The sequence below is a fragment of the Nostoc sp. DedQUE05 genome, from assembly GCF_034530955.1.
Lineage (GTDB): Bacteria > Cyanobacteriota > Cyanobacteriia > Cyanobacteriales > Nostocaceae > Nostoc.
Map to the genome: position 1 here is coordinate 1 of NZ_JAVRCB010000037.1, position 57,671 is coordinate 57,671.

At 42.3% G+C, this 57,671-nt stretch carries 52 protein-coding genes and 2 pseudogenes (1 of these 54 running past the window's edge); 30 read left to right on the forward strand and 24 right to left on the reverse strand.

The genetic code is table 11. From position 1 onward, the window contains the following. The first annotated feature begins 223 nt into the window (after positions 1–223). The 6 genes from RMZ42_RS24360 to RMZ42_RS24385 all read left to right on the forward strand — a co-directional run bounded on the left by RMZ42_RS24360 (position 224) and on the right by RMZ42_RS24385 (position 4,937). Positions 224–3,154, forward strand: coding sequence for an NACHT domain-containing protein (locus RMZ42_RS24360; RefSeq protein WP_322673833.1), 2,931 nt, complete (start codon positions 224–226; stop codon positions 3,152–3,154). A gap of 15 nt (positions 3,155–3,169) precedes the next feature. Next, a complete protein-coding gene (locus RMZ42_RS24365; protein ID WP_322673834.1) occupies positions 3,170–3,409 on the forward strand; it encodes a hypothetical protein in 240 nt (79 codons plus the stop codon). Further along, entirely contained in the window at positions 3,406–3,633 is a 228-nt protein-coding gene (locus RMZ42_RS24370; RefSeq protein ID WP_322673835.1) for a type II toxin-antitoxin system HicB family antitoxin, read from the forward strand. The genes RMZ42_RS24365 and RMZ42_RS24370 overlap by 4 nt, the downstream gene beginning before the upstream one ends. A 32-nt stretch (positions 3,634–3,665) precedes the next feature. Next, a complete protein-coding gene (locus tag RMZ42_RS24375; protein WP_322673836.1) occupies positions 3,666–3,920 on the forward strand; it encodes a hypothetical protein in 255 nt (84 codons plus the stop codon). Positions 3,921–3,929: 9 nt separating this feature from the next. Then, the gene (locus RMZ42_RS24380; protein WP_322673837.1) at positions 3,930–4,370 is read left to right on the forward strand and encodes an HNH endonuclease signature motif containing protein; all 441 of its coding nucleotides are present in this window, start codon (positions 3,930–3,932) and stop codon (positions 4,368–4,370) included. Between the two features lie 90 nt (positions 4,371–4,460). After that, positions 4,461–4,937, forward strand: coding sequence for a hypothetical protein (locus tag RMZ42_RS24385; protein ID WP_322673838.1), 477 nt, complete (start codon positions 4,461–4,463; stop codon positions 4,935–4,937). Between the two features lie 148 nt (positions 4,938–5,085). Here the strand turns inward: RMZ42_RS24385 and RMZ42_RS24390 are convergent. The 5 genes and pseudogenes from RMZ42_RS24390 to RMZ42_RS24410 form a co-directional block, all read right to left on the reverse strand. Next, positions 5,086–5,607: pseudogene (locus RMZ42_RS24390) on the reverse strand (Rpn family recombination-promoting nuclease/putative transposase); the annotation flags it as partial. 28 nt (positions 5,608–5,635) lie between these two features. Further along, positions 5,636–6,022, reverse strand: a complete 387-nt coding sequence (locus tag RMZ42_RS24395) for a type II toxin-antitoxin system VapC family toxin (RefSeq protein ID WP_322673839.1) — start codon at positions 6,020–6,022, stop codon at positions 5,636–5,638. Next, positions 6,022–6,249, reverse strand: coding sequence for a type II toxin-antitoxin system prevent-host-death family antitoxin (locus RMZ42_RS24400; RefSeq protein ID WP_322673840.1), 228 nt, complete (start codon positions 6,247–6,249; stop codon positions 6,022–6,024). Before RMZ42_RS24400 ends, RMZ42_RS24395 begins: the two co-directional genes overlap by 1 nt. Before the next feature lie 208 nt (positions 6,250–6,457). Beyond that, positions 6,458–6,853, reverse strand: a pseudogene (locus RMZ42_RS24405) (WD40 repeat domain-containing protein); the annotation flags it as partial. Continuing rightward, positions 6,801–7,127 carry a 4-Cys prefix domain-containing protein gene (locus RMZ42_RS24410; protein ID WP_322673842.1) on the reverse strand — a complete coding sequence of 109 codons (327 nt, stop codon included), beginning with the start codon at positions 7,125–7,127 and terminating at the stop codon, positions 6,801–6,803. The gene RMZ42_RS24410 and the pseudogene RMZ42_RS24405, both read right to left, overlap by 53 nt. 1,133 nt (positions 7,128–8,260) lie before the next feature. Between RMZ42_RS24410 and cysE the strand changes: the two genes are divergently transcribed. The 9 genes from cysE to RMZ42_RS24455 all read left to right on the forward strand — a co-directional run bounded on the left by cysE (position 8,261) and on the right by RMZ42_RS24455 (position 14,609). Further along, positions 8,261–9,001: a serine O-acetyltransferase gene (gene cysE / locus RMZ42_RS24415; protein WP_322673843.1), complete on the forward strand. Its 741-nt coding sequence runs from the start codon at positions 8,261–8,263 to the stop codon at positions 8,999–9,001. Between the two features lie 143 nt (positions 9,002–9,144). After that, a complete protein-coding gene (locus RMZ42_RS24420; protein WP_322673844.1) occupies positions 9,145–9,375 on the forward strand; it encodes an Asr1405/Asl0597 family protein in 231 nt (76 codons plus the stop codon). Positions 9,376–9,677: 302 nt separating this feature from the next. Next, positions 9,678–9,875, forward strand: a complete 198-nt coding sequence (locus tag RMZ42_RS24425; protein ID WP_094349915.1) for a DUF2949 domain-containing protein — start codon at positions 9,678–9,680, stop codon at positions 9,873–9,875. Between the two features lie 371 nt (positions 9,876–10,246). After that, entirely contained in the window at positions 10,247–11,377 is a 1,131-nt protein-coding gene (nifV, locus tag RMZ42_RS24430) for a homocitrate synthase (protein WP_322673845.1), read from the forward strand. Beyond that, the gene (locus tag RMZ42_RS24435) at positions 11,367–11,654 is read left to right on the forward strand and encodes a nitrogen fixation protein NifZ (protein WP_069070441.1); all 288 of its coding nucleotides are present in this window, start codon (positions 11,367–11,369) and stop codon (positions 11,652–11,654) included. Before nifV ends, RMZ42_RS24435 begins: the two co-directional genes overlap by 11 nt. Continuing rightward, positions 11,629–11,832, forward strand: coding sequence for a putative nitrogen fixation protein NifT (nifT, locus tag RMZ42_RS24440; protein WP_069070440.1), 204 nt, complete (start codon positions 11,629–11,631; stop codon positions 11,830–11,832). The genes RMZ42_RS24435 and nifT overlap by 26 nt, the downstream gene beginning before the upstream one ends. A 158-nt stretch (positions 11,833–11,990) precedes the next feature. Next, positions 11,991–12,536, forward strand: coding sequence for a (2Fe-2S) ferredoxin domain-containing protein (locus RMZ42_RS24445; RefSeq protein ID WP_322673846.1), 546 nt, complete (start codon positions 11,991–11,993; stop codon positions 12,534–12,536). A 249-nt stretch (positions 12,537–12,785) separates the two neighbouring features. Beyond that, positions 12,786–13,976, forward strand: coding sequence for a PD-(D/E)XK nuclease family protein (locus RMZ42_RS24450; protein WP_322673847.1), 1,191 nt, complete (start codon positions 12,786–12,788; stop codon positions 13,974–13,976). Positions 13,977–14,033: 57 nt separating this feature from the next. Beyond that, entirely contained in the window at positions 14,034–14,609 is a 576-nt protein-coding gene (locus RMZ42_RS24455) for a Uma2 family endonuclease (protein WP_322673848.1), read from the forward strand. A gap of 338 nt (positions 14,610–14,947) precedes the next feature. Here RMZ42_RS24455 and RMZ42_RS24460 read toward each other — a convergent pair whose 3' ends face one another. The 3 genes from RMZ42_RS24460 to RMZ42_RS24470 form a co-directional block, all read right to left on the reverse strand. Further along, positions 14,948–15,874, reverse strand: a complete 927-nt coding sequence (locus RMZ42_RS24460; RefSeq protein ID WP_322673849.1) for an XDD3 family exosortase-dependent surface protein — start codon at positions 15,872–15,874, stop codon at positions 14,948–14,950. Positions 15,875–16,372: 498 nt separating this feature from the next. Then, complete coding sequence (locus RMZ42_RS24465; protein WP_322673850.1) at positions 16,373–17,755, reverse strand: 1-acyl-sn-glycerol-3-phosphate acyltransferase; 1,383 nt, start codon at positions 17,753–17,755, stop codon at positions 16,373–16,375. Between the two features lie 274 nt (positions 17,756–18,029). Beyond that, positions 18,030–18,599, reverse strand: coding sequence for a Uma2 family endonuclease (locus RMZ42_RS24470; RefSeq protein WP_322673851.1), 570 nt, complete (start codon positions 18,597–18,599; stop codon positions 18,030–18,032). Positions 18,600–18,794: 195 nt separating this feature from the next. Here RMZ42_RS24470 and RMZ42_RS24475 point away from each other — a divergent pair, with 195 nt between their 5' ends. Then, positions 18,795–20,597, forward strand: coding sequence for a proline--tRNA ligase (locus tag RMZ42_RS24475; protein WP_322673852.1), 1,803 nt, complete (start codon positions 18,795–18,797; stop codon positions 20,595–20,597). Between the two features lie 391 nt (positions 20,598–20,988). Continuing rightward, positions 20,989–21,600, forward strand: a complete 612-nt coding sequence (locus RMZ42_RS24480; RefSeq protein WP_322673853.1) for a GerMN domain-containing protein — start codon at positions 20,989–20,991, stop codon at positions 21,598–21,600. A 106-nt stretch (positions 21,601–21,706) separates the two neighbouring features. Here RMZ42_RS24480 and RMZ42_RS24485 read toward each other — a convergent pair whose 3' ends face one another. From RMZ42_RS24485 to efp, 3 genes are all read right to left on the reverse strand, one after another. Beyond that, positions 21,707–22,054, reverse strand: coding sequence for an ArsR/SmtB family transcription factor (locus RMZ42_RS24485; protein ID WP_094349905.1), 348 nt, complete (start codon positions 22,052–22,054; stop codon positions 21,707–21,709). A gap of 62 nt (positions 22,055–22,116) precedes the next feature. Beyond that, positions 22,117–22,674, reverse strand: coding sequence for an acetyl-CoA carboxylase biotin carboxyl carrier protein (gene accB, locus RMZ42_RS24490; protein ID WP_322673854.1), 558 nt, complete (start codon positions 22,672–22,674; stop codon positions 22,117–22,119). Between the two features lie 109 nt (positions 22,675–22,783). Continuing rightward, entirely contained in the window at positions 22,784–23,341 is a 558-nt protein-coding gene (gene efp / locus RMZ42_RS24495) for an elongation factor P (RefSeq protein ID WP_109012189.1), read from the reverse strand. 351 nt (positions 23,342–23,692) lie between these two features. Between efp and RMZ42_RS24500 the strand changes: the two genes are divergently transcribed. Continuing rightward, the gene (locus tag RMZ42_RS24500; protein ID WP_322673855.1) at positions 23,693–24,799 is read left to right on the forward strand and encodes a peptidylprolyl isomerase; all 1,107 of its coding nucleotides are present in this window, start codon (positions 23,693–23,695) and stop codon (positions 24,797–24,799) included. A 45-nt stretch (positions 24,800–24,844) separates the two neighbouring features. Here RMZ42_RS24500 and RMZ42_RS24505 read toward each other — a convergent pair whose 3' ends face one another. Beyond that, on the reverse strand, positions 24,845–25,432 hold the full coding sequence (locus RMZ42_RS24505) for a Uma2 family endonuclease (protein ID WP_322673856.1): 588 nt from the start codon (positions 25,430–25,432) through the stop codon (positions 24,845–24,847). 89 nt (positions 25,433–25,521) lie between these two features. Here RMZ42_RS24505 and thiL point away from each other — a divergent pair, with 89 nt between their 5' ends. After that, the gene (gene thiL, locus RMZ42_RS24510) at positions 25,522–26,544 is read left to right on the forward strand and encodes a thiamine-phosphate kinase (protein ID WP_322673857.1); all 1,023 of its coding nucleotides are present in this window, start codon (positions 25,522–25,524) and stop codon (positions 26,542–26,544) included. 79 nt (positions 26,545–26,623) lie between these two features. On the opposite strand, the gene RMZ42_RS24515 is transcribed toward thiL, so the two are convergent. Together RMZ42_RS24515 and nadD are read right to left on the reverse strand one after the other, a co-directional pair. After that, positions 26,624–27,637: a type I glyceraldehyde-3-phosphate dehydrogenase gene (locus tag RMZ42_RS24515; RefSeq protein WP_322673858.1), complete on the reverse strand. Its 1,014-nt coding sequence runs from the start codon at positions 27,635–27,637 to the stop codon at positions 26,624–26,626. 117 nt (positions 27,638–27,754) lie between these two features. After that, positions 27,755–28,381, reverse strand: a complete 627-nt coding sequence (nadD, locus tag RMZ42_RS24520; RefSeq protein WP_322673859.1) for a nicotinate (nicotinamide) nucleotide adenylyltransferase — start codon at positions 28,379–28,381, stop codon at positions 27,755–27,757. Positions 28,382–28,784: 403 nt separating this feature from the next. On the opposite strand from nadD, the gene murC reads away from it, so the two are divergent. The 4 genes from murC to RMZ42_RS24540 all read left to right on the forward strand — a co-directional run bounded on the left by murC (position 28,785) and on the right by RMZ42_RS24540 (position 32,469). Further along, positions 28,785–30,248 carry a UDP-N-acetylmuramate--L-alanine ligase gene (gene murC / locus RMZ42_RS24525; RefSeq protein ID WP_322673860.1) on the forward strand — a complete coding sequence of 488 codons (1,464 nt, stop codon included), beginning with the start codon at positions 28,785–28,787 and terminating at the stop codon, positions 30,246–30,248. Positions 30,249–30,371: 123 nt separating this feature from the next. Further along, positions 30,372–31,373 carry a UDP-N-acetylmuramate dehydrogenase gene (gene murB / locus RMZ42_RS24530; RefSeq protein ID WP_322673861.1) on the forward strand — a complete coding sequence of 334 codons (1,002 nt, stop codon included), beginning with the start codon at positions 30,372–30,374 and terminating at the stop codon, positions 31,371–31,373. A 185-nt stretch (positions 31,374–31,558) separates the two neighbouring features. Beyond that, the gene (locus RMZ42_RS24535; RefSeq protein WP_322673862.1) at positions 31,559–31,906 is read left to right on the forward strand and encodes a YbaB/EbfC family nucleoid-associated protein; all 348 of its coding nucleotides are present in this window, start codon (positions 31,559–31,561) and stop codon (positions 31,904–31,906) included. 83 nt (positions 31,907–31,989) lie between these two features. Further along, positions 31,990–32,469: a low molecular weight protein-tyrosine-phosphatase gene (locus RMZ42_RS24540; protein ID WP_322673903.1), complete on the forward strand. Its 480-nt coding sequence runs from the start codon at positions 31,990–31,992 to the stop codon at positions 32,467–32,469. Between the two features lie 61 nt (positions 32,470–32,530). Here RMZ42_RS24540 and RMZ42_RS24545 read toward each other — a convergent pair whose 3' ends face one another. Then, positions 32,531–33,214, reverse strand: a complete 684-nt coding sequence (locus tag RMZ42_RS24545; protein WP_322673863.1) for a response regulator transcription factor — start codon at positions 33,212–33,214, stop codon at positions 32,531–32,533. Between the two features lie 652 nt (positions 33,215–33,866). Here RMZ42_RS24545 and smpB point away from each other — a divergent pair. Both smpB and RMZ42_RS24555 read left to right on the forward strand, forming a co-directional pair. After that, positions 33,867–34,334 carry an SsrA-binding protein SmpB gene (gene smpB, locus RMZ42_RS24550; protein WP_094349892.1) on the forward strand — a complete coding sequence of 156 codons (468 nt, stop codon included), beginning with the start codon at positions 33,867–33,869 and terminating at the stop codon, positions 34,332–34,334. Positions 34,335–34,516: 182 nt separating this feature from the next. After that, complete coding sequence (locus RMZ42_RS24555) at positions 34,517–34,807, forward strand: WGxxGxxG family protein (protein WP_322673864.1); 291 nt, start codon at positions 34,517–34,519, stop codon at positions 34,805–34,807. Between the two features lie 55 nt (positions 34,808–34,862). Here the strand turns inward: RMZ42_RS24555 and RMZ42_RS24560 are convergent, their stop codons facing one another. Both RMZ42_RS24560 and RMZ42_RS24565 read right to left on the reverse strand, forming a co-directional pair. After that, positions 34,863–36,284, reverse strand: a complete 1,422-nt coding sequence (locus RMZ42_RS24560) for an IctB family putative bicarbonate transporter (protein WP_322673865.1) — start codon at positions 36,282–36,284, stop codon at positions 34,863–34,865. Positions 36,285–36,613: 329 nt separating this feature from the next. Beyond that, entirely contained in the window at positions 36,614–38,167 is a 1,554-nt protein-coding gene (locus RMZ42_RS24565) for a GAF domain-containing sensor histidine kinase (RefSeq protein ID WP_322673866.1), read from the reverse strand. 717 nt (positions 38,168–38,884) lie between these two features. Here RMZ42_RS24565 and RMZ42_RS24570 point away from each other — a divergent pair. The 5 genes from RMZ42_RS24570 to RMZ42_RS24590 all read left to right on the forward strand — a co-directional run bounded on the left by RMZ42_RS24570 (position 38,885) and on the right by RMZ42_RS24590 (position 45,996). Next, on the forward strand, positions 38,885–40,078 hold the full coding sequence (locus RMZ42_RS24570) for a DegT/DnrJ/EryC1/StrS aminotransferase family protein (protein WP_322673867.1): 1,194 nt from the start codon (positions 38,885–38,887) through the stop codon (positions 40,076–40,078). A gap of 120 nt (positions 40,079–40,198) precedes the next feature. After that, entirely contained in the window at positions 40,199–41,092 is an 894-nt protein-coding gene (gene crtB, locus RMZ42_RS24575) for a cyanoexosortase B (protein WP_322673868.1), read from the forward strand. 196 nt (positions 41,093–41,288) lie between these two features. Continuing rightward, complete coding sequence (locus tag RMZ42_RS24580) at positions 41,289–42,011, forward strand: cyanoexosortase B system-associated protein (protein ID WP_322673869.1); 723 nt, start codon at positions 41,289–41,291, stop codon at positions 42,009–42,011. Positions 42,012–42,243: 232 nt separating this feature from the next. Further along, on the forward strand, positions 42,244–43,602 hold the full coding sequence (locus RMZ42_RS24585) for a polysaccharide biosynthesis/export family protein (protein ID WP_322673870.1): 1,359 nt from the start codon (positions 42,244–42,246) through the stop codon (positions 43,600–43,602). 219 nt (positions 43,603–43,821) lie between these two features. Beyond that, positions 43,822–45,996 carry a polysaccharide biosynthesis tyrosine autokinase gene (locus RMZ42_RS24590; protein ID WP_322673871.1) on the forward strand — a complete coding sequence of 725 codons (2,175 nt, stop codon included), beginning with the start codon at positions 43,822–43,824 and terminating at the stop codon, positions 45,994–45,996. Positions 45,997–46,133: 137 nt separating this feature from the next. On the opposite strand, the gene RMZ42_RS24595 is transcribed toward RMZ42_RS24590, so the two are convergent. The 7 genes from RMZ42_RS24595 to RMZ42_RS24625 all read right to left on the reverse strand — a co-directional run. After that, entirely contained in the window at positions 46,134–46,805 is a 672-nt protein-coding gene (locus RMZ42_RS24595; RefSeq protein WP_322673904.1) for a rhomboid family intramembrane serine protease, read from the reverse strand. A gap of 126 nt (positions 46,806–46,931) precedes the next feature. Beyond that, positions 46,932–47,651: a rhomboid family intramembrane serine protease gene (locus RMZ42_RS24600; RefSeq protein WP_322673872.1), complete on the reverse strand. Its 720-nt coding sequence runs from the start codon at positions 47,649–47,651 to the stop codon at positions 46,932–46,934. A 196-nt stretch (positions 47,652–47,847) separates the two neighbouring features. Then, the gene (locus tag RMZ42_RS24605; protein WP_322673873.1) at positions 47,848–50,076 is read right to left on the reverse strand and encodes a chemotaxis protein CheW; all 2,229 of its coding nucleotides are present in this window, start codon (positions 50,074–50,076) and stop codon (positions 47,848–47,850) included. Between the two features lie 38 nt (positions 50,077–50,114). Beyond that, complete coding sequence (locus RMZ42_RS24610; protein WP_322673874.1) at positions 50,115–51,344, reverse strand: GAF domain-containing protein; 1,230 nt, start codon at positions 51,342–51,344, stop codon at positions 50,115–50,117. A 29-nt stretch (positions 51,345–51,373) separates the two neighbouring features. After that, entirely contained in the window at positions 51,374–52,399 is a 1,026-nt protein-coding gene (locus RMZ42_RS24615) for a chemotaxis protein CheW (RefSeq protein ID WP_322673875.1), read from the reverse strand. Between the two features lie 336 nt (positions 52,400–52,735). Continuing rightward, positions 52,736–55,897, reverse strand: a complete 3,162-nt coding sequence (locus RMZ42_RS24620; protein ID WP_322673876.1) for a hybrid sensor histidine kinase/response regulator — start codon at positions 55,895–55,897, stop codon at positions 52,736–52,738. 16 nt (positions 55,898–55,913) lie between these two features. Beyond that, on the reverse strand, positions 55,914–57,671 hold the 3' end of the coding sequence (locus tag RMZ42_RS24625) for a GAF domain-containing protein (protein WP_322673877.1). Its footprint extends 3,480 nt past the window's final position; only the last 1,758 of its 5,238 coding nucleotides appear in the window; its start codon lies beyond the right edge, outside the window — the gene reads right to left on this strand; the stop codon is at positions 55,914–55,916.

The following is a 57,671-nucleotide window of genomic DNA, read 5'->3' on the forward strand; positions in this document are numbered from 1 at the left end:
CTCTCTAATGATATTGACAAACTTCTTGCCCTTGTGGGATGAAACAGCCCTGCTTTGCAAGGGGGGATTAAGGGGGGTAATTTGACTTGTGTGTACACCGTAGCCTAAAAGGAGAGAGGTTCTTTAGATATCTGTGATATTTCTGCAATAACCCTAAAATCTGGAAACATTACACCAGCTAGTGGATATACTCGTAATCAAACTCTCAACAGAAGCGAGTATTATGCTGGACTGGTTAGCTATTTGGGGTGTAACTCAGGCCGCCGGGTTGATTTTTAAACCCATTCTGGAAGACTTAGCCAAGGATGCTGCTAAAGATTGGGCTAAAGATTTATTAAAAGGCATCCCTGGCAAGATTTTCCAGAAACTTAAGAAGGAAGACATAGAAATTGCTGCTGGGAAAGCGTTAAAGGAATTTTTGCAACTGATGCAGCAGCAGCTAAAAGTTCGTTGCAAACTTGCTGAAAATGAGATTAAAGAGTACACCAAAGACATCCAGAGATTTATCAGCGATAAGTCAGTTACAGAAATTCTTGGTCAGGCTTTTGATATTAATTGTGAATTTCTAGACGCTAAAACCCTAGAAGATAGTTGGAACAGGCTGCAATTAAAACCTCTGCCATCTAAGTTTAACTGGCAATCAATTACAGAACAGTATTTAACACAAGTCCAAGAACTTCTTTTAGATTCAAAAGATTTACACCATATCCTAGAATTACAAAAGTTATCTGATATTGAAATCAATACCAAAGAGATTGCTGGTATTATTGTAGATTTTAATTTAGTGAAATATCAAGAAGGAATCCTTGAGTGCTATGGCAATCTCAAGTTAGATAGCTTAGATACTAGCGGCTATGCCTATAACGAACTTAAATTATGGCGGATTTTTACTGCTCAAAATGTCCGAGAAACTCATCAAGTTTTACCACAAGTTCACGAACTGCCTAAAGAACATCTGAGACGGCTGCGAGAAAGTGACCAAGTAGAAGCAGTTGAATTAGAAGAATTAGAACGCCACAAACGGGTTTATTTTGAACAGCCGATCCGTTCAGTTTTGGATGTTGTCAATAAAAAGCAAGATTATAAATATATTGTGATTTTGGGCGATCCTGGTTCAGGTAAGTCTACATTGTTGCAATTTCTGGCTTTGACTTGGGCTGAGTCACCACTGGATAATGTTATATCTTTACCAATTCCCTTGCTCATTGAATTACGCACTTATATGCGGCGACGGGAAGATAAAGAGTGCAATAATTTTCTAGAATTTTTTCATCAATGTAGTGGTGCTGTTCATCATCTCAATCAGCTTGAACTAGATAAACAATTAAAAGCTGGTAATGCCTTAGTGATGTTTGATGGTTTGGATGAGGTATTTGACCCTGGTAAGCGAGAGGATGTAATTACTGATATTCATCGCTTTACTAATGAGTATCCTGATGTGCAGGTAATTGTCACTTCTCGGATTATTGGCTATAAACCGCAACGATTGCTTAATGCTGAGTTTCGCCACTTTATCTTACAAGATTTAGACTCAGAACAAATTCAGGATTTTATCTACCGTTGGCATGAGTTAACTTTTACCGATGCTGTAGATAAAGTCAGAAAACGGGAACGGCTACAAAGAGGGATTGCAGCTTCCAAATCTATTGCAGAACTGGCGGGAAATCCTCTGCTGTTGACGATGATGGCAATTCTTAATCGGAATCAAGAGCTACCAAGAGATAGAGCCGAGCTTTATAATCAAGCATCGCGGGTACTGCTGCATCAATGGGATGTGGAACGCGCTTTGATAGAAGATCAGAGGTTAGATCCCAAGACAATTGATTATAAAGATAAGCAAGCGATGCTGCGTCAGGTTGCTTATCTTATGCAAACTAGTGATAAAGGTTTGGCAGGTAATTTGATTAATGAAAATGATTTAGTAAAAGTTCTGACTGCTTATCTCAAAACTATAGAATTTGATAAACCCAGAGAAGTTGCAAAGGTGATGATTAATCAACTGCGGACTCGCAACTTTATGTTATGTTTCTTGGGTGCGGATTATTATGCTTTTGTGCATCGGACGTTTTTAGAATACTTCTGTGCTTGGGAGTTTGTCTGGCAGTTTAAAGAAACGCAAACACTGACTATTGATAAACTTAAAGATGAAGTTTTTGGCAAACACTGGCAAGATGAAAGTTGGCATGAAGTCCTGCTGCTAATTGCGGGAATGATTGAGCCTAAATTTGTTGGCGAGATTCTTGATTATTTAATACTGCAAGATGGCGAAGAGGAAAACTTCGTCAATCTCTTTTTGGCGGCTAAATGCCTTGCGGAGGTGAGAAATAGGACTGCTATTACATTAACAGCTAGTCAGTTACTAGTTAAATTAAAAGACTTACTTAATAAAGATTATCAAATAAAAGAGGTAATTGATAAGGCAGACTATCTAGATGATGACGTGGAAGACTATCTAGATGATGATATAGAAAAAAGAATAATATTTTATGATGTGATTCCAAAAGCAATTTCATCTATTGCAACTACTTGGAGAGATGATCCAGATACGTTATCCTGGCTTAAAACTTGTGCTAAAGAAGGTTATGATACCCAACAAGCAGCATTACAGGAATTAGCTAAGGGTTGGAGTCATGATTTAGAAGCCCTTAAAATCTGCGCTGAAGATATGCATCACCCAGATAGTCGAAAAAGTTTTTTAGAAAAGGTAGTAAAAGGCTTTCAAGACAGTCATGAAACTTTATCTTGGCTAAAAAATCGCGCGCAGTCTGATATTAGTTGGCTTGTGCGACAAGCAGCAATGGATGAGATTATTAAATATTGGAAATATGATCCAGGCACTTTACCTTTTATCAAAGCTCAAGCTAAGTTTGATGAATGGATTAATGTTCGACGAGCAGCACTGGAACAGTTATCTAAAGAATGGAAAGATGATCCTGATTTATTTGAGTTTTTGCATGATTGTGCTATTCTTGACCCTTTTGAACGTATAGCATTGTCTGTAAGCAATCCCCGACAAACCGCACTTGAAGCAATTATCAAGCAATTTCCTCAGCATGACCAGACTTTACCACTGTTGCGCGATCGCGCCAAAAATGACCCAGATAAGCAAGTGCGGGAATTTGCTCAGAAGAAGTTGGCACAATTAGAGAAGTAAAAGAGTTGCAAAAATATGAGTAACACAGAAGTTCGTCAGCAAATCAACCAATATTTAGATGTATTATCTTCAGAACGCTTACAACTGGTTGCTGATTTTTTAGCATATCTAGCAGATAAGGAGAGTGAAGATGCTACCCAAGAATTGCTTGATATCCCTGGATTTATTGAATCCTTTGAAAGAGGTAAAAAAGATATTGCTGAAGGTCAGGTAAAAAACTGGAGAACAATTCGTAATTATGTTTCAGAAAGATGAAATATACAATCGTGATTCAATGGTCAGAAGAAGACCAATGTTATGTGGTTTTGCTACCTGAGTTTACGCATATAATGCAGCCTTGCACTCACGGAGAGACTTACGAAGACGCTTTGAAAAATGCTCAAGAAGTTTTAGAGATGCTGATTGAATCATCTTTGACTGACGGTGAAACTCTACCAGAGCCTAAAACGCTAGGAAAGTCGTTAAAAGTAGCATTGTAAATCAGTAAAATTAAATAAAAAGAGATAATCTCATGACTACATCTGTAAATACCACCAAAGTCTACGACGAAATTATAGAGTTTATTGCTGCTGGCACCACTCCCCAAAGTGTTATCGATTTCAAACTCTCGGATGCAGCCAAAGACCGTTTAGAGGATCTCGTTTACCGCGCAAAAACTGAAGGTCTTACAGGAAGTGACCAGCGAGAGTTAGATCATTTCCTCACGCTAGAGCATATTATGAGGTTGGCAAAAGCAAAAGCTCATCAGTACATTAACCCTAAGTGAGTATTCAAAGTGTCTCGTCTATATATTAATGCAGAACTGCGGCGTTTAGTTGCCGATCGCGCCGCCCATCTATGCGAGTATTGTTTATATCCAGAATTAGACGGCTTAGGCTTTCAAGTTGACCATATAATCGACATTAAACACGGCGGCGCTACAACAGCAGATAATCTCTGTTATGCCTGTATTTTCTGTAACCTGCAAAAAGGCACGGATTTAGGCTCAATTAATTGGCAAACTGGCGAACTTGTGCGGTTCTTTAACCCACGCAGAGACTTTTGGGGCGAGCATTTTCGGCTAAATGAGGCTGTAATTCAGCATCAAACAGACATCGGTGAAGTCACCGCACGTATTCTAGATTTTAACGGCGATGAAAGGATTATAGAACGACAAGCTTTGATTGCATCTGGTCAGTATCCCTCAGCATCGGCGCTAAAACAGATAAATAAATGAGTTATGATGTGCGATCGCACTTACCAATGGGAATTCTATACTTAGCAACTATTGCTACTTCACCATTAGAACTCCGAAGGTAGATATACGATGGCCTATCAAAATATTGCAGCCACCCTTTCGCCACAAGATATCCAAGAAATTAAAGCCGCGCTACAGACAGTCCAAAAAAAGATGCCGTTTCTGATTACTCTCAGCACTGAAGAACGGCGTAAGTTAGTAAAAATGGGCGATAAAAGCCTAGCTTTTGTGAACAATAGCATTACTGCTGCTCAGTCTAACCGCGAAATTCTTCCAGCTACTTTTGACGTTGAGGAACTGGTTCAAGATTATCAATTAGCTGCTGCGCTTACCGAACTTTTAATCTCCATGCAGCAACTCACCGAACAGGTAGATGATACCCTAATGGCTGTCGGTAGTGAAGCTATGACTAGCAGTTTGACTGTTTATGATTACGTCAAGACTGCATCAAAAAAGACTCCAGGCTTAAAAACTGTCGCTGAACAGTTGGGCGAACGGTTTAAGGCTATCAAAGGTAGACCTACTAAAGCTGCGTCTGGTTCTTGAGTCTTTGATACTCATTAATGAGTCTTGGAACTCCATTAATGAGCCTTTGAACTTCATTAATGAGTCTTGGAACTCCATTAATGAGCCTTTGAACTTCATTAATGAGCCTTTGATACTCGTTAATGAGCCTTTAAACTCCATTTAGGAGTCTTGGCAGTTGCAAATTTACTGCTTGCTGGGTGCGGTTGATTAATTCCCTGGCGGTGCTAATGGCTGTATCTTCGTCTTCAATTACTAATTTTATCGTAGCAATGCCTATTGGTAAGGATGCAGTTGAGCCTAATTCATCTAAGTAAATTCTACTGATACGCTGGCTGTGGAAGAATTCTATGAAATCTTCTTTCTCACCTATATCTATATCTCTGCTGGGATAAATCACCACTCCTCGCCAAGGATTTTTGCGTCTATTTTGGCGTAAGTATAAAGAAATTTCTGATACTAAGCGTAAGTAAATCTCTGTGTCTGGTTGAAACTGAACCTCGACAAAATAAATCGGCACTTCTCGATCTTGGATAGGAAGAAATACACCATCAATTCTAAAGGCTGTTTGTTTGATTTCAACTGAAGCAAATTGATAGGTGTTGGCAGTTTCGGGAGGATTGCCAATTAGTTCAAAAAAGATGCTGGGGAATTCTTGAAATAGGCGATAAAATATGCTGTCGGTTTTCACACTTATTTTTGATCGATTAAAGTCAATATCACCAAAGTCTTGTAATTGAATAAGCATCAAATGCTGTATCTGCGCTAATAATTGGAATATTTTCTACCATTGCTTGGGCAATTAAAATTCTATCAAAGGGGTCGCGATGTTGTAAGGGTAAGGTAGTAATTACATCAATATGGTCAAGATTGATACTGAGTAAATTAAAATCATTTAATGCTATTTGTTGCTCGATAAAAGTCTTAATTGGCAAACCAAAACTTAGCTTACCAATGCTTTGTTTGATTGACATTTCCCACACACTAGCAATGCTGATGAGCTTTTCGTTATTTTGGTCTTCTATTAATAGTCTCATCTTGTCACTAAAACTTTGATGTCCTTGGAAAAACCAAATCAAAGTATGAGTATCTAGCAGTATCCGCATTACATATAATCCTGGAATTCTTCTAATGACTCATCAAAGTCTTCTGAGATTGTAATCAAATCTTTAGCGCTACCAAATAAAGGAGAGCGTTTTTTTTCTGGAATCACCGGAGTCAGTTTTACCACGGGCTGCTCATCTTTGGTAATAATAATTTCCTCGCCATTGATTGCTGCTGCGATTAATTCGTGTAAGTGTTGTGATGCTGCGTCAATCGTAATGTGTTGCATAATTATCACCATTTAATTAATTATTTTACAGCTATTTTTATAAGTTTATGCTTAGAGAAAACGGTTCAATGCGATTGAGAGCATGTCCAACTTCGGTAACAAATGTGTCTCCCATCTCGCGGCTAATATGAGCCAAGCATCTTGATTTTAGTTTAGGTTACTTTTTCTGTATCTAGCTAAATATTCAAAACTGCGAACTCAGCACTCACTACTTTAGCCGCCAAATTTTAATGGTGTTATCACCACTACCACTGACAAGGGTTTTGCCATCTGGGCTGATGGCGACGGAAATAACCTCTTCAGAATGCCCACTGAGAGTGCGAATTTGCTCTCCGGTTGCGAGATTCCACAGTTTGATGGTTTTGTCTCGACTACCACTAGCAAGGGTTTTGCCATCTGGGCTAATGGCGACGGAATTAACCCCATCAGAATGCCCACTGAGAGTGCGGATTTGCTCTTTGGTTGCGAGATTCCACAGTTTGATGGTGTTGTCACCACTACAACTGACAAGGGTTTTGCCATCTGGGCTAAAGACGACGGAAAGAACCCAGTCAGAATGCCCAGTGTTCGCGTAGCGTTCCGAAGGAAGGGTGCGGATTTGCTCTCCCGCGCTTTGCTTCTTGCTCAAATAGTTCTGTGGCTTTGTTTAGTGCTGCTGTTCCTTGTACTTGCGGTGCAAATTGCTTGATGACACAATGCTCATTGAGTTTATCTATATCTTCTGCTAAATAAGTTTTACCAAATCCCCCACCACCTAATGATTTAATCGGGCGATAGCGGTTTCTCAGCACTACCAATCCTACGCCGCAGTTTGAGCAAAACATTGTGCCATCAGGATTGGGCGGATTGTGGCAAGCTGGATTCAGGCAGCAGATCATAAACTGTGCTTCTGTGGGGAAATGTATTTATTATCGCTTAAGCACAACCCATTCTTTGTAGAAACCGCAAAATTAAAGCTTACTTTTCTGGGTTCAAGTTCTGTTTATTTTTGCCAGCGAGAATCTTCAAATTATTGAACCCGCCAATTAAAAAGAATATTCGCATTGCAGAAGAAGCAATTAGGCGGCGTGTTGAGGAAGCATATAGAAGAAAGAAAGTAAGATTCCCAAACTGTAATACTCGTTAATGAGCCTTTGAACTCCATTAATGAATATTTGATACTCGTTAATGAGCCTTTGAACTCCATTAATGAGCCTCTGAACTCCATTAATGAGCCTCTGAACTCCATTAATGCACCTTTGAACTCCATTAATGAGCCTTTGAACTCCATTAATGCACCTCTGAACTCCATTAATGCACCTCTGAACTCCATTAATGAGCCTTTGAACTCCATTAACAAATCTTCAGATACCTCGTTCCCAGTCTATGGCTGGAAATGCCTATTTGCAGCTTCTACCTCCCGAATTCGCGGCAGAGTTGCAATGAAGTACATTTCTAGGTTCTACCTGAAACCAGATTTAAATCTGGAAACGAGATTTATAAAAATTTTGGCGATCGCTATTCCCACACATCTATATAATAAGAAAACAGTCGCGATGAGCGATAACTATATTTTGAAACGTATATGTGCATACAGACAGCAAATCCTAAAAGAAAATAAAGAAACCTGTTTTTCGCCTATCCAACTAATAAGATACTAATAGTAATAGGATATACAGAAAATAGATTTGTAGCCTTATTAAATTCATGCTTGAGTACATCTGAGTACAGCTTAATATATTGCAAAATATCTTGATAAAATCTTAGCAAAGACTTACGGGTAAAGTTTCTTGTAGCGCGAACATAAATTCTTAACCCCTGCCCCAAAAATACTAGTACCCCCATCATTAAATACTAGCGCCCCTAACCCCAGACAAATTTTAACGTTATGTTAAGTCGGGGTTTCGGCGTTTGAGTACAACTTTAATCAATCCAATAAATCCAATCAGCATTGGGTTTGGTATCGAGTTGGATGTTACCTGATATAAGCATAAAAATAGCAGATGACTCAATTACCAGATAGACATTACCGATGCAACAGTCTTTAGACAGTATTAGCGATCTCCCAAGTACCAAAATGCAGGATTCTGCCCATACATCCATGTTGAAAAATTTACTCTCTGGCGTTTTTTTTGAGCCATTATTGAGTGATTTTCGCATTATCTTTGAGCGCGATCCAGCAGCACGGAATTGGCTAGAGGTGGTGTTTTGCTACCCCGGATTGCACGCACTCTGTTTGCATCGTCTTGCTCACTGGTTACATGGTCGAGGAGTGAGTTTTATCCCCCGTTTAATTTCTCACTTGGGACGATTTTTGACCGGAATTGAAATTCACCCAGGTGCAGAGATTGGTCAAGGCGTGTTTATCGACCACGGAATGGGAGTAGTCATTGGCGAAACTGCGATCGTCGGCGACTATACACTGATTTATCAGGGCGTTACCCTTGGCGGAACTGGTAAGGAAACTGGTAAGCGTCATCCCACAGTCGGCAAAAATGCAGTGATTGGGGCGGGTGCGAAAGTTTTAGGTAATCTGCAAATTGGCGATCGCGTCCGTATTGGCGCAGGTTCCGTTGTCTTGCAGAATGTCCCCAGCGATCGCACTGTTGTGGGAATTCCCGGTCGAATTATTTCTCGCAACGAAAGCGCCAGCCTTTCTCCTTTAGAACATGGAAAGCTACCCGATGTGGAAGCAACCGTGATTCGTTCTTTGCTCTCGCGCATTGAAGAACTCGAAAAACAACTGCAAACTTTACAAGTCAAGAGTCATTAGTCATTGGGCATTGGGCATTGGGCATTGGGCATTGGGCATTGGGCATTGGTCATTAGCAAAGGACAAAGGACAACTGACAAATGACAACTGACAAATGACAACTGACAAAGGACAACTGACAAAGGACAAAAGACAAAAGACAAATGACAAATCACGTTTTGCAGATTCCTTTGAGCGATCGCTGGCGAATCTATTACCGTTTGCAAGAGTTAAAAATTAATTGCTCTTGTCCCCCTGATGGTTCTTTACGAGTGCAAGTGAACAATTTGCTTGAAGTAATTCTAATTCGTAGCACAGTTATGCAACTTCTCGCTTCTCGTCACGAATTATTAGAATGGCTAGAGCGTTGCTGGCATTACAGTGATGAGTCATGATTATTTCAAAAAGACCTAATTTAGGCACGATTAATCTTGAATTCATGACGCAAGTACTGGACTTCATCGTTTTTGTTCATAGATGCACAAAGCTCAAATAGGTTTAGAGTTTGAAGCTACTGTCCGCTAGCAGAATTTATTGCAGACTGAGATGGATTAGATGAGGTTTAGATTTTGTTGGGTCTACTAAATCTGAAACTTCCCTGACATATAGCAACAATTAAAAAGGCGAAATTCCCAAATATAAATTGGAATTCCTAATTTTTAACCTTTTCCCAAATTAAGAAATTGAAAGTTCAATTATGGCGACTCGGAACAGAGATATAAAACTCCTCAATTTTTTGCACAATGAACTTGAACTTTCAAATGCCGATATTGCTGTAGCTCTGCGACACCGTGAATTAGAAAATGGCCCGTTACCGATGCTCCTCTGGCAGTATGGTTTCGTTGACTTGGAGCAGCTAGGAAAAATTTTTGATTGGCTAGCAGACCAAAGTTAGCGAATTTGCACCTCTTAACGTTGAGTACCATTACCTGCCTAAATTACACCAAAATGCACTAGAAAAGATGAGGTTACGAAGATGATTACATCCTTAATTGCTGGCTTCTGTGTATTACTTTGTTCGGGGTTTGCTAATAGTTATATTAGTTCATTGCTACTCGAAGACATTTCAACTGACATCGGTGAAAACGATTAGTAATTTATACATTCTTTTAGTTCCCTGTCATACAGATGTGATGCTAATAATCGGGCAATAATTAAGGATCATGTATCCTACATTATGAATTGTGATATTTTTAGCATTTACCATCACGAGGGATTGTAGAGGGAAAGGATATTAAGAATACTTCCAAGAGAGGGATATTTGCAATGAATCAAATCATAATTAATGACACTACATTACGTGATGGCGAACAAGCAGCAGGTGTTGCCTTTACTCTACAAGAAAAAGTAGCGATCGCGAAGTTTCTCGATGCTATTGGTATACCGGAATTAGAAGTGGGTATACCGGCAATGGGCGACGAAGAAACCCGTGCGATCGTCGCAATTTCTAACTTGGGTTTACAAGCAAAACTCTTGGGCTGGAACCGCGCTGTCATCTCAGATATCAAGGCTTCCATCGCCTGTGGTTTGAACCGGGTGCATATTGCCATTCCCGTCTCTGGTATCCAAATTGCCACTAAATTTCATGGTCAGTGGCGAGTAAGTTTGCAAAAACTCAAAGACTCAATCCACTTCGCCCTCGACCAAGGTCTTTGGGTAGCAGTCGGCGGAGAAGATTCTTCCAGGGCTGATGAAAACTTCCTCTTAGATGTAGCACTTTATGCCCAAGAATGGGGTGCATCACGCTTCCGCTTCTGCGACACTGTAGGAGTTCTCGACCCCTTCACCACCTATACTAAAGTCCAAAGGCTGGTTTCAGCGTTGACGATTCCCCTAGAAATCCACACGCATAATGATTTTGGTCTGGCAACTGCTAACGCTCTTGCGGGTATCAAAGCCGGAGCCTCATCAGTAAATACCACAGTTAACGGATTGGGTGAACGGGCAGGAAATGCAGCATTAGAAGAAGTTGTCATGGCGATTAAACGCATCTACGGCGTTAATTTGGGCATTGATACACCCAGTTTGCTGGAACTGTCTCAACTAGTTGCAGCCGCATCCGGTGCTAGCGTACCACCTTGGAAAGCGATCGTTGGCGAAAACACCTTTGCTCACGAATCTGGCATCCATGCTCACGGGGTACTACAAAATCCCATCACCTACGAACCATTTGCACCGGAAGAGGTGGGTTGGGAACGGCGTTTAGTAGTAGGAAAACATTCTGGACGGCATTTAGTTGCTAACTTACTAGAACAGCATGGAATTTTCTTAAACCCCCAAGAAACCCAATCTGTTTTAGACGCAGTGCGCCATCAATCGGTACAGAAAAAACGCAGTTTGACGACAGAAGAATTGTTGAATTTGGTCAGAGAACAGAGGTACTCTCATGCAACGTGATGAATTAGAACTAAACTTGCCACCCGCTTTTGAAATTGGTGAAAAAGTCAGAGTTCGTAAACTGCTAAAAAACGATGGTACCTTTCCCGGTAAGGAAGTCGGCCAAGTTTTAGTTAATAAGGGAGATATCGGTTACATAGCGAGTATAGGCACATATTTGCAGACTTCCTATATATATGCTGTGCATTTCTTAGAAACAGGGTTTGTCGTCGGCTGCAAGAAAAAAGAACTAGAATCGGTTGAGGAGTCTCATGAAAGTAATGCTACGGATGAATGATGCCGGCACTTTAGTAGTTTACGTTGCTAAAAAAGACCTTGAAGAAGAAGTCGTCAAACAAACCGATGGAAATGATGGCAAGATTCTCACCCTAGCAAATGGTTGGGAATTAGAATTTCGTGAATTGCCAGACACAGCAAATTTACCTCAAACAGTAGAAGCTAAACGCCTAGCTTAAAAACAGTTAGGAGTTAAGAGTTATGAGTTGGAAGTTAAGAGTTATCAGTTAAGAGTTATGAATTATTAACTCTTAGCTCCTCATTTTTAACTCCTCACTCCTAACTCCTCACTCCTAACTCTTCGCTTTAACTCCCCACTCCTAACTTTTTATCAATCATGGGTAACAAATATTTGACGTTATCAGAATTGAACCTTGAGGGACAGTTACTAGGTTTTGTTGGTGGTGAACCAGGAAAATATAAATACTTGCAATTGGCAGTTCCATCTGGAAATGTAGATATTAAACTGCCTAAAGAGTTGCGCTGTTTACTAAGTTCATCCTTAGTTCCTGGTCAGCAACTTCGCATTTGTGGTCATAGTAAGATAGACTCGCGCACAAGTAAAATTAAAATTAAAGCCTATAAGGTGACACCAATTGATGCGTGTCCAAAACAAGATTTACCACCTCAAACCAAAGCGAGGATTATGGTATGTCAAAAGGGCGGTTGCCTGAAACGTGGTGGTAAAGGGTTATTATCAGAATTAGAAAAAACTTTGTGCGATCGCGGTTTGTTAGACAAAGTTACCATTGAACATACAAGTTGCCAAAAATGCTGTGGTAGCGCTCCCAACTGTGTTTTACAGCTTGGTAAAAAGAAATACAAGAATATTCATCCTGACGCGATCGCATCTTTGCTAGAAAGTCATTTAACTTCAGAGTAATAAACTTCTCTAGCTATTCTTAAAATAATACATAAATTTGTAGGGGTAAAATTTTTACCCCTATTTTTTGTTTGTATAGTATAGCACCCTTGTCAAACTGCGATCGGCTAAGTTATAACTGCTGCAACGTTAGTAATACCAAATACAAACAGAACTTATAAAAATTTCCAGTAGTCTTGTTCCATCAGGACTACAAGCTTAATTATTGTGTGTAACTTTTTTGGAATTACCTTAAATACTTAAAAATAAATGTCTTTGTTTACGAATTTACTCAATCTGCATTCAGGAAACAAACCGCGTGAAGATTTTTTTACTGAGATTGTTGCTTATTTTTTATCCTGGAATAAGGATATTTTAATTGGTTGGCTAAAACATCACTCAATCATTAATGATGATAATTATTCTAGCATCAAGATTTCAACTCAACAAGAACATCAAGCACTGGCGATCCATACTGAGGATAGTAGACTTGATATTGTGGTTGAGCTTTCAACTGGTTTAAATACAGATGTAATATTTATTGAATCAAAAATTGGCTCTACAGAAATACCAGGACAATTAAAAAAATATGCTGAAATTTTGAGTAAATTACCAAATGTCAGACATCGAATTTTAATTTACATCACCCGTGATTATGATCCAAAAGAAGAAATAAAACAATATGATTGTGATCCAAAATCAGCAATTAAAGAGTATTGCCTTGAGTTATCACCCAAGATTAATTTCTTCCAATTGAGGTGGTATCAGTTTTATAGCTTCTTGAAAGAACGCGCGTCTGATATCTTATCTCAAGAAATATTAATTTTTATGAGGAATAACAGAATGTCTCACACTAATCAATTTTCATCAGTTGACTTATTGACAATGGTGAATTATAACAAAACTCTCCTTCTTATGGAATCAACTCTCAGTGAAGAAGTACAGCAGGAATTCAAGCTAGCTTTTGGAGGTGTTATCAAAGGTGCGGCAAGTAGGACTCAATGGAAATGGGACGAGAGATATATTATCTACACTCACTTTTCTCCCTCGACATGGGACTTATGGTGTGGTCTTGGATACTTCGGTTTAAATCCAAGTAATTTAACTGATTATCCATATTTAGGTATATTTTTGCAGGTTTCTCCTAAGTTTGGACAACGCCCAAAAATTATTGAATCTATGCAAAAAATAATTAACGATAAACCCAATATATGGACTCCTAATAATTTAAAAGTTTTGCCAGCATGGTCAGGTATATTTTATCGAAAAAGCTTACAAGATTTTTTATCTGAAGAAAACCACGTATCTGCTATTAAATTATTTTTCCAAGAGTCAATAAAGGAATTAAAAACGGTTCAGGAACAATATTTTGATTTTCCTTGGAAGGGTGTAAGTATAGAAGCACCTATAGAAGGTGATAAAGAAGAATACCCAGACACCTCATTATCTTCTATCGCATAACTTTAATCAGCTATAGCTATATTAAGATAAAAATAACTCTGCATTCTCGTAGTTGTTATGAGCCTTACCACTGCTAAACGCTTTACTATAGCTGAATATCACCGTCTAGCTGAACTCGGCTTCTTTGAGGAGAACGACCTAGTTGAGCTAATTAAGGGTGAAATAATCCAGATAGCAGCAAAAGGTACATCGCACTCTGTTTGTGAAACACGCCTAGAGCAAGAATTATATAAACTAGTAGGCGATCGCGCAACCCTGCGAGGACAACAACCAATTACTTTGTCTAACAACAGTGAACCTGAACCAGATAGAGTAATTGCAAAAAATAGAGATGATGACTATCTAGCGAATCATCCCAGCCCATCTGATATTTTATTCTTAATTGAGATTGCCGATTCATCCTTAAAATATGATCAAGAGGAAAAACTACCTATTTATGCCGAAGCAGGTATTTCTGATTATTGGATATTTAATTTAGTAGATAATTATCTGGAGTGCTATAGCGAACCTTATCAAGCCTTGCAAAGTAAATTTGGTTATCGTCGCAAATTTATTTATCTGCCAAATGAATCAGTTAATCTGCCCTGTTTTTCTGATTTAGTTGTGGATTTATCTAAGGTGTTTCCAGGTTAAGGTGTAAGGAGCGATGTCAGACAACAAGCCGCTGCAAGCCTTATAGCGAGTATAGGTGTCATGACCATTACCGAGATTCTTTAGAGCATTGCCTAAGTAGTTTTGTATTTGATAACTATATTAGAAAAAAATGCCCTTGCTAGAAAGTAAGGGCATTGAAATTTACCTATTTAATATTTAACGATTAAATCTATACGGTTTGGGATACTTTTCGCTTAAGCTTCATCCAAAATTCCATGACTCCAGCGATCATTTCCATGAGAGAAAATAGTCTTTTATCTTGTCTATAATCACTCAAGAGAAATCAAGCCGTATTGCGAATAGTCCTTAGCCAATTGTTATGCTAATTTCTTGCGTAGCTTGCTACCAGCCAAAGCCAGACCAACAATTCCTAAACCAGCGAGACTAGCAGGCTCAGGAGTTGATTGGACAATACCAGATTTCTTGAATTCAAATGCAATGGTTTGTGTGCCATTAAATTTGCTGGCATCATAACCAGTGGTTAGCAACTGCTGGGTTATATTACCCTGTGCTAAAAACGAGATTCCACTCAGATAATTTCCAGAGTTGATGACATTGAGATTAAATGTATTGTCCTTGCCATTATTGGTAAAGTAACTATTGGTCAAATCACCATAACCGACAATACCACCACCTTGTTTTACCTGACTTTCGTAAGAATTCCCTCCTCCTGCTAAACCACCATATGTAGCAACGCTGTAGCCTTCTTTAATATTAGTAACTGTTTTTGCCTGGACATTACTATAAACGCCTAGTTGTTGTACCCCTGAAGCATTCGCTGAAGCGAAATGAATCCCAAACAAATCCCCGCTGCTCATAGCATTGTCAAAGGTCTTACCCGCCATATTGAAGAACAAATCACCATATCCAATTTGACCGCCGGCAGCACCCTGTTCAGCCTCTCCTGTTAATTTCATATTGCCATTGATCGCCACAATGACGCTGGTAGCAGTTTCTTTGATAGCCATACCAGAGATATCGTAGGGGTTTACTTTTCCTGGCGCGGCACCAACCCAGTAATTCCCGTTCATCCCATCTTTGTTTGAATCAAATGCATACTGCCACCCGTTAGCAGTGGAATTTTGACCCACCAAAAGACCGGTAGTGTCGTTCAGACACTCCAAAGAGATGCTAAATGCTGTTCCCTTTAAGTCTGAGGCATAGGCTCCTTGACCAGCCACAAAGAAGATTCCAAAAGTAGCAATACCAACCTTCAGTAAATTGAATAAGTTTTGAGTTTTCATTATTTATAAATTGATTGATTTAGAGAATCACAATTTTTTGGACTCCTCTATTTGTAATTGGAATTACAAAAATATAAAAGCGTGATTTTTCGGAAAATATAATTTGGATAACTTAACGTTAATTTTATAAAACTCAAAGAAAGAATGACATATTTAGTTACAATTGCCTTTATTTAACCCAATTGTATTAAAGTGAAATAGCAGCAAAACCAAGTAGATGTAGTAGCCTACGATTATCTGCACCCATTTAATTAGATAATTTTAAAAAACTTTTGGGTTTGTGTAAGCTTAATAAACCATATCCCGCCAGCATCCCCGTACAGGGCATCTAAACCCGCAATCTACTTTAGAAACTAATATCCGATTTGGATGAACACTTGGGCATTTTCATTGCACCTTGCTATTTAAGGGAGTCAGGAGGCAGGGGTCGAAATCAATAAGCCTCCTGACGACTGACACCTTTATTCTGGTTCCTAGCAAAAAATGCAACCTTTCTAATCAAATCAAACCTTCCAATGCGTGTTGCAAATCATTGGTCACATCAGCAACAGCTTGTCTAGCACCCAACCGATTTTCCTTATATACCGGGTAACGCTCAGAGATGGATATAGGTTCACCCACAGTTATTTTTACTTTTTGCTTACCCAATTGCGGACGCTGTACAGTTTTATTGCCTTTGATTTTAGCAATCATCTGCCATAAAATTAAAGTCGTCTCAGCAAATCTTTCTGCTGTTGGATTTTCCCGAATATAATTACCAGAAACAGCCACAAAACTTTCTACTAAACGCATATGCCACATCCGTGCATTCGCTTCTTCTGCAATGCGATCGCCTAAAGCTTTTTCAACCGCAGATACTCCTTTGACATCCTTAAATTCTTCTCTAAATATATAATTCCAACCTGCTTGCTCGACTCGTCGGCAACGATCGCTCAAACTACCTTTTGACTGCAAATTAAAATACTGTTCTGAGATTAGCAGCGCTGCATTCAACAACGCTTGTAAACGAACTGCTAATGCTTCATTTCTATCTGGAATTTGCCCATTGACAATCTTGGGATCTGGCAGTTTTTGATGATAAAACCGGGTATAAAATTCTTCCATCAGCAAAAGTAAATGTTCTGCCAAAGCCAACAACCGGGGATAAAGCGACTCCACAGAAGCATTTTCTGCTGAATTCACAGGTAAACCACTAGCCGCTTCCAATTCACTTAAAAGATTTGCGATCGCATCCCAAGGAGCATCAACGTAACTATATTTAATCCCAACTGGTACAATTAAAACCTGTTCGGGGCGTTCAGCTTTGTGCAAATCTTCAGCACACCAAAAGCCTAATTGGGCAATACCAGGTTCTAGGGGGCTAATATTCTCCGATAAACCATTGGTTGCACCCTCTGGCGCAGCTGCCATCGGGAATTTCCCATTGGCAAACAACTCACGCGCCGAACGTAATCCCGTCCAGTCAGCCTTACCTCGCTGAATCGGAGTCCCACCTAAATGAGAAGCAATCCAGCCAACGTGGGAACCTGCCCATAGAGGAATACCGCGATCGTAGATAAAATGAGCGTGAATGGGAAGTTGTAGTTTTGTACCTTGCGATCGCGCTGTCTTTGGTACGAGTTGAGATAGCAAGTAACCCAAACAAAACGGATCGTCTGTTTTGGGATGGCGAAATGCCAGCATAAAACGGATTTTACCCTCCTGAAACTGGCGATAAAGATCCACTAGAACCTCTACGTTATCTGCTTCAATTTGGCTAATAGGTGTTTGCCAGTTTATCCAACTGGGTAGTAATAGATGGACAACTCGTAGTAATAAAGGGTTAAACGCGGGAGGAATAAATTCTAAGGGTGCCTGTGCTTGATAAATTACATCTGCCAAAGTAGTTTCTCCTAAAGATGCCCTGATTATAATCGCCTGATGGTTATTTCTTTTAAGATATCCTAAAGGCTGTAATATGCCCTGAGTAATGAAGTCGAGGTAAAATCTGCTTCTTGCGCTGTGCTTGGCACATTATTCAGGTTAGAAAACTAGGATACCTTCTTAGTCTACGCAAATTATTTTAATGAAGCGTACTTACGCAGACTTATAAAGTATTTTCTACTGCAATGAAAAGTGTTGGCAGATAGTGGAGATTTAGCAACACTTGCAAATCTTAATAACAAGAAAGACTCAAGCTAAATCCTGGCAATACATCTTCACCCGATAAGTGTGTGAGTAGATTTTGCACTTCTACATCTTGTTTTTGGCGATAAATTTCTACTTGTTGCTGTTGGGGGTTAATTAACCATGCTAACTGCACCCCCGCATCCATATATTCTTGCATTTTGGAACGTAACATTTCCAAATCATCTGTTGCTGACCTTAATTCAATCACAAAATCGGGTGCAATGGGGGGAAATTTGCGTCTTTGTTCAAGTGTAAGGGCTTGCCAACGTTCTCGTTGAACCCAAGCGGCATCTGGCGAACGATCGCCACCATTGGGTAATTTGAATATAGTAGAAGAACTGAAAGTGTAACCGAGGCCAGTTTGCCGATTCCAGATTCCTAGATCGATAATTAAATCTGCTTCTCGATTGCCGCTTTCGCCTCCAACGGGGGACATGATGATTAATTCTCCCTTGGCAGTGCGTTCAAATTTCAATTCGCGGTTATTTTGACATAAGTGATAAAATTGTTCGTCACTCAAGTGAACGGTGTCTAGTTTTAATGTCAAAGGACTCATAACCTAGACCTAGATTAAATAGTTGCAAAGATTATATCATGCGATATCTTAATGGCTGTAAGATGCCGATGCTTGCAACGGGCAAAGCCATCGCACACCACGCAAGTTCAAAAACTAAGATGCTTTTCTGACGCGCGATTTCTAATCGCCAGTTGGTTTATAAACAAATTAGAGATTCTGGAAAGGGAATAAACGATGCGACTTTCACAAATGTTATTTGTTACATTGCGGGACGATCCGGCTGATGCTGAGATTCCCAGTCATAAATTATTACTCCGTGCAGGTTACATTCGTCGCATCGGTAGTGGTATCTATGCTTATTTGCCGCTAATGTGGCGGGTACTGCAAAAAGTTTCCCAAATTGTGCGGGAAGAAATGAACGCTACAGGCGCACAAGAATGTCTCCTACCACAATTACAACCTGCTGATTTATGGAAGGAATCGGGACGCTGGGACACTTACACCAAAGCTGAGGGGATCATGTTTTCCCTAATTGACCGCCGCGAGCAACAATTAGGATTAGGCCCAACTCATGAAGAAGTAATCACAGCGATCGCTCGTGATATGATTCGCTCTTATCGCCAGCTACCACTAAATCTCTACCAAATTCAAACCAAATTCCGCGATGAAATTCGTCCCCGCTTTGGTTTAATGCGCGGACGAGAGTTTATCATGAAGGATGCCTATTCCTTCCATACCGATGAAGCTAGCCTCAAAGAAACTTACCAGGATATGTATAAAGCCTACAGCAATATTCTGCGACGTTCTGGTTTAGCTTTTCGCGCAGTGGAAGCTGATTCTGGTGCAATTGGTGGTTCTGGTTCTACAGAATTTATGATTTTGGCGGAAGCTGGCGAAGACGAAGTTCTCTACACTGAGGATGGTAAATATGCCGCTAACGTAGAAAAGGCTGTTTCTTTACCAATTGACGCTGAAACCTCACGGTTTACAACCTATGAGAAACGCGATACACCTGGAACAGAAACGATTGAAAAGGTGTGTCAACTCCTCAACTGTTCTCCGACTCAATTGGTGAAAAATGTCCTTTATCAGACAGTTTATGATAATGGTATAACGGTGTTAGTTTTGGTAAGCATTCGAGGCGATCAAGAAGTTAATGAGGTCAAATTGCAAAATGAACTGACTAAATTAGCTTCTGAATATGGCGCTAAAACTATTATTAGTTTGAATGTACCAAATGTAGAAGCCCAGCAAGCATGGACAACTAAATCTCTGCCTTTAGGCTACATTGCGCCAGATATTGCAGATGAGTATATTACTGCTAATAAACAGATCCATTCCAAGTTTTTACGCTTGGTGGATCGAACAGCAGTTGATTTAAAAAACTTTGTTACAGGCGCGAATGAGGCTGGTTATCACGTAGTTGGTGCTAATTGGGGTGAGCAATTTAAGTTACCACGAGTAGTAGATATTCGTAAATCAAGACCAGGCGATCGCGCCACCCACAATCCAGAACAAATCCTACAAAGCGCCCGTGGAGTTGAAGCAGGTCATATCTTCCAATTAGGTACGAAATACTCTCAAGCGATGGGTGCAACTTATACCAACGAACAGGGTGAAGAGAAGCCGCTAGTTATGGGTTGTTTTGGTGTAGGCGTGTCACGATTAGCCCAAGCTGCCGTCGAGCAATCTTACGATAAAGATGGGATTATTTGGCCAGTTGCGATCGCACCTTATCACGCGATCGTCACAATCCCCAACATTAAAGATGCTCAACAAATCGAAATCGCTCAAAAACTTTACACAGAACTCAATCAAACGGGAATTGAAACTTTACTAGATGACCGCGACGAACGGGCGGGAGTCAAATTTAAAGATGCTGACTTGATAGGCATACCTTATAGAATTGTAACCGGACGAGCGATCGCTAATGGCAAAGTTGAAGTTGTAGAAAGAGCCACCCGTAAATCTCAAGAAATTGCCATTGATGAAGTGACAACCACGCTCAAACAGTGGATTACACAAGCAATAGAGTGAAGTAGAGAGTAGACAATTTTCCATTCAACCTAACTTTTCACTTGATCTGGAAAGACCTACGAAAAACCTAATCCCCTTCCCACGAGTGTAAAACGGAAAATTCAAAGTCTCTCTCCTCGAAGGAGAGAGATTTAGAGAGAGGTTTTTCAGAACCGATAAAAAGTCAGATTCCCCAGAGACGCTATTAATTGCGTCTCTCCAAAATTTACATAATTTGGTAGGTGACGGATTAGAAATAAAAATTCTAAAATTGAATTAGGGGCTTACAGAATTAAGAAGCATTTAAGTCTCCTCTAGATTGTGGGAAACTCTCTACTTATAAGTATCGTCTTTAACCAGGCTGCTCCTCACATAACTACCATATCAGCCCTCAGTTAGGAAGGTTTTGAACATGAAAGACCAACAAGGATCTAATCGTATTTCTTCAGGCGTAATTGCAGCTGTATCAGCAGCGGTTGTAGCGGTGGGTGGCGGTGTAGCTTGGTTTACCACACAATCCAACAATCCTCCCACACCGTCAAACCCTTCTAGCCGCATTGAACAGCCAGCACAGCCATCAACTAGGCAGCCAGCTAATGAGCAAACCCCCAACGTTTATTGGCTAAGACCAAAAGACAAAAATGTTGCTTTGGTTCCCCAGCCTGTTAAAGTAGCTTCTGTACTACCCAACCAGGCTTTAGAAGCAGCTTTTCAAAGTTTGTTAGCAGGTCCAACAGAAGGAACAGATTCGACAACCATCCCCAAAGGAACTAAACTGTTGGGGCTGAAAGCGGAAAAAGATGAAGTTCACGTTAATTTATCTGAAGATTTTACTAGCGGTGGTGGTAGCACTTCAATGATGGGCCGCGTTGGACAAGTTGTTTACACTGCAACAACTTTAAATCCCAAAGCCAAAGTTTACATTGACGTGAACGGCAAACCGTTAGATGTTTTAGGCGGCGAGGGTCTAGAGTTACAACAACCACTCACTCGCGAACAGTTTCAAAAAGATTATCCGCTTTAGTCATTAGTCATTAGTCATTAGTCATTAGTCATTGGTCGTTGGTAATTAGTTTTTCACAAATGACAAAGGACAAATGACGAAGGACAAAGGACAAAGGACAACTGACCTAACGTTTGCTATTTAATACGCGAAAATTACGGGCTTGCTGCTCCAACCTTGTGGCGAGGCGATCGCAAACCCGATTACACAACTCAAAAATCATTTGATCTTCCACCCGGTAATAGGCGCAAGTTCCTTCACTGCGGCGGCTAAGGATACCTGCTTGCCACATTACCTTCAGGTGTTTTGACACATTTGCCTGAGAAGTCTGTGTTGCCTCTACCAACTCTTGCACGCATTTTTCTTCATCCCGTAATAAGTGTAGCAGCCGTAGGCGCATTGGCTCACTTAATAGGCTGAAGTATTCAGCTACTTGTTGCACCACTTCTGGTGGTAAAGGCAACGTTTGTTTCATCAGGGTTGACCCGCAAGGACTGAAAGTTTTAACAATGACTCACATCATATATACATTAATACTTAATCAGGGTTAATTCGCATCAAAGGTTGACCATATTCTACAGCGTCGCCATTTTGAAGGAGAATTTCCATTACCTGTCCAGAGACTTCGGCTTCGATTTCATTCATCAGCTTCATGGCTTCAATGATACAGACTGTTTGACCCTTGCGGACGCGATCGCCCACTTCCACAAATGCCGCTTCCCCAGGCGCAGGAGCGCGATAAAACGTTCCTACCATTGGGGAAGGCACTTCTACTAATCTCTGGTCAATGGTTGAGGGAGAATTTACAGATAACTGCATTTGTGTGCTAGTTCCAGTATTCTCAAATACACGAGATGTGGACACCTCCGTTACCTGACTTCCGCTCATCTGGTTTCCCCCAGATGAACCTGATGTCAAGCCTGAACCTACCACACCGCCTAAAGTCCCTTGACCTACCGACAACATCTGATTGCTAATGCTCACAGCCTTACGGACTGTTAGCTCAAAATCATCGCTTTTGAGCGTGACTTCTGCAATATCTGTTTGTGCGATAGTTGCCAGAAGTTGGCGGATTTCATTAAAGTCCAATGGCACAGTTTTTATTACCTCGACCTATCCGTAAATGAGCATCTTAAGTGTGGCAGGGAATTAATCCCTATGTAGGGATTTAAATCGAGACTTGCATCTTTAGTAGAGATGAAAGTTATTCCCTGCTGATATATTTATCTTCCTGAGTATCAACCTTGATGCGTTCTCCTTGAGAAATAAACAAAGGAACCATCACAACTGCACCAGTTTCTAAAGTTGCTGGTTTTGAGCCACCTGTGGCAGTGTCACCTTTTAAACCTGGATCTGTTTGGACAATTTCCAGAACCACAGACTTAGGCAATTCGACTCCTAGCACCTGGTCGCCCCACTTAATAACTTCAGCTTCCATACCTTCCTTCAGGTACTTGACGCGATCGCCAATTTGTTCGCGGGTCAATCTGCCTTCTTCGTAGGTTTCCATATCCATAAAGACAAACTCATCGCCTTCTTTATAGGTATGTTGCATCGTACTTTTTTCTAGAGTAGCTTGCGGCACTGTTTCCCCTGCGCGGAACGTTTTTTCCATCACGCTCCCACTCTGGACATTTTTTAGCTTAGTTCGTACAAAGGCAGAACCTTTACCTGGCTTGACGTGTAAGAATTCAAGCACTCGCCATACAGACCCATCCAATACAATTGAAACACCGGGTCGAAAGTCGTTACTGGAGATCATGAAACTTTCAAATTTTGGAAGACAATCGGCATTTATTGTACCCTTCTAGGGTCGTCATTGGGCATTTGTCATTAGTCATTAATCATTTGTCATTAGTCATTAGTCATTTATCCTCCGCCCTTAACGTGGGAAGATTATTGATGGGTTACGTCCCAATACCGTTTGGTTAAGGAATATTTTTGGTTGAGGCAGGCAGGGGGGCAGAGGGAGAACAGAAGCAAGGGGAGAGAAGAATTACTAAAAACCCTCTTTCCTCAAGAGCCTCCCCTGCTTCCCCTGCCTCCCCTGCTTATCCGAACCGTATTGGGTTACGTCCAGTCAACATATTCAATGCTGCATTTGAGTTATCCCATGCTTAACTTATTAAAATCCTGGCTGAAGAACAGCCTAATGGCAATACTGCTGGTAACAATATTTTTAGGCATAACTACAGCTGGGTGGACTCCCTCCAGTAGCGCCGCACTGCCAGCCGGCAATGCAATTACCGACGGAAAGGCTTTGTTGCGGTATGCACTCCCGATAGATAACAAACCTGTGCAGCAACTACAAGGCAGCTTAGAGGACATCTCTGCCCAACTGCGGGCGAATCGGCGTTGGGGTGCTATTTCCAAAGACATCAGCCAAGCATCCCGCATTCTCGATAAACCTTCCCAAATCTTAACAAGCGTTCCCGCAGAACGCCAACCCCAAGCCGAAGCTTGGATTACCGAGTTGAAATCTGGGGTGGGTAAATTGCAAGAATTGGCGAACAGCAAAGATAAAGAACAAATACTGGAAGAGAGAGGTAAACTACTAAATCTCGTTACTCAGCTAGAAGAGTCAATGGTGAAACAATTCCCCTTTGAAGTGCCTGCCCAGTACAGTAATCTGCCGCAACTTAAAGGTCGTGCCACTGTAGAAATTAAAACTAACAAAGGCGATTTGGCCCTTGTTGTAGACGGTTACAGCGCTCCTGTGACTGCTGGGAATTTTGTAGATTTGGTACAGAGGGGTTTTTATAATGGCTTAGAATTTACCCGTTCTGAAGAGTCTTACTTTCTGCAAACTGGAGATCCTGCTGGGAAAGATGTGGGTTTTATTGACCCAAAAACGGGCAAATATCGCGCTATTCCTTTAGAAATCTTAGTTAAAGGCGATAAAGCACCTACTTATGGCATTACTTTAGAAGAAGCTGGACGTTACGTTGATATGCCAGTTTTACCTTTTTCTGCCTTTGGTGCAGTAGTGATGGCTCGTCCCGAAAGTGAAGTAAATGGTGGTTCATCACAATTTTTCTTCTTTTTGTTTGAACCAGAACTCACCCCCGCCGGACGCAACCTATTGGATGGTCGTTATGCCGTTTTTGGCTATCTTACCGAAGGTAAAGAAGTTTTGGATAAACTGAAGGCTGGTGACAAAATTGAATCGGCAAAAGTGGTGCAGGGGATAGAAAATCTGGTTGAACCGCAAGCTGCATAAGAAGACACAGGGGGCAGGAGAAGAATAATTCTTGTACAGACGCGATTAATCGCGTCTCTCCTGATTCAGATTTGCGGCGGTGAATATCTGCTCAACTACGATCCTTAATTCTGGAAAAGTCCGCGATCCAATTTGCTGAGTAGCAGTAAAAACTGTTTCTTCGTAAAATCCATCTTCCAGTAGTAACACTGAAACTTTTGTTGCCAGTGGGTCTACAATCCAATATTCAGGAACCTCTAAGGCTGCATATTCTGAGCGTTTATAACGATAGTCCCGTTTCACCGACTCTGGACTAACCACCTCGACAATTAGTAACGGTGGTGACTCAAATACTGCTGAAGCATTCAACAATTCTCTAGCTTGCTCCAGTGTCACTACACACAAATCAGTCAACCTAGATTTATTTCTACCCGTTCTCACCCCACTTTCCCGAAAACACAGCCAAGTAGAGTTACAACGTTTGATTTCTGCATCTAGCGATTGCTCAAGAAATTTGGCAATCAGGAAATGTTCAATAGTAGGTGGATTCATTAGCTCTAGCTTGCCATCCACCAGTTCATAATGGAAATCGCTACCATCATCATAGGTTAAGTACTCCTCAAATGTAATGCTGGTTACTGGTGTTGTTACCATTCCAACTGACTCCTAGACAATACCTTTATCTTAAACAGTAAAGTAAATCATCAGTTTTCTTCGTAATTTTGCAACACGGAAAACCGATTGTGAACAGTGAGTTATCTTCTCAACAAGTAAAAGACATTGGCGAACAAAGTCTTTTAGAAAAATTACAGCGTTTCTGTCCTCCAGAAATTATCGGCGATGATGCAGCAGTACTTGAGACTGCACCAGAGAAATCTTTGGTAGTGACTACAGATGTACTGGTTGATGGCGTGCATTTTAGCAACCTCACCACTTCTCCAGAAGATGCTGGTTGGCGAGCTGCTGCTGCAAATTTATCAGATTTAGCAGCGATGGGTGCTTCTCCATTGGGAATCACTATTGGGTTGGGACTACCCGGTGAACTTAGGGTGAGTTGGGTAGAACGCTTGTACCAGGGAATGACAGAATGCCTGCAAAAATACAATACCCCAATTGTTGGGGGTGATGTGGTGCGATCGCCTGTTACTACTCTGGCAATCACCGCTTTTGGTCAAGTTAACCCTAGTCAAATTATTCGCCGTTCTGCTGCTGTTGCCGGAGATGCGATCGTCGTTACAGGCGTTCATGGAGCCTCCCACGCTGGCTTAGAAATCCTCTTACATCCCGAATTAGGACAAAACCTCAAAGATGCAGAACGCACGGCTCTAATCCGCGCACATCAACGTCCACAACCACGATTAGATGTCTTACCAATCCTTTGGAAAATCTTAACTCCTAACTCCCAACTCTCCATTGCTGGTATGGATAGCAGCGATGGTTTGGCAGATGCGATTATCCAAATTTGCCGCGCGAGTGGCGTTGGCGCTGTTTTAGAACACAGACAAATTCCCCTAGCAAAAACTTTTAACCATTGGCTGACACCAGACCAAGCGCTAAGATATGCTCTATATGGTGGCGAAGACTTTGAATTAGTACTGTGCTTACCACAAGAATTAGCATCAGCCTTAGTGCAACATCTTGGAGAAGGTGCTGCGATCGCAGGCAGGATTACAGCCGGCTCGACAGTGATATTGCACGACGAGCAAAAAAAATTCCCTGACCAAGTTCTGAATCTTAGCCAGGGATTTCAACATTTTAGTCAATAGTGCTTTGTCCTTTGTCCTTTTTCTAATGACCAATGACCAATGACCAATGACCAATGACTAATGACTAATGACAAATTAATTATTGCCACTTCTGGGCTACCAACTCTGCCAAATCCAAAACTCGTTGGCTGTAACCCCACTCGTTGTCATACCACGCCATAACTTTTACTAAGTCATTGCCCATAACCAAAGTCAAGCTGGAATCGACAATCGAAGAAGCGTCAGTGCCTTGATAATCAGAAGATACTAGTTCTAGTTCGCTGTAGTCCAAAATCCCTTTAAGTGGACCTTCGGCAGCATCCTTAAGAGCTTGGTTAACTTCTTCAGTAATAGTACGCTTCTCAACCTGAACTACGAAATCTACCATTGAGACGTTCGGGGTTGGTACGCGCAAGGCAACGCCATTTAGTTTGCCTTTGAGGTCTGGGATAACCAGCGCCACTGCTTTTGCTGCACCAGTGGAAGTGGGTACAATGTTTATCGCTGCGGCCCTCGCCCGTCGCAAATCCCGGTGAGAAGCGTCTAGCAAGCGCTGATCGCCTGTATAGCTGTGGGTGGTGGTCATCGTACCTTTGATGATGCCGAACTTATCGTTCAACACCTTGGCAATCGGTGCCAAGCAGTTGGTAGTACAGCTAGCGTTGCTGATAATGTGGTGTTTGTTGTGGTCATAATCATGATGATTTACACCAACCACAAAAGTACCATCCTCGTTTTTACCAGGAGCGGTAATCAGAACTTTCTTGGCTCCAGCATTTACGTGCTTGAGTGCTCCTTCTTTGCTAGTAAATACCCCGGTTGCTTCGATAATTAGGTCAATTCCCCAATCTTTCCAGGGCAAGTTTTCGGGATTGCGATCGGACACGCACTTAATGGTCTTACCGTTAACGATGATAGAGTTATCATCGGCACTAATCTCAGCACCCTTGATCTTCCCTAGCATGGAGTCATACTTCAGCAGGTGAGCATTAGTTCTAGGGTCTGAAGTGTCATTAATAGCGACAAGATCGATTTTACTATTCTCTCTACCCACCCAGCAACGCGCAAAGTTACGTCCAATCCGCCCGAAACCGTTGATTGCAACTCTAATCACAGTGTCTTGCCCTCTGTATTTATGCTTATTATGTTGATATCGTTGACCCCAATCATATCGCAAAGGGGGGGGGCACTTTTAACCATAAAGTGTTAGATCAATAAAAAAACACATAATTTATTCAGATTTGTAAGAGTAGAGATTGTTGTTAGTGATATATGATCTGACCGATTCTGAGACTAAATAACGAATTGACTGGCGTTCGCAGCAAAATTTGCGAATTAGACTTGACGAAACTCCTACTAAAGGTATATTCAAGAGTTGCCAGTGAATGATCAAAGACTGCTCCCTGAGTTGTTGCTCGACTTGCTTGCAGATTAATTTGCTTTGAGTTATAGTCTCACCACCTAGCTGTCGGGGTGCGATTAACCAATCACACATTTGTGCTAATTCGTGTCCCCGGTACCAACCGGGTAAGGTTTGGAAAGTATCCAAGCCCACAATCCAGTACCAATGAGTATTTGGGTAACAAGTAGATAAGTCAATCAGGGTGTTAATGGCATAAGAAGTCCCAAAGCGATTAGTCTCCACTAGTGAGACAGTAAATGCTGGGTTATCTTTGATGGCTAATTGCAGCATTTGCACGCGATGCTCAAACAAAGCTGCTTCTTTGTGAGGAGGGTTTAGGGATGGCACCCAAATTACCTTTTCCAGGGATACTTGATGCAAAGCTGTCTCGGCTACGAGCAGGTGTCCCCAATGAATTGGATCGAATGTGCCACCAAAAATTGCTAGTTGCTGCATCCAGATAAGCCTGGGTTATATGCAATTGAAAAATAGTTTCATTACCAATGTACTATTGTACTCAATTCACGCCTAAACTTGATGCAATTTCAAATTAGTTTCACTAAACAATGTATTATGTAGCCAATTCCAGTAAGGTAGCCAAAAATATGTATTTGACATTACAAGAATTTCTTTCCCGATGCAGCCAAAATTTTCAGAATAATCTTAAGAACAGTTCCGAAATAGCAAAAACCTCCAACCAAGGTAAAATCATTCTCAACCAGGAAAGCCAGAGCAGAAACATCATTTGGGCATCAAACATGAACATGATACAGAAGTAGTTACGGTAAAAATCAAAATCCTGTTATGATACGCGTGTCATTTGTGATTATGGTGTGGTGTGGTGTAAAAGGAGTAATAAATGACTAATTCTGTAGATTTTAGTGGTAGACCATTTCATTTCATTGGCATCGGTGGCATAGGTATGTCTGCTCTGGCATACGTTCTTGCAAAGCGTCAATTTCCAGTATCAGGTTCGGATCTTCGTCCTAACCACATTACGCACAAATTGGAATCTATCGGTGCTCATATTTTTGGTAAACAAGAGGCAAGCAATCTCGAATTCTTTCAACCTCAGGTATTAGCTAATCCAGTAGTATTAAATTCACCAGAAGAATTACCTACTGATACTAAGTCAAAACTGCCTCAAGTTATTTGTTCAACAGCAATTAACACTAATAATTTAGAATACAAAGCAGCGCTGGAATTAGGTTGTCCAGTTTTACATCGTTCAGATGTCCTAGCAGCTTTAATTGCCGATTACTACAGTATTGCAGTGGCAGGAACCCACGGCAAAACTACAACCAGTAGTATGATTGGCTATATGCTTCTAGAAGCAGGCCTAGACCCAACGATTTTAGTCGGTGGCGAAGTCAATGCATGGTCCGGTAATGCTCGATTGGGACAAAGCCAATATTTGGTAGCCGAAGCAGATGAATCAGATGGTTCTTTAGTAAAACACGCTCCCGAAATTGGCATCATCACCAATATTGAACTCGATCATCCTGACCACTACGATACATTAGAAGAAGTCATTGACACCTTCCAGACATTTGCTAAGGGTTGTAAAACTTTAATAGGTAGCATTGACTGTGCGACAGTGCGCGATCGCTTGCAACCCACAATTACCTACAGCTTACACTCAGATACCGACGCTGATTACACCGTCACTAATATTGATTATCGTGCTGATGGTACCACGGCTTTGGTTTGGGAAAAAGGCAAAGCTTTGGGCGTGTTGACGTTGCGGTTACTCAGTCGGCACAATCTCAGCAACGCTTTAGCCGCAGTGGCTGTTGGTCGCGCTTTGGGCTTAGAATTTGGAGCAATTGCCAAAGGTATCGCCACCTTTGAAGGAGCAAGACGACGCTTTGAGTTCCGAGGCGAAGTCAATGGCATTACCTTCATTGATGACTATGCTCATCACCCGAGCGAGATTCGCGTTACTCTCGCCGCAGCACGTTTACAGGCAAGACCAGGGCAAAGAGTGGTTGCCATCTTCCAACCCCATCGCTATAGCCGTACACTGACCTTTTTAGATGAATTTGCCGAGTCATTTACTCATGCTGATTTGGTAGTGCTAACTGATATTTACAGTGCAGGCGAACCGAATTTAGGGCAAATTAGTGGTGAACGTCTAACGGCAGAAATTGCTAAACAGCATTCGCAGGTCGTTTATCAACCAACTTTACCCGCAGTGTATGAGTACTTGCTACAAACACTACGCCCAGGAGACTTGGCGCTGTTTTTGGGGGCTGGAAACTTGAACCAGGTCATTCCGGAAGTAATTACGACACTTTGTGAGCCGGCTAAAGCCACATCCTAAGTGAAGACCTTTGCGAAGTTTTATTTCTGAGTAAAGCGCTCCTCTCGCAACGGTTTCATCTGTGAACTCTATTACCGTATATTTGCGGTAAATAAATGTAAAAATTTTACCAAAAAAGTAAAGATGACCATTTCCCAGGCAGCTGGAAACGTCTGCACAGTTTCTGCTTTGAATACAAAGAAACCCCAAATAACTAATTCGGTGGAGAGTGAAGTAATCTACTTACCCAATACTGATTGTGCGCTCAAGTCCCAGGCTTGTTTGTCAGCGTTTACTTCCTATAGAGTTGGGGGAGCCGCTGATTTATACGTTGCCCCCCGAAACTTAGAAGCACTGCAAGCAAGTCTTAAATACGCCAAAGAACGCGAGCTAAAGGTGACAACACTGGGAGCAGGTTCTAACTTGCTGGTGAGTGATGGTGGTATATCAGGCTTAGTCATTGCTACTCGTCATCTCCGCTTCAGCAACTTTGACCTTAAAACCGGTCAATTAACCGTTGCTGCCGGAGAATCAATTCCTAGCTTGGCATGGGCGGCAGCAGAGTTAGGGTGGCAAGGATTGGAGTGGGCTGTTGGTATCCCTGGAACAGCCGGAGGTGCAGTGGTAATGAATGCAGGGGCACATAATAGCTGTATCGCAGATATGTTAGTTAGTGCCGAGGTACTTTCACCCGATGGTACGCTGGAAACTCTAACCCCAGAACAGTTAGGTTATAGCTACCGGACTTCATTATTGCAAGGTGGCGATCGCATAGTCACCCAAGCCACCTTACAACTCGCGCCAGGTGCAGACCCAGCAAAAGTTGTGGCAATTACCAAAGAACACAAAAAGCATCGGTTAAGCACTCAACCATACAACTTTCCCAGTTGTGGTAGTGTGTTTCGCAATCCCAAACCTTACAGTGCTGGCTGGTTAATTGAACAAACTGGTCTCAAAGGCTACCAAATTGGTGGAGCACAAGTAGCATTACTACATGCTAATTTTATCGTTAATCGTGGTGGAGCAAAAGCTAGTGATATCTTCTGTCTCATTCGCCACATCCAACATCAAGTACAAGAACGTTGGTCTATTAATTTAGAGCCAGAAGTCAAAATGCTCGGAGAGTTTCAAGGTGCTTGTGGATAAAAATGGGGAATGGGGAATTGGGAGATGAGGGAGAAGAATTAATAACCAATGTCCTACTCCCTACTCTCTATTCCATACTCCCCACTCTATGACGCATTAATTATTGGTAAAAAAAGAGTCAAATTACTTACCGCATCTATAATTGAATTTGATTTGTTATTCAACGCATACGCGTACAAATAATTATGACAGGAAAAGGACAGGGATTCGGCTTTGGTTTAGGAAAAATGAAAGAATTAGCCGAAGCTTTTAAGAAAGCGCAGCAAGTTCAAGAAGGCGCAAAGCGACTCCAAGAAGAATTGGAGCAAATGGAGATTCAAGGAGAATCTGGCGGTGGTCTTGTAAGGGTGATTGTCAGTGGAAACCAAGAACCCAAGCGGGTAGAAATTTCTCCAGATGCTTTAGCAGAAGGTGCAGAAGTACTTTCCGATCTTGTAACAGTGGCAATGAAAGAAGCCTACAACAAGTCCACAGCAACAATGCGGGAACGTATGGAAGAATTAACCAGTGGGTTGGAGTTACCTGGATTTTAATCATTGGTCATTGGTCATTAGTCATTAGTCATTAGTCATTGGACAAAGGACAAATGACTATTGACAAAGGACAAAGTATATCTATGCCTTACAAGTTGCTGTTTGTCTGCTTAGGTAATATCTGCCGATCGCCATCGGCAGAAAATATCATGAATCATCTAATTGAGCAGGCTGGCTTGAGCGAACATATCCTCTGTGACTCTGCTGGTACATCTAGCTATCACGTTGGTAGTCCACCTGACAGACGTATGAGTGCTGCGGCTGCTACTAAGTTGGGAATTAAACTGCGTGGTCGAGCACGCCAGTTTGAAAAGTCAGACTTTCAAGACTTTGATTTGATTTTGGCTATGGATCGAGAAAATTATGACAACATCCTCACTCTCGATCAAACTAAGCAATATCAGCATAAAGTACGTTTGATGTGCGAGTTTTGCTCTCGGCATACTCTAAAGGAAGTTCCAGATCCCTATTACGGCGGTCAAGAGGGATTTAATCAGGTTATTGATTTACTGATCGATGCTTGTGAAGGTCTGCTGACAAAAGTTAAAAGTGAAGAGTTATGAGTTAGGAGTTAGGAGTTAGGAGTTTTAATTCCTCACTCCTCACTTTTAACTCCTAACTTTTTTATTCCACCAAACCATGCTTCATCGCATAACGGACTAATTCCGCGCGGTTGCTGGTTGAGGTTTTTCTCAATAAACTGCTAACGTACTTTTCCACAGTTCGAGGACTCAGGTGTAACTGAAGACCCATATCGGCATTAGAAAGACCATGAGTTAATAACTCTAAGACTTCCTGTTCTCTGTGAGTTAGGGATGAGTGCAGATGGGATTTCTGAATTTGAGTGGACAGAGAATTATGGGCATCCGTCGCTTTTATCGAGCCGGAAATGCCCAAACTATCTTTATGAGAAAAACGATACTCTGATTGGATAATTTGCGATCGCTCCAAAAGATTGCGGATTGCTGCTGCTAACTCTTCCAGTTCAAAAGGTTTGGGTAAATATAAATCGCACCCTGACTGGTAGCCGAGAATTCTTTCTTGGGTCTTAATGCGTGCCGTTAATAAAATTACAGGCAATAAACGAAACACTGGTTGTTGACGCACCCGGCGCACCAGTTCATAGCCATTCATCCGTGGCATAACAATATCCGTGACAATCAAATCAGGATGATACTCATCCACCATAAACAAAGCCTCTTGACCGTCATTAGCCACGATCACTGAGTAGCCAGACAGTTCAAGATAGTCGCTAACAGACAGACGAGTGCCCAAATCATCATCCACTACAAGGATCGTCAAGGGCATGGATAATACACCCCTAGCATTTTTTTACTCAGAAATTTGCTTTTATGTACTCCGTTAATGAACACAGACAATAATAGTGTTCTTATGTTTCATACTATGACAGGATTACCAGCTAATGACTGCTCTCAGGGTTTATTTATAAAGGAAATCTTAAATCATTAGGAAGGTTAACGAAATGTAACCACCTTAGACTCCCTGTGCTTAGGAGGCATAGAGAGCTTTGTAATTTGTAACAACTCATCATTAGCGTCATACCAATTCTTTGTCAGGACTTATGCAAAAGAGAAGTGAAAATCTTGATTTTCTGTAGAGACAATTCATGTAAACGCCAAGAAGCAAGTTACACGGAGTTTTTCTTAGAGAATCGGCTTACCACAAGGTATTGCCTTTACTTGATGTGTAAGTCCTATTTGTGAAACTGCACAAAATCAGGCTTAGTGAGACAAGTTGCTCAAGCAACTTGTTCTATGAAATCTTAGAGGTAATCGGTATCAGCTAACTTAAAATTGCCAGAAAACCTTAATTGTGAACTTAGAAAAGCTAAATTAGTGATATACAGTTCACCATTTATAGCGGTTCTAAGATACACCGTATAATTCACAAGCCAATCCAAATAATTTTTTAGGTACATTTAAAGCACACAAAATTATCAATGAGCGACAAGAACGAAGGTTACAAAGTTATTTGCGACAACCGTCAAGCCCGTTATTTGTATGAAATTCTAGAAACTTACGAAGCTGGAATTGAGTTGACAGGAACAGAGGTAAAGTCGATTCGTGCGGGTAAAGTCAATCTCCAAGATGGCTATGCTTTGCTTCGCAATGGTGAAGCATGGTTGATCAATGTGCATATCTCGCCTTACAACGCTAGTGGACAATATTTTAATCATGAACCACGGCGTACACGCAAGCTTCTATTGCATCGTCAAGAACTCCGTAAGCTAATTGGCAAAGTTGAACAGCAGGGTTTAACTTTAATCCCTTTGAAAATGTATCTCAAACGAGGCTGGCTAAAAGTCAGTATAGCTCTTGGCAAAGGTAAAAAGCTCCACGATAAACGAGAAGACCTGAAACGACGCCAAGACCAGCGTGACATTCAACGGGCCATGAAAAGTTATTGAGGATTCAATGTTGCTAAACTACCACAGCAAGAATGAGAAACAGACTGCTGTGAAAACCATGCTGTATGTCTACAGCGTGAGTTATGAAAATGCCGAGTTTATAGCCGCAGATTGATTTTGTTAAAGTTAAGACTCGATACAGTGGTGAGTGACTTTAAATAGCATCAGGAACTTTCACAACTATGAAAAGTAATTTCATTACCGCTGTTGGCGCTGGCGTTCTCACCTTGAGTATGGGAATTTTACCTTTAACTTTATCTGCACAAGCTCAGACAACTAATGACACTGGAGCTAGTACTACTACTACTACTGCTCCAACAACGACTACTGACAATCGCAACGATTTTGATTGGGGTTGGCTAGGATTGCTTGGTTTACTCGGTCTAGGCGGGTTGGCTGGCAAAAAGAACGATCGCGAATCTGTAGCTTATCGCGACCCTAATGCTCCAAGTGCTACTACTTACAGAGATTAAACAATTCAAAAGTTGTCAGTTGTCCGGTAAGAAAACAACTGACAATTTATTTATGTTAATTTATTGCTGGATCTGAGTTAGTTGTATTTGTCTGGTTTTGAGCTAAAGGTGTCCAGTAGCTGGCAATTAAGGCAACGATCAGCCACCAGAGGGTATTTACTTCAGGACGATACCAGACAGTATCTACGGTGCCGTGAGCTAGCATACCCAACAAAATAGCGATCGCCCCAATTAACCAAAATCCCTCTACACTTCTGATTTGTCGCAATCGCCGCACTTGCAAAATTGCTGTATTAAATGTGACAATCAATAGCCAGAGAAAGCAGGCTAAACCAACAAAGCCAGTTTCTACAGTCACTTCAAACAATATCGAATAGGCGCTCAAAGCAGTGTAACGAGGGCGTTGGTAGAGGGGATAAACTTTATTAAAAGAGTTGTGACCAGGCCCAATGCCGAAAATCGGGCGATCGCGAATCATTTCAAATACAGCATCCCACACATTTCGGCGAAAATTATTACTGCTATCCTTACGGTCGGCAAAAATACTGAATACTCGCAGCCGCACTGGCTCTACAAATATCACTGCTAGCACCAATACGCCGATCAAACCTCCTAAAACAATCGGTATTGACCAAGTACGCCAAAAACGAGGCATTTCCACGCTTTTCCAATAAACTAGCAATGCCATCACAGCTAAAACTGCTACCACTAGTCCAATCCAACCACCACGACTAAAAGTCAGAATTAGGCAAGAACTATTGACAATTAGCATCGTTAATGCGAGGGCTTTTTTAGGCCAGCTTTGCCATGCAAAAATTGCCACTAAGCTAAAAATTACTGCTGGTAATAGATATCCAGCCAATAAGTTGGGATTGCCTAAATAACTGTAGACTCTTGTAGTCTTAGACATAGGAGATTCTGGATCGACCCAAGTTGCCAATGCTGTGGCTCCAAAAAACCATTGCCGCAACCCGTATACACTAACAATTAACGATACGTGCAGATAAAGGATGATAATCCAAGAACGGAGGCGAGGCGACCTTAATACCCTGGCACAAAGGGTAAATAGTAGCAAATACAAGGTCAAGGTTCCCAAATCGTTAAGTGCCGCCTTTTTCACTGGTGATAATGCTGTTGCAACTGCGGCAACTCCCCAGTAGAGCAATACCAGTAAGTGAATGGGAGTGACTGACGACGAGACATTTGCTGGTGTTACTTCATCAGATATAGTCAACAATAGCCAAAATCCGACACAAGCCACCAGCAAAAAACCCACCAATGTACTCGAAGCAAAAGGTGCTAGAGCATATATTAAGCTGAGTAAAACCGCTGCGATCGCATCTCCCCATTGAAGCAAGACGCTAGTTTGCCGCCAAGAACTTAGCAATCCCACCAGAGAGCGGTGTACATAACTGGTAGCAAGATATTCTTTGAGCGGTAAAGTTGATAGAGTAAATCGTTGCCAGACTAAATTCATAAAAAACATTGCGATCGATTAGCCTGCCGACGCAGAACTTGGAATCGATCATAATGCCTATAGCTATAAAAAGGTAATAACAGAAATTGCACATCACGCGATGGCGCTCTTATTCCTAGCCATCAGCCAATAGAAAGTTAAGAATAGTTCTTCATATACTGAGTACAGCTTGATGTAAAATAGTGGCGAATTGAGGGTTGAAATTTAAAGGCATAGGTAAGCGCAGAAGCACACAGAGAATTAATCAAATCTAAATAGAAAATACGTCTTTCCCAATCTCCATTACCCCTTATCCCCAGAGGGGGCCCCACCTTCTTCAATCCCCACAATTAGACATCGCTAATTGCTTGTGAGGAAGTCGCTAGTTGCAGTGGCAAAGAAAGCACATAACGATATCCTGATTCTGGTGAACCTTGAATCAAAATATGTCCACCGTGCAATTCTGCCAGTTGACAACTTAGTAATAGGCCTAAACTTTCACGAGAAAGACTTCCATGTGATTTAGCTAAATTTATACCTGAACTATTAGCAAAGAAATTTGAGTGGGAATCACTCAAGTTTTTGGAATTTTCCACTGCTACTGATGAAGTATCTAGTTGTTCTTGTCTTTCTGTATGAGTATTGTAAGTTGCAATCTCACCTGTAAGCTCCAGCAGCGACAAAGAATTGAGACGGAAGTAAGGATCGACCTCTGTTATGCCATCCCCTAACCAGGGATGAGAAACCCAAATAGTAATGTTGAGCGTATCTTCTTTATAAGAAACATGAATGCGAACAATGCTACCTGTAGCCGAAAGTTGAATCACACTGAAAACCAGATGATAAAGCATTTGCCGCACCTTGTCTTTATCTAAAGGCCAAATGCGATTGCGGCCTGGTTCTATAGACAGGCGAATATCTTGCTCGCGGCGATTAGCTACTTCTTCTAGGGTATTGATAGCTTGTTGGCATAGCATTTCAATATCCACGGGAGCTAAATTTAGTACAGTTGAGTTTTCGTCCATCGCTCCTAGTTCGGTAATTTCGTTTACTAGGGAAAGTAAGTACCGACCACTGTGTTGGATAATTTCCAAATATTCTCTCTGCTTAGTCGTCAAAGGCCCATAAATCTCACGTCCTAAAACACTAGCCATACCGAGTACAGACGTTAGGGGCGTGCGTAATTCCTGAGTTAGCTGACTCAAAAGTTCTAGCTTCAGTTGCTTAGTAGAAACAGAGTCGTTATCTTGAGCGGATGCAGTGATTTTAATATCAGTGTTACGTTCCTCATTCAGTGAAAATATCGGAACGTTCTTGGCAGCGCTTGATTCGAGTTTCCCTTGCAGGAGTCTATTACGTTCAAATTCACTCATACTCCAACGAGCAATGATTTGTAAAAACTCAATATCTCGGGTTGTAAAATTGCGCGGGACTAAATCCATCACCGCTAATGCACCTAAACAATGTCCCTCAGCATCAATTAATGGCGCTCCTAAGTAAGCACGAATACCATAATCTTGCACTAACTTGCTGCCAGCAAGTACTGGATCGGTAAGTTTATGCGTATCATTAATTACAAATACTTGAAAGCTGTCTACTACCTGAGTGCAAAATGATTCCCGGCGTAGTAGTTGGCGGCTTTGTGCCAAATGATTCATTAGTCCTAGTCTAGATAAGCCTATCGCCGATTTGAACCAATGGCGTTCTTGATCCACAAATCCCAATATCGAAATTGGTGCTTCCAAAAAGTGGGCAGCAGTCTGTGTGGCTTCTTCAAAAACCGGAATCGTTTCTGGTTGCCGCAAACCTAAATCGGACAAAGCTTTGAGGCGTTGCTGTTCTCTTGATTCATGAGAATCCCAACCATCCTTTAGGGCAAATAATTTGTTTTCAGGCTCTATCATTGCCACTGCTACCTTAATAATTTCTCTATCGTGTTAATTGATCCAAGTCCTATTTCTAGGTTATCAATTGCTATTTTTAAGCATTCCCTAATTTTGCCTCTGACAAACAAATTTAGGGCAAAAATTTTTTCTCCCTTGCATTAAGCCAAGATGTGGTGTCTGCTAGTTACTAGTTACTGGTGCTGAATGTTCTTTATTTAGCACTGATGTAGTCTTTATCGCTTGAGATTTTCCAATCAGACTGCGTTAGATTTGAATTCAGCCAGGGTAAGCTAATGCTAAGGATACAATACAAAGGAGCTATGATTCTTTATCTATATAAGGGAAAATTTTGACTGGAACATTCAAGGTAAATTTACTTAAAAAAATAGATGTTGATGTAATAAAATATAGACATTTTACTGATAACAACTAGCACCCAGAGATGATAATCCTAGTGCAAGATGACCTAAATAGGCTAACCATATCCCTACGGATTAGCAAACTACCAAATTATTGAAAAGCCCAGTTTCTGAACTTTTTGAATTTTGAGAGAAGTCCGATGGCAACTTCGGGCACTCAAATTAAGAGGGCGTGATTTTGAAAACCATAACCGACTAAATAATCGATCTAAGCCTTTATCCAAATAGATTAAATCTACGACAATTTCATGCCGAAAATTGTACAAGGTTTTCTATTTTTTCCATGTGAGGAAACATTTTTTGAGGACGACTGATAATGAATAAAATGACTATTAGAGTTCCTTTTGTAGACCTAAAGTTACAACATGAACCAATTCAAACGCAATTGCAAGATGCAATCCAATCTGTATTGGAACGGGGAGATTTTATTTTAGGACAAGCACTTTCAGATTTTGAAGCAGCATTTGCGGCAGTATCTGGTACGGCTTATGGAGTTGGTGTAGCATCAGGAACAGATGCGATCGCTCTGGGATTACAAGCGTGTAATATTGGTGCTGGTGATGAAGTGATTTTACCCGCAAATACTTTTGTCGCCACCTTAATTGGGGTGCTACGTGCTGGCGCCAAGCCAATTTTGGTAGATTGCGATCGCCAAACTGCTTTAATTGATTTAGAAGCCGCAGCAAAGGCAATTACGCCTCAGACTAAAGCAATTATTCCTGTACATCTCTATGGACAAATGGTATCGCCACGCGATTTAGTGAACTTTGCTGATACCTACAAACTACTAATTTTTGAAGATGCCGCCCAAGCACATCTCGCCCAAAGAGACGGATATTACGCTGGTTCAGTAGGAATAGCAGCAGCTTTTAGTTTCTATCCCAGCAAAAATTTGGGAGCATTTGGGGATGGAGGAATGCTGCTGACACGAGATGCAGATGTAGCCCAGAAGATGGTGCGCTTGCGAAATTATGGTGCATCGCAAAAGTATTTTCATACTGAACCAGGTACGAATAGCCGCTTGGATACTTTGCAAGCAGCAATTTTGCACAAAAAACTCCCATATTTGCCGCAGTGGAATCGCGATCGCCTGACTATTGCCCAGCAGTATGATAATGAACTAGCACCCTTGGCAACTGCTGGAATTATTCCTATAGAAAATCAAAGTGATACAGGACACGTTTATCATCTTTATGTAATTAAAGTAGATGATTCTTGCCCAATAGAACGCCAGCAACTCCAGGAAAAACTCACAGCAGCGGGAATACAAACTGGTATTCACTACCCAATTCCTTGTCATCTCCAGCCAGCATTCACCAATTTAGGCTATCAACCGGGAGATTTTCCCCAAGCAGAGAAGTTGTCAAAGCAAATATTATCATTACCGATGTATCCTGGTTTGAGTAGTAGCCAAGTCAAAGAAGTTGTAGCAGCGATCGCCAATGCAGTCTCAACAAGTTATCAGGCAGATAATCTATCTACTGCTGACCTGGGCAGCGTGGTAGCCTGAAGTTAATTCATACTTAATTTGTTCTTTGTCATTTGTCTTTTCTCATTTATCCTTTGCAAATGACCAATGACTAATGACCAATGACTAATGACCAATGACCAATGACTAATACTGAAAATCATGGCACTCCAGCAACAGGTTAAAAATATAAATGCATCAGGCTTGTTAAATCTAGCTATCTTAGGCGTTTTGCTGCTGCTTTATGCTCCAATATTCTTACACTGGCTGGATGGTTGGCTGCACAAAAATATCAGTACAGAACACGAATATTTTAGCCACGGAATTATTGGCCTACCATTTGCGGCTTATCTGGGCTGGATGAACCGGAAAAAGTGGAGACGTTTGCCAGATACCATCAATCCTTTGGGCGCTGTTTTATTGTTATTAGGGGCAATTTTTTATCTTAGCGGTGTTACAGAGTGGGTTAACCTTTCCTTGCCCGCGATATTAATCGGATTATGCTTGTGGTTTAAGGGAATAGCAGGTTTGCGATTACAAGGATTCCCTCTATTACTAGTATTTTTAGCCACCCCAACAGCATTACCCTATCTCATTGCTCCCTATACCATGCCTCTGCAAAGCTTCATCGCTGGCACAGCAGGCTTCATACTGAATCAATTTGGTATGGAAGTAACCGTAGATGAGATCAATCTTTACGTGGGAGGACGGATTGTAGAAGTCGCTCCCTATTGTGCAGGGCTAAAAATGTTGTTTACGACTCTCTACGTTGGTTTGATGCTGCTTTATTGGACAGATGCTTTATCTTCACGGCGAACAACTATATCGTTTTTATCTCTTGCTGCGATCGTTAGTGTTACTGCCAACATCATTCGTAATACTTTACTGACTTTCTTTCACGGCACGGGTCAAGAAGCGGCTTTTAAATGGCTGCATGAAGGTTGGGGTGGCGATCTCTACTCTGCTTGTATGTTGGTGTCACTAGTGCCCTTACTGAATTGGATTAATACCTATTTTTCAGCATCTCTAGAAACTGAGCAAGAGGCAGAAACTTAGAACTAATTGGGCATTGGGCATTGGGCATTGGCAGAGGAGCAGAGGAGAAAATTTTCTGCAACTTCTCCCCTGTTCTTCACTCTCCCCTCCTAACTCTTTTAATCTTTCATCATTTATACGTAAGTCCTAAATATTACTGAACTCACAATGTGATTTTATAAAGTAAGATTTTGCCTAAGTATTGCAAATTTTACTGATGATTTCCTTCTCTAAATTTTTCAAGGAAAACCAATTGACTCAGGTAGCAGCACTTTTATTATTGCTACTGCTGCTAGCAATGGCGGGGGTTCCCGGATATCTGACAGGACACTGGCAATGGAAACAGCCGCCCCCTGTTCCTACCCTCCACGAATTAAAACAGATTCGCAAGACTGGGTTAACCCTTCCTGGTTGGCAAACCATTGAACAAGCAGAACAGCAAATTGGCGAACATAATTGGTCTTTGCAGGTAGTTAAAAAAGAAGGTTCCGAATCCCAGGCAATCCTGCTTTTATTGCCGCAAAATGGGCCTATGGATCAACCAGAGGTAGAGTGGACAGATGTTAACGGCTGGGGAAGGTCACGCTGGGGAAAGTGGGATGTAGCTCAATCTCGTTCTGCCAAATTTACTGTGAAACCATCTGCAAAGTTGGCTTCTAATGTCGAAACTAAAGTAGAAGCTAGGTTTTTTCGCGCCTCCACACCACAGCAAACCTTCGCTGTTTTGCAATGGTATGCGATGCCAGACGGTGGAAATCCATCACCTTTTCACTGGTTCTTGGCAGATCAACTAGCACAATGGCACAAGCAACGCACTCCTTGGGTTGGCGTGAGCATTCTGATTCCAATGGAACCTTTGGGGCAGGTAGAAACATCTTGGTCTTTAGCTCAGTCTATTGGGGAAACAGTTCAAGCTGCATTAATGGCAGGCCCTTTGTAGGGTCTGTTTTGATGCCCTTGCGCAGAGATTTATCAAGAGTATCTCTATAAATTGTGTTCAGGCTGAAACTCATCTAAAATGATGTTAACAACATCAAGTTAGAAATTAAATTTAGCAAAATTATTCTCTTTTTCTTGGTAAATACTTGTAGGTAAAAGAGACATTGAAGGCATTTTTAGAGTAAAATAACCACTCGGCGCGACTAATTTCTATCTAAATATTTTCTGCACCAATGTTCATAGATGCTAGTTATTATATGCGTGGATTCAGCGCCTTGTGTTTTGTCAGTCTTCAAGTAGGAGTTTTCTTAACAACACCTATCCAACTTGTTGTCGCCCAGCCTTTTCGATCTCAAGGACAATCACCAAACCTATTCCCCTCGCCTGTGCCAGTTAATGAAGTTGCACCTAGTGGTGTAAGTGAAGAAATTTCTCCGCAACTCAGTCGCTACCTCTTGGGGCCAGGAGATGCAATTGGTGTTGTGCTTCAGCGTCCTCCCGGCCCGTACCGCTTAGGCATAGGGGATGGAATTAGCGTTTCGGTTCAGCGCTTTCCAGATTTAAGCTTTCAAGCTTTAATCAACCCAGAAGGTAATATTGCGGTGCCGTTATTGGGAACAGTTTCTTTACAAGGTTTAACCCTAGAAGAAGCTCAAGAAAAAATTCGCTTGGGTTTAAATCGTTATGTTGTCGATCCAATCATAGTTTTAGCCTTAGTAACGCAGCGTCCAGACCTCAGTTTTCAGGCTGTAATTAGTCCAGAAGGCAACATCATCGTGCCACAAGTGGGAACGGTGTCATTAAAAGGTTTAACTCTAGAAGAAGCTCAAGAAAAAATTCGCCTGGGCTTGAGTCGCTTTTTCCCAAATCCAATCGTGGTAGTATCCTTGGCAGGAACGCGACCAGTTCAAGTTACCATTAGTGGGGAAATATTTCGACCAGGAATTTATCCAATTAATTCACCAACACCTCGTGTTGCTGATGCTTTGCTAGTATCTGGTGGTTCAACGTTGAATGCAGACCTGCGACAAGTGCAAGTACGCCGAAAGTTAATCGATGGTTCTGTGATTTCACAAACGATTGATTTATACGCAGCACTGCAAAATGGCGGTTCAATCCCGAATTTACGCTTACAAGACGGAGATGCGATACTCGTACCCCGTCGTGAAGTTGGTAGTGAGGATGGTTATGACCGCAATTTAGTAGCACGTTCATCCTTGGCTACACCACAGATTAGAGTCCGAGTTTTAAACTACGCTGCGGGTGGTCTTTCCATTCAAGCACTGCCTAACGGCAGTACATTTGTAGATGCTTTGGGAGGTGTAAATCTAGACACTGCTAATCTGAGAGATATCGCTCTGGTTCGCTTTGATTCGGAACGAGGCAAAGCTGTTACCCAAAAACTTGATGCTAAAAAAGCTCTAGGCGGTGATGCATCGCAAAATGTAGCACTTCAAGATAACGATGTTATTGTTGTTGGTCGGAACCTCATTGGTAGAATTACTAATTTCTTGACCACCATTACCCAACCTTTCTTCAATGTTCAATCTTTTCTCCGGTTTTTTGACAACATCGGTGGTGGATCGAATTAGTAACATTAAAGAAGGATACAACCTAGAAATAGTTTGGAGTGTAAAAAACCACATCTCTAACTGAATATTTGAATTTATTAATGGAAAAGTCTTAAAGATATCAACCGATATATACAGTAGGAAGTTGATAGCATACTTGTATCAAAGCCACTATCTTTGTTTGGTGCTTCCTAAATTTTGAATTTTGTATTTTAAATTTTGAATTGGAGCGAAGCGACCATGACCCCACCAATTGTTAAACGCTATCTGATTGCTTTTGATAAATATAAATGGATTGGACTAGCTAGTTTTGGTTTAGTTGTCGCCGGATCAACTGTGGTAGCTATGCAACCAGAGCCACCTACTAGCTATATAGCATCTGGGGCACTTACTTATAGTGGGCCGCCAGTTTCTTTCTCTGCAACTGGTAATGAAATCCAACAGCAAGGGAAGGAACTAAATGAGGAAGTTTTACTATCAAACCAGATAATTGCAGGTGTGGCTGAGAAAGTCGGTGTCAAACCGAAACAACTCGGTGCAAGTCTTGCTCTTGCTCTACCTAAAAAAAATGCTAAGAGTGGAGAATTAGAATCTTCTACCTTTGAACTTAAATATGTAGATAGTGACGCCAAACGAGGCATACAAGTATTGACAGAATTGATGCAAGCAATGATCAAGTTGAGCAGTGACATCAATACTGGGCGCTTACAAGCAATTATTCAAAAGATTAACGATCGCACACCACAAGCTAAACGGGAATTGCAAATTGCTGAAAAGAAGCTGGAACAGTACGATCGCGTCGAGCGAACAGCAATCTTAGCAGCAGAGAATGGCAGTTTGTTAAGCGCCATTACTGCCAGCCAAAATCTCCAACGGCAAATTCAATTAACTATTTCTGGGGTTGATGGTCAAGTTCGCAGTTTACAAAATAAGTTAGGCTTAACAGTCGGACAAGCTTATGTTTCTTCTGCTTTGAGTGCCGATCCAATTATTGGGAACTTACGAGCGCAAATTTATCAAAGTGAATCGCAAATCGCTGTACTCAGAAAAGATTTGCGACCAGAACATCCAACGATGGTGCAGTTAATTCGTCAGAAACAAGCTGCTGAGGAATTACTCCAACAACGTGCTGCTGAAGTTTTAGGTGGTGGTGGAACGGCAGCTCCGCTTCAGGGTAGCGTTGCAGGTATTCGGACTCAAAGCAGCTTAGATCCAACACGCCAGCAATTGGCAAACCAAATGGTGTCTTTACAAACCCAACGGGAGACACTGCAACAACAACTAGCTCAAGAAATCCAACTAGAAGCGCGACTCCGGCGAGAGTATGCTCTGATACCCAATAAGCAATTAGAGCGATCGCGTTTAGAACAGGAGGTTGGACTCAAAAAAGCCATCTATGACCAAATGCAGGTGAAGCTAACCGATGCGAAAACCGCAGAGGCAGAAACTACTAGCAGCCTCAGTATTGCCAGACGCCCCGCAGTCACTGTCGATCCCAAACCTCCGAAGAGTGTGCCTATTACCCTGGCTGTGGGTGGTTTTTTAGGTGTATTGATTGGTGGCGGGGTGATATTTTTGTTGGGAGCGCTGGAAGGCACTTTCAAAACCAGGGAGGATATCCGCGAGAGCCTTAAGCAACGAGAAGTGGCACTGTTGGGAGAATTGCCTTTAATGCCAGTTGATGATTTGGAGCCAGATGCTGTACCGGTAGTATTTTCCCAAGATTCTCCTTATTTAGAATTTTATGAGAAATTCCGTAGTAATATGCGCCGGATTGGTGGTAAAAACTTAAAGGTAGTATTGATTACTAGCACCAGTAGCCTAGAGGGGAAAACGGCAAGTGCTTATAATTTGGGTGTTGCTTCCGCTCGTGCTGGTAAAAGAACCTTAATTATCGAAACAGATTTGCGATCGCCTTCCCGTTGTACATCTTTAAAAGTAATTCCTGACCCTGAAGCCACTATTGAACCCCTACGTTATTACGCTAATTTGAGTGAATGTATTCGTTTAGTTCCTGATGTAGAAAATTTATACATTCTTCCCAGCCCTGGCCCAGTACGGCAATCCGCTGCTATTCTTGAATCCAGCGAAATGCGGCGGCTGATAGAAGATGTCCGCGAACGGTTCGATTTAGTCATTTTAGATACTAGTCCTCTCAGCATATCCAATGACCCATTGTTAATTCAACCCTACAGCGATGGGATCGTACTGGTGGCGCGACCAAACTATACGCAAGAGAATATGCTAGGTGAAGCTATCGATCAATTGGTTGAATCTGAACTGGGGTTATTGGGAGCAATTATCAATGGTGCTGATATCATTGTTTCTGCACGTGAAGAAGTTGCAAAATCATCAACATTTACATCTGAGGTAGAACAGTCAGAAGAAGTTTCAGCGAGTGCCAACAAAAACTAATAGTTTCAAATGTGGAAATTTTAACTTGAGTATCGCATTCGCGTTGGCGTTCGCTTTAGCGTTTTTGAAAGAGAAGGGTCTCGCAGAACATTGAAAGGTAGCAATTTTTTTGCTAAGAGTTTCAGGAAATGGTGTATTTAGTCGCGCCGAAACAAGCCAAATAAGGGAGCAAGAATTACCCCAAATACAAAACCACCGATGTGCGCCCAATATGCAACTCCACCAGTTTGCACAGTCATATTAGCGGCTGTTTGGAGGGTAGCAAGACCGGATATGACATTTTGCACAACAAAAATTCCAATTATGATTAGTGCTGGAACTCTGATTGTGGTGATGAAAAACCCCAAAAATATTAAAGTCATGACTTGAGCGTGGGGAAAGCGGATAATGTACGCACCCAAAATCCCAGAAATTGCACCACTTGCCCCCAAGGAAGGAATCTCAGAATTCATCCCAATAAACCATTGGCACAAGGCAGCTAAAGCACCACACGCCAAATAAAAAATCAGATATTTGGCATGACCCAATCGATCTTCAATATTATTGCCAAAAACCCAGAGAAACACCATATTTGAGATTAAGTGCCACCAACCACCGTGTAAGAATTGCGACGTAAATAACGTTATCCACTCTCCATTCAAATTGGTGGTTAACTCTTGAGGCACTACTGCATACTCACTGAAAAACTGACTCAATTGTGGATGTGACAGGCTCACCTCGTGAATAAAAACTAAAACATTCATGCCAATTAACCCATAGGTGAAATACGGGGTGATTCGCGTCGGATTTTCATCGTAGAGGGGAAACACAGGTGTTTTTCCTAAATTATTGACTAACTGCAATATAGCTTGTCAGGCTAGCAGTTGCGAAGGTTAAACAATTTCACCTATTAAATTAATCAGTATAATTGAGGGTAACAAAGATACTATGAAAAATTACTTATACCAAGATTCTTCCTGAGATTTATCGCTAAATAAACCCAACAGTGGGCCGAGAATTGCCCCGAAAATAAACCCGCCTGCATGGGCCCAGTAGGCAATACCGCCGCTTTCCATACCGATGTTGGTGCGTGCTTCCAGGCTGGTAAGTCCGTAGAAAGCTTGTTCGAGAAACCAGAATCCTAAAAAGAAATATGCGGGGACACGGAAAGTTGGGAAGAAAAACCCTAAAGGTACTACACCAAGAACTTCGGCGTTGGGAAAGCGGAGAATGTATGCACCCATAACACCTGCGATCGCACCACTTGCACCCAAAGAAGGAATGCTAGAATCTTGAGCGAAGAACCACTGGGTCAAAGATGCCAAAACACCGCAAGATAAATAAAACAGTAAATATTTGGCATGACCTAACTTATCTTCAACGTTGTTGCCAAAAATCCAGAGAAACAACATATTGCCAGCTAAGTGTAAGAAACCACCGTGCAAAAATTGTGAGGTAATTAAAGTTGCCCACTCTGGTACTGGTTGATGTACAGAGATACCCGCAAAACTTAAAGTCAGTTCTCGTGGAACTACAGCCGCAAGGCGTAAAAATCCATTTAATGCTTGTGGGGGAAGATTTGCTTCATAAAGAAAAGCGAGGACATTGACAGCAATCAACCCATAAGTTACATAAGGGGTGATTTTTGTCGGATTATTATCTCTAATGGGAACCACGAGCGTTTTTTCCTGATTTTAAGACAGCAATTCTACAATACGGAATTTTGTAAGTAGTTTCTTCTGCCTCGTGGATAGATATCAGTTTAATATTTGAGATTTACTGTAGGACTTACCTCAATTCTAGGGTCTTCCAGACTGCAAAAGTATTTGAGAATAGTATCGTCGTAACTTAGTTTTTCCGGCAGGTATTGATTCAAGCTAGAGATTTTGTGAGAAGCTGACCATCCAAAACCAGGCTAAGTTGCCCATTGGCAAGAATGCTAGTTCCTTGGATATAAGCAGCAACCGGGGTTGCTTCCCCCAGAGGATGGATTGCAGAGGATTGCTTGCCGATGATGCAATCTACTTCTAAAGCACATCGTTTGTCTAAGTAACGAAATACTAATAACGGCTTATCCTGTTTGAAAGCATTTAGTGTATCTGTACTGTAAGTAGTAACTGAGGTGGGAAGGTGGTTAGGACAAGTCAGCACATCAGTCAATAAGTAGATAGGGACGAGCATTTCTGTTGTTAGATCCTCACGATCGCAACCAAGCAAGCCACTGGTGCCAGAAGACTGCAATAATAACATCCGTCCCGCTTGAGTTTGGATAATTTGTTCGGACTGGGATAGACAAATCTGCTCTACAGAATCGGCAATAAATGCATAGACTCTGGAGTTAGCTTGACAGACGATAAGTTGAGCAATTTTGCGATCGAGGGGAATTTGGAGCGAGAAGGCTGTACCATGTCCAGCTTTAGACTTCAATACTATTCTTCCCTGAATAGCTGTTAATTGCTTGCAAACTTCAGTTAATTCTACTCCTAACTCTAAGGCAGCACGATCGCACAAAACAGATGAAACCTCTGGCTCAAGTACCAGTTCAGTCACTTGTAACATATCCCCTGGTTTTGTCAGGGCGAACCCCTGGGCTAAAGCCGGTTGATAAATTTGAGATAAGTTAAGTCCTGCGCCATCATCACACCCATCAATAATCAGTTGATTTCCTTGCTGATAAACTTGAATTTCGATGATACCGTTGCTATTTTTACCAAGGTGTTGGCGCGTTTGACCAGACTCAATGCTTTGCTCTAGTAAATAGCAACTTATATGCAACAGAAGGACACGGAGGCGATCGCTAAACGCGCGATCGACTTGGATATCGCTAATTTGTAAATGTAGTCTAGCAGACTTATCTTGTAAAGCTTGTAACTGAGACCAAAGCCGATGCAACGGTTCTAAGGCTACTTTTAAAGGAATAGTTGTAACTGTTTTGACTAAATTGGAAGAATGCTTAAGTAACTTTTCCTGTTGTATGAGTTCTTGTTTGAGTTGATGATGATTGTTATTGAGCGAATCAACAGTTGATGCCACCTGAGACGCTTGGGCCAAGACAGATTGAAGAGTACTGTATAATTGCTGAGAGCGAGAAGCAGCTAGGGGAGAAAGGGTATCTGAAATTGCTGCTAAACGTCCTGACCATTCCTGTAGGTTATCGAGCAGGTGTTGTAATCGTTTAACTTGTCGGAGCAACCGCCCGATCGTATGTTGCTGTTGTTCTTCTTGACAGGCTTGCTGATTATATGTAGTTAATAATGTTGCAACTAGCGCGTTTAGTTGTTCGAGATGCTTAATATTGATGGGTATAGCGGCTGGAATACTTGTTGCAAGAATGGTAGAAATCGATTCTTGTAAAGAGAGTGGATGGCGATCGCTCAAAGATTTAACTAGGGATGCAACAGAAGTTTCAGTAGGCAGGGAAAAATCCCCCAACCAAGCATGAAAATCTCCTTCCTCCAGGTTTACTAGTTCCTCTACATTGGCAGAAAGCCGTTCAGCATCTAGGTGACTAAAGCTACTAACCTGGAGGTTAGTTTCACTTACTAGTTTCCTGTCAAGACTTTCCTTGTCTTTAACTATAACTTGCTCTGGTAGAGATATAGAAGCTTCTAGCTCGGGCAAGGAATCGTTAAACTGAATAACTGGTTGATGTTCCTGCGGTTGCTCTAGCGATGTCTCAAGGTGTGTATCCTGGGAATCGCCAAATTCTGCTTGCAGACGCGCAACAATGGCAGACATCCGCTCCAGAATTTCTACTTCCTCAATTTTTGAGGCTGTTAAAAATGCCATCAGCAGCATCTGTAGGCAATCTAATCCTTCCGATAACAGGGAGGCGATTGGAGCGTCAATAGTTGCCCGATACTGATGCAAAAGCTGAAAAATCTCTTCTAGTGCAGCCGCAACTATCGCAATGGTATCTAGTTCGGCTGCTATAGCAATCGAATGCAGAGAGCCAGCAGCTTCCATGAGAGCCAAAGCTGTACCGGGGTTACTGTCTTTTGTATAGTTAGGCAACTCCTGCTCCAAGAACAGTAACAAATCGATCGCTTCTTCTAGAAAGCGATCGTCGTTCTGCGGTTGGGGGACAAAATCGGTACTCATGAACGTAACTCTCAGTTTCTATGGGGTTTGTGACAATTCTATGGTTTCGGCATTGATTTGAGGGTACAAGCAGCGATGTCAGCGATCGCTCTAAATTGCTCCTGGATTTGCGCGATTGATTCCAGCCCCGCACTGATTTGTCCATTGCACGGTTCAATAGCAGAAGCAACATCTACTGCTGTCACCTGTAGTTCCTGGAACCATTCCTCTACATTTAGGGTGCTTTCGCGGGCTTGATGGGCGAGAATTTCCACCTGTTCGGCAGCAGTTAGCAAACCTCGTTCTTGCTCGCTAGCTTTTGTTGCTTCGATGGCTGTATTCAAAGACAAAATCTGAATCTTGGTACTTAAGCTTTCCACAAGGCGAACAAAGCCAGAAGTTTGCTGACAGAATTCACCGAGGTATTGCAGCTGTTTATTTGTAAAAGCAACAGTATCTTGAATAGACATTAAATGCTCACTGGTCAGTTCGGCAATTCTTGCTCCTTCTTGTACGGTTTGGCTCACCTGCTGGAATGGCACTAGTAACTCAGACAGATCGAGGGATTCAAGCTGTTGAGCAGGTGGAGCTACTATTTCAGCCGAGTGCAAGTTAATTGTCAACATCATTCCTACTTGTTGCAGCAAACTGCGCTCTGATTCCTGCCATTGTCGGGGTGCAAGGCAATGATGAATAACTAAAAAACCCCAAGGCTGTTGTTTGACAATCAAGGGCAAGCACAGGCTAGCTTGCACCTGAAAGCGTTGCCAAAATTGCTGTTGGCGCCCAGTTAGTTCTAATAATTCAGTTGCGTCACTAACATCGGGTTTAGTAACAAACAAATTTATCGGTAGGGATTGGTTGAGCAGGGATGTCCAACCCGCTTGTGTAGCTTCAGCGATCGCTCGAGAGCGATTATCTTCTTCAAAACGATAAATCAAGACGCGATCGGCGTTGAGAACATCTTGAAGGGCCCTGACTGTAACCTCCAAAAGTGCAGTTTGGCCTTTTGCCTGCTGCATTTGCCGCTCGATGATCACAAGTTGTTCTCGCTGGAGTTGAAAAGCCCTTTGCACATTGTCATCATTGTCACTGGGCGAATCCTTAGCCAAAGCTTGGATAAAAGCTTCGATTTGACTTACCTTCTGCTGCAATTGAGCGACCTTTGGCCCCTTAGCAGATTGAAAGACTGCTTTGATTAGAGCCACATTAGCCAAAATTTCTTCTATCGGGATTTGATTTTCAACAGGCTGGGTTTCAAAATTAGGGTCTAAGGTTGCGATCGTCACGAAAAACTCCTTGGCAGCATCAAGTTAAATCAGTGGGTTTGCCATTGCAATGTCTGGGCGATCGCTCTGGTGTCTAAAATCCAGCGATCGCCTGGTAGAATACCTCGAACAAAATTTAGTAGTTTGTTTGGGGAAAAGTCGGTTGGTGCTGATTGTGCTTGCTGTAAATCCTGCCACTCTACATCGTAGACATGAGCCACCAAAAATCCGATTACCTGATTTTGCAGCTCGATAACCAGAACCATTGGCTTTTCTGGTCGTGAGTGCCGCTTTAAAAGCGGCGCATAACCAAGCAAATGTTCCAAGTCAACCAGCCGCAGCATCTGTCCTTGCCAATTATAGAAACCTAAAATCCAACTTGGTAAGGCCGGAGCTGGGGAAATTTCTTGGCTAGCGAGATGAATAATGTCCTGTAATGAGTGGAATGGTAGCAATCCACTGCCTTGATTTCCCAAGGAAAAACGCAGAAATCTTTGCCGTTGTTCGCCTGATGTCAGCCCAGGAGCCAATAGCTGGGTTGTTCCCGGCAACCCCAACTTATCAGCCAATATCTGGTTCATGCCTAGAAGAAGTACTTTAAGTGGTTCCTCGTTTGGTGTTACAGATAAAACAGCCATGTGGCTCACACAGCTTAACTCTGCCACTTGCCGATAAGACCAAGGCACAGGACGCACAACTTCCAAAGGAATATCGATTAAGGCAGGGGGCTTGTCCACAGGAATGCCACAAATTTCCCCAGTCCGCGTTTGAGTCAGAAGTAAAAAGCGCCCTGAAGTGTCAACCGCAGAGAGAACTTGATGCGCCTGTTGGTCTTGTACTTGCGGAATTAACTTCTGGCGCAAGTCCACAATCGTAATAGTTTGCGCTCCCAAATCGACCATCCCGATCCCACTTTCAACCGTACTGCTAATAGGAGGACAAGCAATCACCTTGAGAACTGCACCAACTGGCAGGGCAAATAAATAGTCTGCGATCGTAAAAACAACGACTCGTAATGAGTCGTTTTCGGTCACAGCGCCTGATAATCGCTTAAACGGAAAGGGAGTGTTAAGCATAGCAAGTGGTTGGGGGTGAAGGAGGCAGGGGGCAGGGGGCAGGGGTTAACTCGGTAGATGGCGATAGCTGCTTGCAGGGGGTGAAGGAGGCAGGGGGCAGGGGGTAGGAGGAATACTGCTCTCTGTCTTCTGCCTTTCTTGCTAAGGGATATGAACCGAATGGCACGCTTGATAACGGCAAACCCATTATATATAAGGCTTTTGGGTGTGGGGTGTGGCTGAGTGGGTGTAGTAAGTCAGAAATTTATTTGTATCCCCACTCATATTTACTTTTCTTGATTTTTCCCTACACCCAACACCCTACCCCCAACACCCTGCCCAGACGAGCTTTCAGCTTTACAAGCGTGCCATTCGGATATGAACCAGTTCGGCGATCGCGGCCAAGAAGTTCTGTTCGGAATAGGGTTTGGTCAAGTAAGCTTTCGCCCCTAGAGCTAAAGCTAATTGGCGGTGCTTTTGTCCGCTACGGGTAGTCAGCATCACTACAGGAATCCCTGATAAACGCTCGTCTTGGCGATGGTGTTCTAAAAACTCAAATCCATTCATCCGCGGCATTTCAATGTCACAAATCACTAGATCGACATCACCGTGTTGCAGCACTTGCGCGATCGCCTCTCGACCATCACCTGCTTGCAACACTTGATAATCGGCTTTCTGGAGCGTCTGCACCAAACTTTGCCTTTGTACAACTGAATCTTCCACTACTAACACCGTCAGTTGGTTAGGTTGAGCAACGGCTGTATTGACTTCAATAGGCTGTTGCTGCGGTTGCGTTATCGTTAGCTGGGATTGTTGACCCTCTAGAGCCAGAACAGGTTCAGGCGCGGGTAATAGTTTAGTTGCAATTGATGTCGGGGAAGTCGGCATTATATCTGTCTCCCAGGTTTGACGAACTAACTCCAACGGGTCAACGGTTAAGGTGAGGCTACCATTTCCCAACACGCTGTAGCCTTGGATGTAACTAGGTAAAGTCAGGACTCTGCCGAGGGATTTAATTACTAATTCCTGCTCGACTAAAATCTGATCGACTTGCAAACACAGATATTGCTGCTCTGTTTGCAACAGTAGCAGAGGTTCTACGGTGTTGCGTTGTTTGACTGGAAAAGGACTGAGGGTTAAATTGTGGTCTTGGGTGGATAAAGGATATTTGTAATCCAGCAAATTGGCAAGCGGGCGGATGGGAACTAGTTGCTGATTTTGCCCTTCTCCCCACTGCCAGAATTTTTGGCTGCCTTGCCCGTGTAAAGATTGCTGCACTTGAATCTGGTCTGGCTGCGGTAATAAAACCTGGCTAATTCCTTCAGACAGCAAGGCATAAGTAATACCTTGAGATTGACACACGAGCAAGCGTGCCGTTGTCAAGCTCAGAGGCAATTGCAGGATAAAGGTGGTTCCCTGCCCTGAAAGCGATCGCACTACAATCGAACCTTGTAAAGCTTGCAATTGAGTGCGAACGACATCTAAGCCGATACCACGCCCAGATAACTCACCAATCTGGTTAGCGGTAGAAAAGCCTGGTTCAAATAATAACTCTGCTAGTTGGTCTTCGGAGGCGTAGGCGGCTTGTTCGGGAGTCAGCAGGTGTTTTTCTATACCTCGCTGACGAATGGATTCCCAGTTTAAGCCTCGACCATCATCCCGTACCTCAATAGTAGTGCGGTTGCCTTGATGATAAGCTTGAATTGTAATTGTTCCGGTTTCTGGTTTACCCTGCTGACGGCGGGTTTCTATCGGTTCAATGCCGTGATCGAAGGCATTACGAATCATGTGCAGCAAAGGATCGTACAACTGCTCAGAAATGGCTTTATCCACCAGTACCTTCGTACCGCCAAGCTTGAGTTCAACAGGCTTATGATAAGTTGCTACCATCTGTTGCAGGAGGCGGGGTAATCGATTCAACACTGTTCCCAGTGGAACCATTCTGGCTTGCAGCAAATCTTCCTGCGCTCCTGAAAGCAGTTGCTTGCGCTTTCCAAGACTGAAGCGAGATTGCTGAACTAAGGTATTAAAAGCCTCAATCCGTTCTCCTAATTGCACCATATCTTCTGTCAGATTTTGCAGGAGAATGTGCAACTCGCTATAGGTATCCATTTCTAAGGTATCAAATTTAGATTGTGCTTCGGCAGTTGGAGAAGCAGGGAGAACTGAGCCTAGAGATGCATGTATATGTCGCTGCTTGCGTTCGGGAAGCAGCAGATGTCGATCCGACCAAGTAGAAACTTTACTAAGTTGTTGTTGGCAGTACAAAAACTGTACTAGAGTATCTTGAGCTGCTTTGTGGATGTGGTTAGATTGTAGGTTTTGTTGGTTTTCGTTGATTAGTAATTCCCCAATCGTGTGGCTGAGGCGATCGAGCTGTTCTATTGCGACTCGGATACTGGGAAGTGATGCCGATGACTGAGCTTGGAGGCTTGGTGCTGGTGGTGGAGAGGCTGGCCGATCTGAGTCTGAATATCGGCAGGATGTCTGTGGATCTCCGATCCAGATTGACTGTAAAATCCGATCTATGGCAGAGGGGACTACTACCGAATCCTGAGAAATTGGTTCTAGTACCTCTGGCGCTTTCGGTACGGAGTTATCAGTCCGCTTCGGGAAAAACGACCAAATTGATTCCGCTTCGTTCGCACTGAGGAGAGGAGATGGCTGATTCTCAGTTGTAGTCGTTTGTGTTGGTTGAGCAGCGATGAAAACTGACTGCCCTTGCGGTTCTGGGACAGGAATAGTTAACCCTGCCCATTCTCGCAATTGTGGAGATATTTCTCCCCCTTGAGTGCGATCGCCTGCGAGTACTGCTGCTTGAGCTGCTTTAAAATTTTCTAAAGCCACCTGAGCGATTTGCAGTACTTTGTCTGGATACGCTTTGAGCGCGTTTAGGGTCGCCTGGGCAATTTCTTCCAATCCAGATAAGCCATAAGATGCTGCTAATTCGACAAAAAATTCTGCTTGGGAGTTGAGTGTTGTTTGAATTTGTTGCGGATCTTGGCTTTGGATGTCAGTTTCCAGCTGTTGCAAATCCTGGAGTACGCTCCCGGAAAAGATTGACTCTACCACATCAAAGCCAAGTTCTTCCGAACTGGGAAGCGGAGCCTCACGACCAAAAAAGTCGCCTAGTTTATGTTGGAGTTGGGCGAAGATGGAAGCAGTTCGATCGAGTATTTCTGCCTCATTGCAGGATAAGCCCATCAAGGCTGCACTTAATGGAGTTCGCAGGCACTCATAAGCATCTAGAAGCAAAGCACCCAATTCTGGATCGATTTCCAGTTCTGGAGCATATAACGCTTGGAATACATCTTCCAAATGATGGGCAATTGTCTGAATAGTTTCTTGCCCAACACTGGCAGCACTCCCTTTGATAGTATGGGCGCTTCGCATCAAGGCATGAACTTTTTCTATTGTTTTTTCATCAAGTAGACCGATCAGATTCTGCTCAATGGTTTGCAATAACTCTGCCGCTTCCGCAAGAAAAGCCTGCTCTTGATTACTGGGATCGGGGTTCATAACACATTTTGCGAGATTAATCAACTTTGAACTGGCTAACGCTGGTTTCCAGTTGTTGTGAAGTCATCCGTAGTTCCTCAAAAGACTCAGAAATGTGCATTGCACTTTGTGAAGTCTTGCGGGCGATCGCCGAAACATCCATCATCGCTTCTGTCAATATCTGAGATTGCTGACTTTGAGTGGAAACTGCTTGGTTAATTCCTTGTACTAGTCCACCAATTTCGTTGGTAGCTGCGACGATCGCACTCAGGGAATGACGAGTCTCATCGATCAATTTCGAGCCTTGGACAACTTGGGTAATCCCTACTTCCATTGCTTGGGTAACTTCGTTGGTTCCACTTTGAATTTCTTGGACGAGTCGCTCAATTTCTGTGGTGGCACTAGCTGACTGATAAGCCAGGGAACGAACTTCATCTGCAACCACCGCAAAGCCTTTGCCATACTCTCCGGCACGGGTAGCCTCGATCGCCGCATTGAGTGCCAGCAAATTAGTTTGAGTGGCAAAATTTTCAATCAAACTTACTACTTTCGAGATTTTCTGAGAAGCTTCACCAAGGCGTTTAATCTTCTTCGCTGTTTCGGAGACGGTTTCCCGAATCTCCAAAATGCCATCTACGGTTCTTTCCATCAGGGAATCGCCAGCTTGGACGGTGTTATTAGCTCTTTGAACAGCCTGTCCTACTCTTTGGGCATCAGTAGCAACTACCTGGGTGGAAGTTACCATCATTTGTAATTGTTCTAGAGCATTTTCGAGGCGTTCTGCTTGCTGTTGAGCTTGGTCAGATAGTTTAACTACTGAGATAGTGTTATTGCTGGAAGTTTCACTCACTCTGCCAGCAGCAATCTGCACTTGTCGCACTAAATCTCGCAAACTTTGGATCGTCGTGTTGTAACCATCGGCGATCGTTCCAATTTCATCTTCAGATAGGGGAGCGCGAACGGTGAGATCGCCTCTGAAGGATGGTTCCAAAGCCATGAGAACGCGTATTGCTCCTTGTTGCAGTTTTTCCCGTGCGGTGCGATCGCGCTCTGCTGCTTCTGCTAGTTGCTGCTCTTGAGTACGCACCTGTTTGAGGTACTCTGCAAGATTGAGGGCAATACCAATCTGGACGCTGGCTTGGTTGAGAACATCCTCCTCTGATTGCTCCCACTGGCGCGGGGCGCTATTTTGATAAACTCCCATCAGCCCCCATAGCCGATCTTCTTGAAAAATCGGAGCAATCATGTAGGCTTTAGTTCCCCACATTTCTAATAATTGGATGTGGCATTCGTCATGACCGACAGTATATATATTGTCAACCCGCAAACTTTCTTTACGGGCATAACGCCCGCCTTTGTTGTACTGGAGATAGGTATCTCTAACTCTGGCAAGGCTAGTTCCCACCAACTTAGGCCAATCCCCAGTCACAGACTCAACTACAAATTCTCCAGACCAATCAGGCTCAAAACGGTAAACTCCAACTCGATCTACTTTTAGTAGCTGACGAAGTTCGTGGGTGGCAAACTGGACAAATTCCAGAACATCACTATGACTTTGAGCCATCTCTGTTAACCGACTAGGCAAGCGATAGGAAAATCGGGCGTTTGCTACTTCCCGTTCTGCCAGTTTGATCAGTTCCTCGTTCTTGTTTAAGGTTTGCTGTAAGTATTGCGATTGCTGGACGGCTACCCCAAACTGCGTGCCGATTTTCGCTACCAAGTTGATTTCATTATCTTGCCATTGCCGCGGCCCGTCATTCTGATATGCTCCTAACAAACCCCAGAGCTTGTTGCC

Coding starts and splice junctions, on each gene's coding strand:
- RMZ42_RS24360 (WP_322673833.1), top strand. CDS start 224: ATGCTGGACTGGTTAGCTATTTGGGGTGTAACTCAGGCCGCCGGGTTG.
- RMZ42_RS24365 (WP_322673834.1), top strand. CDS start 3,170: ATGAGTAACACAGAAGTTCGTCAGCAAATCAACCAATATTTAGATGTA.
- RMZ42_RS24370 (WP_322673835.1), top strand. CDS start 3,406: ATGAAATATACAATCGTGATTCAATGGTCAGAAGAAGACCAATGTTAT.
- RMZ42_RS24375 (WP_322673836.1), top strand. CDS start 3,666: ATGACTACATCTGTAAATACCACCAAAGTCTACGACGAAATTATAGAG.
- RMZ42_RS24385 (WP_322673838.1), top strand. CDS start 4,461: ATGGCCTATCAAAATATTGCAGCCACCCTTTCGCCACAAGATATCCAA.
- RMZ42_RS24395 (WP_322673839.1), bottom strand. CDS start 6,022: ATGCGGATACTGCTAGATACTCATACTTTGATTTGGTTTTTCCAAGGA.
- RMZ42_RS24400 (WP_322673840.1), bottom strand. CDS start 6,249: ATGCAACACATTACGATTGACGCAGCATCACAACACTTACACGAATTA.
- RMZ42_RS24410 (WP_322673842.1), bottom strand. CDS start 7,127: ATGATCTGCTGCCTGAATCCAGCTTGCCACAATCCGCCCAATCCTGAT.
- cysE (WP_322673843.1), top strand. CDS start 8,261: ATGCAACAGTCTTTAGACAGTATTAGCGATCTCCCAAGTACCAAAATG.
- RMZ42_RS24420 (WP_322673844.1), top strand. CDS start 9,145: ATGACAAATCACGTTTTGCAGATTCCTTTGAGCGATCGCTGGCGAATC.
- RMZ42_RS24425 (WP_094349915.1), top strand. CDS start 9,678: ATGGCGACTCGGAACAGAGATATAAAACTCCTCAATTTTTTGCACAAT.
- nifV (WP_322673845.1), top strand. CDS start 10,247: ATGAATCAAATCATAATTAATGACACTACATTACGTGATGGCGAACAA.
- RMZ42_RS24435 (WP_069070441.1), top strand. CDS start 11,367: ATGCAACGTGATGAATTAGAACTAAACTTGCCACCCGCTTTTGAAATT.
- nifT (WP_069070440.1), top strand. CDS start 11,629: ATGAAAGTAATGCTACGGATGAATGATGCCGGCACTTTAGTAGTTTAC.
- RMZ42_RS24445 (WP_322673846.1), top strand. CDS start 11,991: ATGGGTAACAAATATTTGACGTTATCAGAATTGAACCTTGAGGGACAG.
- RMZ42_RS24450 (WP_322673847.1), top strand. CDS start 12,786: ATGTCTTTGTTTACGAATTTACTCAATCTGCATTCAGGAAACAAACCG.
- RMZ42_RS24455 (WP_322673848.1), top strand. CDS start 14,034: ATGAGCCTTACCACTGCTAAACGCTTTACTATAGCTGAATATCACCGT.
- RMZ42_RS24460 (WP_322673849.1), bottom strand. CDS start 15,874: ATGAAAACTCAAAACTTATTCAATTTACTGAAGGTTGGTATTGCTACT.
- RMZ42_RS24470 (WP_322673851.1), bottom strand. CDS start 18,599: ATGAGTCCTTTGACATTAAAACTAGACACCGTTCACTTGAGTGACGAA.
- RMZ42_RS24475 (WP_322673852.1), top strand. CDS start 18,795: ATGCGACTTTCACAAATGTTATTTGTTACATTGCGGGACGATCCGGCT.
- RMZ42_RS24480 (WP_322673853.1), top strand. CDS start 20,989: ATGAAAGACCAACAAGGATCTAATCGTATTTCTTCAGGCGTAATTGCA.
- RMZ42_RS24485 (WP_094349905.1), bottom strand. CDS start 22,054: ATGAAACAAACGTTGCCTTTACCACCAGAAGTGGTGCAACAAGTAGCT.
- efp (WP_109012189.1), bottom strand. CDS start 23,341: ATGATCTCCAGTAACGACTTTCGACCCGGTGTTTCAATTGTATTGGAT.
- RMZ42_RS24500 (WP_322673855.1), top strand. CDS start 23,693: ATGCTTAACTTATTAAAATCCTGGCTGAAGAACAGCCTAATGGCAATA.
- RMZ42_RS24505 (WP_322673856.1), bottom strand. CDS start 25,432: ATGGTAACAACACCAGTAACCAGCATTACATTTGAGGAGTACTTAACC.
- nadD (WP_322673859.1), bottom strand. CDS start 28,381: ATGCAGCAACTAGCAATTTTTGGTGGCACATTCGATCCAATTCATTGG.
- murC (WP_322673860.1), top strand. CDS start 28,785: ATGACTAATTCTGTAGATTTTAGTGGTAGACCATTTCATTTCATTGGC.
- murB (WP_322673861.1), top strand. CDS start 30,372: ATGACCATTTCCCAGGCAGCTGGAAACGTCTGCACAGTTTCTGCTTTG.
- RMZ42_RS24535 (WP_322673862.1), top strand. CDS start 31,559: ATGACAGGAAAAGGACAGGGATTCGGCTTTGGTTTAGGAAAAATGAAA.
- RMZ42_RS24540 (WP_322673903.1), top strand. CDS start 31,990: ATGCCTTACAAGTTGCTGTTTGTCTGCTTAGGTAATATCTGCCGATCG.
- RMZ42_RS24545 (WP_322673863.1), bottom strand. CDS start 33,214: ATGCCCTTGACGATCCTTGTAGTGGATGATGATTTGGGCACTCGTCTG.
- smpB (WP_094349892.1), top strand. CDS start 33,867: ATGAGCGACAAGAACGAAGGTTACAAAGTTATTTGCGACAACCGTCAA.
- RMZ42_RS24555 (WP_322673864.1), top strand. CDS start 34,517: ATGAAAAGTAATTTCATTACCGCTGTTGGCGCTGGCGTTCTCACCTTG.
- RMZ42_RS24560 (WP_322673865.1), bottom strand. CDS start 36,284: ATGAATTTAGTCTGGCAACGATTTACTCTATCAACTTTACCGCTCAAA.
- RMZ42_RS24565 (WP_322673866.1), bottom strand. CDS start 38,167: ATGATAGAGCCTGAAAACAAATTATTTGCCCTAAAGGATGGTTGGGAT.
- RMZ42_RS24570 (WP_322673867.1), top strand. CDS start 38,885: ATGAATAAAATGACTATTAGAGTTCCTTTTGTAGACCTAAAGTTACAA.
- crtB (WP_322673868.1), top strand. CDS start 40,199: ATGGCACTCCAGCAACAGGTTAAAAATATAAATGCATCAGGCTTGTTA.
- RMZ42_RS24580 (WP_322673869.1), top strand. CDS start 41,289: ATGATTTCCTTCTCTAAATTTTTCAAGGAAAACCAATTGACTCAGGTA.
- RMZ42_RS24585 (WP_322673870.1), top strand. CDS start 42,244: ATGTTCATAGATGCTAGTTATTATATGCGTGGATTCAGCGCCTTGTGT.
- RMZ42_RS24590 (WP_322673871.1), top strand. CDS start 43,822: ATGACCCCACCAATTGTTAAACGCTATCTGATTGCTTTTGATAAATAT.
- RMZ42_RS24605 (WP_322673873.1), bottom strand. CDS start 50,076: ATGAGTACCGATTTTGTCCCCCAACCGCAGAACGACGATCGCTTTCTA.
- RMZ42_RS24615 (WP_322673875.1), bottom strand. CDS start 52,399: ATGCTTAACACTCCCTTTCCGTTTAAGCGATTATCAGGCGCTGTGACC.
- RMZ42_RS24620 (WP_322673876.1), bottom strand. CDS start 55,897: ATGAACCCCGATCCCAGTAATCAAGAGCAGGCTTTTCTTGCGGAAGCG.